We start from the raw sequence: 56463 nt of genomic DNA, 5'->3' as shown, positions 1-56463 counted from the left end.
ACCGGCGCCTTCGTCGACGTCGTCCGCGCCCTCAACCCCGGCGTCGACGGCCCCTACTCCTGGTGGTCCTACCGCGGCCGCGCCTTCGACAACGACGCCGGCTGGCGCATCGACCTCCACGTCGCCACCGCCGGCCTCGCCGCGAAAGCCACCAAAGCCTGGGTCGACCGCGCCCCCGCGCACGACCAGCGCTGGTCCGACCACGCCCCCGTCCTCGTCACCTACGACCACTAGGACCAGGACCCGCCTGGCCGGCCGGCCGGGCGGGCGGGCACCATTGAACCCCGTGAGCCTCATCGACTACCTGCCGTCCTCGAACACGCCCGAACCCGACGACGTCTACACCGCTTTCGCGCAATGGGCCGAGGACGCCGGGATCGTCCTCTACGAGCACCAGGAAGAGGCCCTCCTGGCCATCTGCACCGGCCAGAACACCGTCATCGCCACCCCCACCGGCTCGGGCAAGTCCCTCATCGCCGCCGCCGCGCACTTCAACGCGCTCGCGAACCAGCGCACCTCCTTCTACACCGCGCCCATCAAGGCGCTCGTGTCCGAGAAGTTCTTCGAGCTGTGCGAGCAGTTCGGGCACGAGAACGTCGGCATGCTCACCGGGGACGCCGCCGTCAACCCCGACGCGCCGCTCATCTGCTGCACCGCCGAGATCCTCGCGAACCTCGCGCTGCGCGAGGGCGCCGACCTCGACTGCGACTCCGTCGTCGCCGACGAGTTCCACTTCTACGCCGAGCCCGACCGCGGCTGGGCCTGGCAGGTCCCCCTCCTCGAACTCCACCGCGCCCAGTTCACGCTGATGTCCGCCACCCTCGGCGACACCGAGTTCTTCCAGAAGGACCTCACCCGCCGCACGGGCCGCGAGACCGCCCTGATCGCCTCCGCGACCCGGCCCGTGCCGCTGCACTACGAGTACCGCAAGACCCCGCTGCACGAGACCGTCGAGAACCTGGTCGCCAATAACCGCGCCCCGGCGTACATCGTGCACTTCACGCAGGCCGCGGCCCTCGACACCGCCCAGTCGCTGTCGAGCCTCAGCCTCGTGGACAAGGACGCCAAGGCCGCGATCGGCACGGCCCTCGGCGGGTTCCGGTTCACCACCAAGTTCGGCCAGACCCTCGCCCGCCTCGTGCGCTCCGGGATCGGCGTCCACCACGCCGGCATGCTGCCCAAGTACCGCCGCCTGGTCGAGCGCCTCGCCCAGCAGGGCCTGCTCAAGATCATCTGCGGCACCGACACGCTCGGCGTCGGCATCAACGTGCCCATCCGCACGGTCCTGTTCACCGGCCTCACCAAGTACGACGGCCGCCGCACCCGGCGCCTGCGCGCCCGCGAGTTCCACCAGATCGCCGGCCGCGCCGGCCGCGCCGGGTTCGACACCGAGGGCTTCGTCGTCTGCGAGGCCCCCGAGCACGTCATCGAGAACGAGAAGGCCATGCAGAAGTTCGGGCTCGACCCGAAGAAGCGCAAGAAGATGGCGAAGAAGAAGCCCCCTGAGGGGTTCGTGGGCTGGTCCGACGAGACGTTCGCCGCGCTCTCGGAGGCCCCGCCCGAGCCGCTGCAGTCGCGCATGCGCATGACCCATGCGATGCTCATCAACCTCCTCGCCCGGCCCGGCAACACGTTCCAGCACGTGCGCACCCTCATCGAGGACTCCCACGCCGACCGCGCCACGCAGCTGAAGATGGCCCGCACCGCGCTCACGATCGCCCGCACCCTCCGCGACGCCGGCATCATCGTCATCGACGGCGGCAAGGTCAAACTCACCGTCGACATGCCCGACCACTTCGCGCTCAACCAGCCGCTCGCACCGTTCGCCTTGGCGGCGTTGGAGTTGCTGGACACCGAGTCGGACACGTACGCGATGGACGTGGTCTCCATCGTCGAGGCGACCCTCGAAGGGCCCGGTCAGATCCTGGCCGCGCAGCGCAGCAAGGCCACGGGCGCGGCGATCGAGGCGATGAAGGCCGACGGCCTCGACTACTACGACCGCATGAACCAGCTTGAAGACGCCGAAGTGGACTACCCGAAGCCCCTCGCCGACCTCCTCGAGGAGGCGTTCAGCGCCTATCGCACGAGCCACCCGTGGGCTGCCGACTACCAGCTCGAGCCGAAGTCGATCCTCCGCGAGATCTGGGAGGGCCGCATGAGCTTCGGCGAGTACATCGGCCTGTACGGGCTCCCGCGCGCCGAGGGGCTGCTGCTGCGGTACCTCTCGAGCGCGTACAAGGCGCTCATCCAGACCCTGCCCGAGGACACCGGCGGCGAGGAGCTCGACGACCTCACCGCGTGGCTCGGGGAGACGATCCGCCAGACCGACTCCTCGCTCATCAACGAGTGGGAGCAGCTGACCAACCCGGCCGAGCAGGACGAGGACATCGACACCGGCCGCCCGGCGCGGGCGTTCACCGACAACGAGCGGGCCTTCACCATCGCCGTCCGCAACGCCGCCTTCCGCCACGTCGAACTCGCCGCCGCCGACCGCGTCGAAGCCCTCGCGGCCCTCGAGACCGGCTGGCCCGTCTCCAAATGGGACGCCGCCCTGGAACGCTACTTCCAGGCCCATGACGACATCGGCACCGCCGGCGCCGCCCGCGGCGGCGAGTTCCTCGACATCGCCAAGGACGGCCGCACCTGGACCGTCCGCCAGACCATCGACGACCCGGCGGGCGACAAGGACTGGGCGATGGTCTTCACCGTCGACCTCGACGCCTCCGACGAGACCGGCACGGTCGTCATGACCCTGCAGGACTTCACCGACTTACGGTGGACCACAAGGGATCCGAGGAGTCGGTAGCATCGCCTGATGCCCCGACTCCTCCCCTCTGACGCGCTCGAAGGACCGCCGGTGCGCGCCCGCTGGGCGGCCATCCTCGCCATCGCACTCGCCGCCACCGCCGCGTCGACCGATTGGATCGCCGCCTGGGACGCCACTCGCGGCCTGGTGCCCGCCGCTACTGATCGCCACGACTGGGACGCCGCAGGCCTCGCCGCCGCGCCCGCCCTCGGCGACACCACCGGCCTGACCGACGGCATCGACGACCCCGCCGGCGCCGCGACCGCGCGGCTCGAAGCCGGAGACGTGGTCCTCGACCTGGTATGGGAAGCGCCCCTCACGCTCACGGAAGTCCGCGTCGAGACCTACACCGACGCCTTCGGCACCGGCCACCGCCTCGCGATCGGCATGGAGACCTCGACCGCGCCGGGCACCGGATGCGTCAACGCCTCCCTGCGCGCCCCGAAGACCGCCGCCGGGGACGCCACTGCCCTGCAGTACTGCATCCGCGCCGACCTCCACGAACCTCCGGGCGAACCCACCGGCGAATGGCGCCCGCTCCACTTCTTCCTCACGCAGACCGCCAACCTCGACGCGGCCGCCTACACCGATCCGCCCGCCGACCGCGCGAACGACCCGACCCTCGTCGACTACTTCGGATTCGGATTCGAGACCGGGAACGCCTACGACACCGGCCTGTGGCCGAACTGGCGATCCCCTCACTGGTACCGCGACCCCGTTTGCGACACCGACCCGGGCATCTACCGCAGCCTCGACGACCTGCACCTCACCGACCGCTACCAGGATCCGGCCCTCCACGGCACCGGCGCCGAACTCACCCGCCCGGGCTCGCCCGCCTACCCCGTCGAGGGCCGCCTCGTCCTGCCCGCCTGCACCCCGGTCGCCAACGACTACTTCGACGACGCCACCGCCCTCGAGCCGTACGCCGACATCACGCCCGTGCCGCTGTCGTCTTGGACCGAGTTCAACGCCTCCACCGCCGAGCCGCAGCCGCTGCGCACCGCCGTCGCAGTCGACGTCCGCTCCTGCGACACCGGATTCCGCACCTGCAGCAGCGATCCCACCGCCCCCGCAGACCCCTACCATCCGGCCAACAGCGGCGCCGTCGGCGAATGGCTCGACGAACTGCTCCGCACCGACCCGTGAAGCCGTGCCGCGCAAACGCATTCGATGGCAGAATCAGCCGGTGCTCTCCGACCCGCTCCACTCCCCCGTCGGCGTGCCGCTCCGGGCGGTCGCCGCGCTCCAGCACAACACCGGGAACCAGGCCACCGGCGGGATCTGGCGTGTCGCCGGGCCCGGCGGGGAGGCGATCCTCAAGCACCTCACGCCGGGCGGCGAGGGGCATGCGCACTGGGAGGCCTCCGCTGATCCGCGGCACTGGAACTTCTGGCAGCGCGAGTACCTCGCCTACACGACCGGGTTCGCCGCCGCGTACGGCCGCGACGGCGGCATCGGCGCCCCGGCGCTGCTCGCGGCCGGCGAGCGGCCCGACGGGAGCCGCGAGTTGTGGCTCGAGGCCGTCGAGGGCGTCCACGGCGGCCACTGGACCGCGCCGATGCTCGCCGACTTCGCGCGGCGCCTCGGCGTCGTCCAAGCGCTGCACCGCGGCGGCCCCGAGGAGCCCTGGCATTCGCGGCGGTTCCTGCGCCAGTACGCGGGCCGCCGCGACTTCCCAAGCGTCCCTTGGGATCACCCGGTCGCGGCCGCGCACTGGCCGCGTGAGACCCGCGAGGGCCTGCGGCTGGTCTGGGAGCGCCGCGCCGACCTGTTCGCCGTCGCCGAGCGGCTGCCGCAGACGGTCTGCCACCTCGACGTGTGGCCCATGAACCTCGTGCGGCGCGAGGGCGGCGAACCGGTCCTGCTCGACTGGTCGTTCACCGGCCGGGGCGCGATCGGCGAAGACGTCTCGAACCTCGTCGCCGACACGTTCTTCGACGGCCTCCAGCCCGTCGAACGCCTCGCCGAGACCGAAGCGGCCGTCACCGACGCCTACCTCCGCGGGCTCGCCGAAACCGGGTACGCCGATCCGGACGGCACCCGAAAAGGCATCGCCGCCACCGGAGCCGCCAAGTACTGTTGGCTCGCCCCGGCGATGCTCACGCGCCTCGCCGCGGGCCTGCCGATCGCCAGCGCCGACTACGACGCCGCCGAGGACGCCGCGGTGCTCGAACGGCGCCGCCCGATCCTCGACATGCTCGTCCGCTGGGCCCGCACCGCCCTCGACACCTGAGAGAACGCCATGCCCGTGCAAGTCACCGAGACCATCGCCATCCCCGACAGCGAACTGCGGTGGCGCTTCTCGCGGTCCTCGGGCCCGGGCGGGCAGGGCGTCAACACCACCGACTCGCGGGTCGAACTCGTCTTCGACCTGGCCGGGACGCAGGCGCTTTCGCCCGCACTGATCGAGCGGGCCCTCGCGCGCCTCGGCAGTCGCGTCGTGGAGGGCACGGTCGTGATCGCGGCGTCGGAGTTCCGTTCCCAGCTGCGCAACCGGGAGGCGGCGATGGAGCGGCTGGCCGAGCTGCTGCGGCGGGCGATCGCCGCGCCGCCGCCGGCCAGGAGGGCCACGAAGCCGTCGAAGGGCGCGAAGCGGCGGCGCCTGGAGGACAAGCGCCGCCGTTCGGACGTCAAGAAGCTGCGGCGCAGCACTGACGACTAGTGCTCGGGCAGGGGCCGCCCGAAGTCGGGGGTGCCGTCCTCGTTCCAGCCGAAGGGCTGGACGCGGCAGTGCCGGTCGGGGTTGTCGAGCGGGTCGCCGACGATCTCCTCGTAGGCGCGGGCGTGGAAGACCAGGAGGTCGTTGCCGTCCTCGTCGACGGTGAACGCGTTGTGGCCGGGGCCGTAGATGCCGTTGGCCGCGTTGGTGGTGAACACCGGCTCGGGGTGCTTGGTCCACGAGGCGGGGTCGAGGAGGTCGGCGCCCTCGTCGGCGCTGAGGAGGCCGACGCAGTACTCGGCGCCGGTGCCGGAGGCCGAGTAGGTGATGAAGACCTTGCCGTTGCGGATGAGGGCGTAGGGGCCTTCGTTGACGGCGAAGCGGATGGTCTCCCAGGGCAGTTCGGGGCGGGAGAGCTCGACGGGCGCGCCCTTGATCGTCCAAGGGTCCGCGAGCGCGGCGAGGAAGAGGCTGGTGTTGGAGCCTTCGAGGCCGGGGTCGTGCTGGGCCCAGCAGAGGTAGCGGGTGCCGTTGTGGGCGAAGGTGGTCGCGTCGAGGGAGAACGAGTCGACGGGCGTCTCGATCTGGCCCTTCTCGGTCCATTCGCCGGCGAGCGGGTCGGGGTTGCGGTTCTCCAGGACGTACATGCGGATGCGCCAGACGTCGGCGGTGGCCGATGCGGCCTCGCCCGCGGCGAAGTAGACGTACCAGGCGCCGTCGATCCAGTGCAGTTCCGGGGCCCAGATGTGGGAGCCCATGGGGCCCTCGGGGTGCTGGACCCAGATGGTGGTCTCCTCGGCGTCGCGCAGGCCCAGGAGGGTGTCGGCGCCGCGCAGCACGATCCGGTCGTAGGCGGGGACGGTGGCGGTGAAGTAATACCGGCCGTCGGTGTGCCTGGTGATCTGGGGGTCGGCGCGTTCGAGGATGAAGGGGTTCGGCAGCGCACTGGTCTTGTTATCGGTCACAACACGCATGCTACAACTCCACCCGGAGCGTCCCGCTAGGCTCCACCTCCGCCGCGCCCGCCGATTGGGACGCGAGCCAGTCCACCAGCAGCTCCACGTCCGAGCAGGCCAGGTCGAAGGCCACTTCCGCCCCGAACTCGACGCCGACGAGCCGCACGTCCTCGCGCAGGCGCAGCAGCCCCTCGAGGCTCCCGGCCAGGCCGTAGTCGACCCGCACGGTCAGGCGCTGCCAGCGCGCGAGCTCGACGGTCCCGGCGGCGTCGAGCGCGGCCGCGACGGCGGCGCCGTAAGCGCGCACGAGCCCGCCCGCGCCGAGTTTGACGCCGCCGAAGTGGCGGGTGACGACAGCGAGCACGTCGGTGAGGTCGCGCCCGCGCAGCACTTCGAGCATGGGGACGCCGGCGGTCCCGGCCGGTTCGCCGTCGTCGTTGGAGCGGGCCGACTGGCCGTCGTCGACGACGTAGGCGGTGCAGTTGTGCGTGGCGTCCCAGTTGGCCTTGCGGTGGGCGCTGATGCGGGCCCGCGCTTCGGCGTCGGAGGCGACGCGGTAGAGCGTGCAGATGAACCGGGACCGGTTGACGACGGTCTCGGTCGAGGCTTCGGCGGCGGCGATCGTGCGCATGTCAGCCCACGACGCCGTGCTCCCAGGCCCACGCCGCGATGCCCACGCGGTTGCGGACGCCGAGCTTGGCGCGTACGGCCTCCAGGTGGGTCTTGACGGTGGAGACGGAGACGAACAGGGTCTCGGCGATCTCGGCGTTGGTCTTGCCGCGCGCCACGAGCTCGACGACGTCGAGTTCGCGCTCGGTGAGCACGTGCGAGGCCTTCGGCCCCTCGGGGACGGGATCGGTGAGCCGCTCGAGCAGGCGCACGGTCACCGACGGGGAGATGAGCGACTCGCCGCTCGCGGCGGCGCGGACCGCCTCGATCAGGAGCGTCGGCCCGGAGTCCTTGAGCAGGAACCCGGTCGCGCCCGAGCGCAGCGCGCCGTACACGTACTCGTCGGTGTCGAAGGTGGTGACGACGACGATGCGCGGCCCGGTGCCGTTCGCCCCGGCGAGGAGCGTGCGGGTGGCCTCGAGGCCGTCGAGGCGCGGCATGCGGATGTCGAACAGGCACACGTCGGGCTTGTGCCGCCGCGCCTCCGCGACCGCGACGACGCCGTCGGGGGCGTCGGCGACCACTTCCATGTCGGGCTGGGAGTCGATGATGGCCCGGAACCCTGCCCGGACCATCTCCTGGTCGTCTGCGATCAGCACTCGGATTGCCACGCCCCGAGCCTAACCGGCTCCGGCCGCTAGGCGGCGGCGCCCGCCAGTTCGCGCTCGCGCGCCACAGGCGCGGGCTCGGCGACGGGGGCCGGGCGGACCGCCGCGACCGCCGATTCCTCGGCCTCGCGCTCGAGCACGGCCTGGCGGCGGGCCGAGCGCTGCCGGATGGCGAAGGTCGTGGTGACCATGAACAGCCAGGTGCCCTCGAGGAGGATCAGGCCCCAGTCGCGGCCGATGATCGCGGCGGTGAGCAGGATCGAGCAGGCCGAGATGACCAGCAGCAGCGAGGCGGGCTTGGTCGCGTGGATCTTGTGGGTCTGCAGGAGCAGGAAGTTGGTGATGTAGAGGAGCGCGCCGATGATCTGGAACAGGATGCGGACGTCGAACTCGTGCATGAGAAATCCTCGGAAGAACGTGAAGCAGGCAGGAAGGAGCCCCGCGCCGGCTCTGGCGCGGAAGCAGAAGGAGGAGAGAGGAGGAGGACCGAGGGGTTACAGGGTCGCGGCCGGGTGGCCGCTCGGTCTGCTGCGCGCGCAGACGACCGTTTCGGTCCCCTGGCGTACCCGCGTCTGGAGGGAGCCGCAGATGCAGCGGGTCCACACCGTCGTACCCGACGCGCTCCGGTGCCGCGACACGGTCGTCACCGGATCGTCGTCGGGCCAACCGCAAAACGGGCAGCACTCCATGACCGCGTCCTCCTTACAAGGCTTCGGGTTTCGTTCTAGGGACGAGCGCCGGCCGAATCCGCCCTTAGCGGCATCCGCGCACTGTTCTCACGCTCAATACGAGGTTAAGGTCCCAATCGTCCGGGCTACAACACCTTGGTGACGCTAGTTTGCGAAACTCATCGTGAAGCGCGTACTAAAGCGATTGGGGCCACACCGTGATCGACCTGAGGAGACTGCACGTGCTGCGGGCGATCGCCCACCACGGCACGGTCTCCGGCGCCGCCAAAGCGCTGCACATGTCCACATCCGCGGCGTCGCAGCAGATCCGGCTGCTCGCCAAGGACCTCGGCGTGCCGCTGCTCGAGCCGGTCGGGCGCGGCGTGCGCCTCTCCTCAGCGGCGCAGGTCCTCATCGCCCACATCGACGCCATCGAGGCCATGTGGCGCCTGGCCGAGGCCGAACTCCAGGCCACCGAGGGCGAACCGTCAGGGATGCTGCGCCTGTGCGGCTTCCCCACCGCGATCGCCACACTCCTGGCGCCGCTGGTCGACACCGCCCGCGACCGCCACCCCGCGCTCGAACTGCGGCTGCGCGAAGCCGAGGCGTCCGAGAGCTTCGACCTGCTCTTCGCCGGGGAGGCCGACCTCGCGCTCGTCGAGGCCACCCCCGACAACCCGCCGCCCGAGGACATCCGCTTCGACGCGCAGACGGTCTTCAACGACCCGTTCGACCTCGTCGTGCCCGGCGGCCACTGGTGCGCCGACGGCGAGGCGGTCGACCTGCGTGAACTCGAGCGCGAGCCGTGGATCATCGGCGTGCCCGGGTCGATGCACCGCCGCCACGTGCTCACCGCCTGCTCCAACGCGGGCTTCCGCCCCACCGTCCACGGCGAGGCGCGCGAATGGAACGTCATCGCCGTCATGGTCGCCCACAAGATGGGCGTCGCGCTCATCCCCCGCCTGGTCGACCTCCCCCACCACCTCGACCTGGTGCGCGTGCCGGTCTCCGGGCCGTTCACCCCGTTCCGGCACTTCAGAGCCGTGACGCTGCGCGGCGGCGCCCGCCGGCCCTCGGTCGCGGCGGTCATGGAGATCCTGAACGAGCAGGTGCGCGCCGCAGAAGGCATCGGGCCCCTGCCCGAAACCCAATCCTGAACGGTGGATCCTGCGATTTCACCAGTACTGAGCAGGGCGGTCAACTGAACGTGATCGACCCTACTGGACACTGAACTCCGTTACGCTGACCGCATGTTCGACTACGGCGGCGATCCCGCGACCTCCGGCCCCCGCCACCTCCGCGTGCACGGCGGCACCGCCCTGACCGGGTCGATCGACGTCAAGACCTCCAAGAACGCCGGCGTCGCACTGCTGTGCGCGAGCCTGCTCAACCGCGGCCCCACCGTGCTGCGCCGCGTCGCCCGCATCGAAGAGGTCAACCGCATCCTCCGCGTCCTCGACTCCATGGGCGTGGCGCACGAATGGCTCGGCGACGAGGGCGACCTGCGCCTCCAGCCGCCCGAACGCCTCGACCTCACCCGCATCGACGCGGACGCGGCCCGCCGCACCCGCTCGATCATCATGTTCCTCGGCCCGCTCCTGCACGACTACGCCGAGTTCGAACTGCCGTTCGCCGGCGGCTGCGAACTCGGCGACCGCACCGTCGAACCGCACCTCAACGCCCTGCGCCGCTTCGGCCTCTCCGTCGAACGCTCGCACGGGTGCTACCGCGCCACCGTCAAGGAGCACGTCGAACCGCCCCGCGCGATCGTCCTGACCGAACGCGGGGACACCGTCACCGCGAACGCGATCATGGCCGCCGCCCGCTACCCCGACGTCACCGTCATCCGCAACGCCTCCTGCAACTACCAGGTGCAGGACCTGTGCTGGTTCCTCGAACGGCTCGGCGTGCGCATCGACGGCGTCGGCACCACCACCCTCACCGTCCACGGCGAGGCCGAGATCGACACGGCCGTCGACTACGCGCCCGCCGAGGACCCGATCGAGGCCTGGAGCCTCGTCACGGCCGCGATCATCACCGAATCCGAGATCACCGTGCGCCGCACCCCCATCGAGTTCGTCGAGATCGAACTCGCGCTCGCCGAGGAGATGGGGCTGGCGTACTCCCGCAGCGACGAGTACCTGGCCGCCAACGGCCGCACCCGCCTCGTCGACCTCACCGTCCACCCCTCGCCGCTGCGCGCGGCAGCCGACAAGGTCCACCCGATGCCCTTCCCGGGCCTCAACATCGACAACCTGCCGTTCTTCGCGCTCATCGCCTCGTGCGCCGAGGGCGGGACGATGATCCACGACTGGGTCTACGAGAACCGCGCGATCTACCTGACCGAGCTCAACCGGCTCGGCGCGCGGGTGCGGCTGCTCGACCCGCACCGCCTCCAGGTCGACGGGCCGGTGCGGTGGACGGGCGCCGAGGTCGTCTGCCCGCCCGCGCTGCGCCCGGCCGTGGTGCTGCTGCTGGCGATGCTGCGCGCCCAGGGCACCTCGGAGCTGCGGCACGTCGACGTGATCCACCGCGGCTACGAGCAGCTCGCCGCGCGCCTCCAGCTGCTCGGCGCCGAGATCGAGCCGCTCTGACCTCGCGCGAACCACGGCCGCGAAAGGCCCGCGACCGTATGTGACACTTCCATTCATGAACATGCCGCCCGATGTGCCGCCCCAGACCTTCGCGCTCCTGAGCCTCCTGCAGGCCCACCTCAAGCACCTCGACAAGGTCGAAGGCGTCGTCATCGGCAGCCCGCAGTGGGAGGCGACCGTGGAGTCCACCAAGTCCGTGGTCGCCGCCAAGTCCCCCGGGCTCGCGATCACGGCCGAGGACATCCCGATGATCGTCGGCACCGGCTCCCCCGACCGCAAACGGCGCCTCTACGCCACGATGCCCGTGAGCCCCGAGATCGCGGCCCTCGCCGACGAGTCCGAAGTGGCCCTGTTCTCCTACAACCGGCGCGGCCGCCTCCAGCCGGCCAACCGCACCGCTTCCCGGTCGCAGTCGCGCGCCTGGTACCCGCCCGCGAAAGCCCTCGCCCCCATGCGGATCATCGACGACACCGTGTGGGAGCCCGTCGTCGCCGCGACCGGCGACAGCGGCCGCCCCGGCATCATGGAGGCCGCCGCCGGCTGGCTCGTCCTCCTCGTGGTCATCGCCTTCATCGCCGCCGCGGGCTATCTGCTCCTGTGGTTCTTCGACATCATCTGAGCCCCCTCGAGAGCGACCGCCCGAGCCTCCTGTTTTCGCTGCTCAGCAAGCGAATCGGGAGGCTCTTCCGCGCTTTGTCCTTCTTGGTGAGTGCGCGCGCGAAGCGCGTGCTCGTGCTTCGAGGCGGCCGATTTCGTTGACTGACAAGGAGGTTTTCTACCTCGGAGTCGATATATCTTGTGAGAACTGCCATAATGGACGCATGCTGAAGATGGCCATTCTCGGATTCCTGCGGGACTTCCCGCTCCACGGCTACGACCTCAAGAACCGGGTCGCGAGCCTCGCCGGGCACGTCCGTCCCATCGCGGACGGGACGCTCTACCCCACGATCAAGAAGCTCGAGGACGCGCAGTGCCTCACCCGGCGCACCGCGCCGGGGTCGGTCGCGGCGCCGCGCCACATGCTCGAGATCACCCAGACCGGCACCGACCAGCTGCGGCGGTGGCTGCGCGACCCCGAGCCGGGGTTCGTCACCGACGACAACAAGTGGTACGTGCTGCTCGCGTTCCTCCACCACCTGGAGAACCCGCGCGAGCAGGCGCTCGTGCTCGCGCGGCGGCGCGAGTTCCTCGACCAGCCCGCGCAGCTGTTCTTCGACGAGCAGGGCGCGCCGATCCCGCCCGAGCGGCTCGAATCACCGTTCCGCAAGGGCCTCATGCAGATCCACCGGTCGACGAACCTCACCGAGATCGACTGGCTCGACCGGCAGGTGGCCGACCTCAACCGCCGCGCCGGCTTCACGGTCCACCAGCGCGACGGCTCCTAGCGTTCGGCTAGCCGTTAAGGATCGTCGACAGCAGCACGAAGAAGACGACGATCAGGACGATGACGGCCGCGCCCGTCACGAGGACGGCCGGCTCCTGCGTCAGGGGCCGCTTGGCCGGGAGGTGCTGCTGCGGCTGCTGATACGGCGCCTGCGGGGCCGGAGCGGGCTGCTGGTAGGCCGTCTGGGGCGGCAGCATCTGCGGCGCCTGGGGCGGCCGCGGGGCCGACATGTGCCCGGCGGGCGAGACGGGCCCGCCCGAGGTGGGCCGGGTCAGCGGCTGCTCCGAGGGCGCCGGGCCGGAGTTGGCGCGCACGGCGCCTTCGACGACCACGGTCTCGGGCTGCTCGAACGTCTGCGGCGGCACGCCCAGCTTGGAGTGGATGAGCTGGGAGATCGCCGGGATGCGCGAGGAGCCGCCGACGAGGAAGATGCCGACGAGGTCGGCGGGGTTCATGCGGGCGGCCTGGATGGCCCGCTGGAGGCAGTCGACCGTGCGCTCCAGCGGCGGGCGGGCGATCTCCTCGAACTCGGCGCGGGTCAGGTGCGCGTCGACCTCGAGCGCGGGCAGGTGGATGTCGGCGCTCGCGGTGCGCGAAAGCGTCTCCTTGGCGCCGCGCACGTCCTCGTAGAGCATGCGCCGGTAGCGGCGGTCGCGGTCGTCGGCGGGGTTGAGCAGGCGCTTCCACTCCGCAGGGTGGGAGGCGCCGTAGGTCTTGCCGAGGTGCTCGACGATGCCGTGGTCGAAGTCGAGGCCGCCGATGTCGCCGACGCCTTCTTCGGCGAGCACTTCGAAGCCGGTCTGGGTGCGGCGCACGACGGTGGCGTCGAAGGTGCCGCCGCCGAGGTCGTAGATCGCGAGGGAGCGCCCGGGCGGGACGGCGGTGCCGAGCACGGAGGTGAAGTAGGAGGCCGCCGCGACCGGCTCGGGGATGAGCTGGGGGGCGGGGAGCCCGGCGAGGCGGGCGGAGTCGACGAGGATGGCGCGGCGGCGCTCGCCCCAGCGGGCGGGGTGGGTGAGGCGGACCTGGCCGGGCATCTGGCCGGCCTGGCGCTGGGCCTCGAGCGCGACCTGCTGCAGGACGTACGCGAAGACCTGCGGCACCGGGATCTCGGAGGTGCCGAGGAACAGGGACCCGTCGTCGATGCGGCGCTTCGGGTTCGGTTCGAAGCGGGCGGGGTCCATGCGGGCGTTGCGCTCGGCGTCACGGCCGACGAGCATGCGCCCGTCGGAGTTGTAGTAGACCGCCGAAGGCAGGATCGGGGCACCGTCGAACAGCAGGGGTCGTACGCGTCCGTCGGCCGAGCGGAGCACGGCGACGGTGTTCGAGGTTCCGAAGTCGATTCCAAGCACGTGCATGTGAGATCTCCTTGTCTGTTGGACACCTTACTGGGCGCGTCCACGCCGGATGCGACCCGTTCGGTGTTCACGGGTCGCTCGCGCCCCGTTCGCACCGCGGTGGCCGGTTGGGCTGGACGGCGTTTGCCTACAGGTGACGGCGGGCGCGGAAGGGGACGAGCGGCATCTCACGTGCTCGGCCGCGCGGATACCGGCCGGTGTTGTGTCACACTTCAAGGGGACGTCCGTGGGCGGCCGCAGGAGCGCCGGGCCACACTTGGGGGTCCGCATCGCGAACGCGGCGCCTGGGAACGGCGGTGCCGGGAAGGATCCGGCCGCGTCCCGGCGTTGTACGAAGCGAAAACCCCAGGAATCGGCGTGATCGGCTGGGGAAGCGCGCCGGCCCAGGGCTGACCGGGCCGGCGGCGAGTGGCAAAGCGAATGCTCCAGAGGAAGTGCAGGGGAACATGGGCGACAGAATGCTGAGGGGCTCCCGTCTCGGCGCCGTCAGCTACGAATCGGACCGCAACACGGAGCTGGCGCCGCGCCAGACCCGCGACTACGTGTGCCCGCAGGGCCACCGCTTCGAGGTGCCGTTCGCGGTCGAAGCGGAGATCCCGTTGACGTGGGAGTGCCGTCTCGACGGTTCGACGGCCAAGCTGGTCGACGGCGAGGAGCCGGAGACCAAGAAGGTCAAGCCGCCGCGCACCCACTGGGACATGCTGCTGGAGCGCCGCTCGATGGAAGAGCTCGAGGAGATCCTCGACGAGCGCCTGCAGGAGATGCGCGCGCGCCGCGGCGAGCGGTAGCACGCTCAGCCAGCCAGAGGCTTGCTTACGGGCCCGGGTCGATGGACCTGGGCCCGTTTTTCGCGTCCCCGTACCTGACCGGCGCGTCCGGGTCGGGGTCGCGCTCGCCGATCACTTCGCCGTCGATGACGTCGCCGCCGCCGAAGCGCATCACCGGGGCGCTCGCGGCGAGCCAGCGGCCGAGGCCGCGGAAGAGCAGCCGGGTGGGCGGGAAGAGCAGCAGCAGGCCGATGAGGTCGGTGACGAACCCGGGGACGATGAGGCACACGGCCCCGGCCAGCGCGTACCCGTTGGGCAGTTCGCGCGAGGGGTCGCCGCCGGAGTTGAGGTAGTCGCGGGCGGCCCGGAACGACTTCCGGCCCACGTGCCCGACGAGGGCGATGCCGAGCGCGGTGGTGCCCACGAAGACCAGGACGGTGTAGGGGAAGCCGATGAGGTAGGCCAGGCCGAAGAACGCGGCGGCCTCGGCGATGACCCAGAGGGCCAGCGCGAGCCGGAAGGCGAACGGTGCGCGTTTGGGCGCCGCGGGCGGCTGCTGGTACGTCACCCTTCGATTCTGCCACGCCGGAGGGCGCTCTTGAGCTGGCGCGCGCGGTGGGCCAGACCCCAGCGGCTCACGTTCCAAAGGGCCTCAACGGTGATGGCGCCGCTCATCTTGGAGGCGCCGGCGCGGCGCTCGGTGAAGACGATGGGGACTTCGCGGATGTCGAAGCCGGCTTTGACGGCGCGCCAGGTGAGGTCGATCTGGAAGCAGTAGCCGACGGAGTTGACGGTGTCGAGCTGGAGTTTGTGGAGGGCGTCGAGGCGGTAGGCGCGGTAGCCGGCGGTGACGTCCTTGACGCGCAGGCCGAGCATGGCGCGGGTGAAGACGCCGGCGCCGCGCGAGAGGGCGAGGCGGTGGAGGGCCCAGTTGCGGACGGCGCCGCCGGGGATGTAGCGGGAGCCGATGGCGACGTCGGCGCCGCCGTCGAGGGCGGCGAGGAGGCGGGGCAGGTCGGCGGGGTCGTGGGAGCCGTCGGCGTCCATTTCGACGACGGTGCGGTAGCCGCGCCGGGCGGCCCAGTCGAAGGCGGCGAGGTAGGCGGCGCCGAGGCCCTGCTTCTCGGCGCGGTGGAGGACGTGCACGCGGGGTTCGGCGGCGGCGAGGGCGTCGGCGAGGTCGCCGGTGCCGTCGGGTGAGGAGTCGTCGACGATGAGGATGTCGATGCGGTCGCATCCGGCGAGGGCGGCGGCGACGGTGGTCTCGATGTTGTCGCGCTCGTTGTACGTCGGAATGGCCACAATGGCCGGACTGGTGTCACTGCCGGCGGGGCACTGGTCCGGGTTCTCGCTCATCGCGTCGGCTTTCTAGGTCTGGCTGCGGCGGTGCTTGACATTGATCAAGATGGCGCAGACCAGGGCCACCAGTGCCGCTCCGGTGAGGACCGCTTCAGGAAGGATACCCACTGTGGAGGCCGGAGTCGAGCGGTCGGAGAGGGTCAGGTCCGATTGGATGACGGCGGCGGTGTTGAACTCGGTGGCCTGGGAGACCTGGCCGGTGTGGTCGGTGAAGCCGGAGACGCCGACGGTGGAGGCCATGAGGCCGTCGCGGCCGTGCTCGATGGAGCGCAGTTGGACCATGGCGAGCTGCTGCTGGGCCTCGTTGGTGTCGAAGGTGGCGTTGTTGGTGCCGACGGCCATGAGCTGGGCGCCGTCGAGGACGGATTCGCGGGTCTCGGCGTCGAAGGCGATCTCGAAGCAGATGAGGCCGGCGAGGGTGCGGTCGCCGACTTCGACGACGCCGGGGTTCTGGCCGTGCTCGAATCCGGCGACGTTGTCGAGGCCTTCGGACATGCGCGGGTCGATCCAGCCGGCGACCGTGCTGAAGAAGGCCTTGTAGGGCACGTACTCGGCGAAGGGCACCGGGTGGCGCTTGGAGTACATGTAGACGGGGCCCTCTTCGGGGTCCCAGACGATCGTCATGTTCGCGCGGGTGCCGTCGTCCTTGTGGACGATGCCGCCCAGGACGATCGGCGCGCCGATGGCGGTGGCGGCCTGGCTGATGCGTTCGTAGGCGTCGGCGTTGGCGATGGGGTCGATGTCGGAGGCGTTCTCGGGCCACATGACGATGTCGGGGCGCTCGGCGCGGCCTTCGTTGACGGCGTCGGCGAGGTCGAGGGTGGCCTGGACGTGGTTGTCGAGGACGGCGCGGCGCTGCTCGTTGAAGCTCAGGCCGAGGCGCGGGACGTTGCCCTGGACGACGGCGACGTTGACGACCTCGCCGTCGGGGGCGGTCGAGCCGAGCGGCAGCGCGAGCGGGGCCAGCGCGGTGAGCGCGGCGGCGGCGGTGAACGCGGCGGCCCTGCGCAGGCCCGCGGTCCGCTTCGTGGACGTCGCCGATGCACGGCTCGCCAGCGTCGCCGAGACTGCGAATCCGGCGGCGAGGAGGAAACCGCCCGAAAGGGCGACGAGGAAGCTGAGGAAGGGCGCGCCGCCGAGCCAGATCGCGGCCGCGGTGGGCGCGTCGGCCTGGCTGAAGGCGAGGTTGCCCCAGGGGAAGCCGCCGAAGGGCTGGCGGGAGCGCAGGGCCTCTTCGGCGACCCAGGCGACGCCGGTGAGGGGCGCCCAGGTCCAGCGGTGGGTGTCGATGAGGCGCGAGCAGGCCGCGAGGCCCATGCCGAGCAGCCCCATCGCGAGCGCTTCGAGGCCGCACAGGAACAGCCACGGCCACTGGCCGACCTGGGTGGAGGACCACGCCAGGAGCGGCAGGAAGAACGCCATGCCGTACACGAAGCCGACGCCGAGGCCGCCGCGGAGGCGGCGGCGGTGGACGGCGGCGCCGAGCCCGGCGACGGAGACGGCCGCGAGGGGCCAGGCGCCGTACGGCGGGAAGGCGAGGACGGCGAGCAGGCCGGAGGCGATCGCGAGGAGGAGCGCGGCGGGGAGGGTGAGGCGGCGCCCGAGCGGGGCGTCGGTGAGCAGGAGCGGGCGGCGCTTCGGCGCGGGCGGCGTCGCCTCGGGCGTCGGGGCGGCGTCGCGGTCGTCGTCGATCACGGTGCTCAAGTAGGGCGCTCCTCGCTCGTACGCGGGCTGGCGGGTCGGTGCGCGGCCCGCGGCGAGGAGTCCTCGCCTTGCCGGTCGGGGCTCTAGCGTACTGCGGGTACGGCAAAGGGGCGTAGCTGTGTCCGGCTACGCCCCTCGCACGGGTTTCTCCCAGTCCCTGTACGGCCGGTGTCCCCTGCGGCGTCCGCTGGTGATCTTCGGACCAACTCGCACCCGTCTGGCTGAGCGTCTACGAGTTGTTGTCTAGGGATCTCCTGCGTCTGCTGCGGGTCCACCACCGGCGACCGGCTCGCCTTCCTCCGCCGACCCCCGCGATCTGGACCTGGCCGCCGGTAGCAGTGCGGCCGCGCTGCCACCTTGTCCAGTCTGCGTGGGAGCAAAGCAAGTCGAGTCGCCCCCGACGTTCGGCGGGCTTCCGTCTCCGGTCGTCCGCCGAGGACCAGACCACCGTAAGCCAAACTGCGCCGATGGCGTCAACCGGGTCGGAATTTTGGTTCCACAATTTTTCTCGCGTCAGGCGTCCCGCGGAGTCGGCGCTGGCCAGGCGGCCGACCAGATCACCTGGCCGTCGGCGATGGTCATGGCGCACTTGGGGTCGGGGACGTCCGGGTCACTCAGGTCGGGAAGTCCCCCGTCCGTGAGCTCCCACACGGTGAAATTCGCGCGGGTGTGCGGGACGAGGGAGCCGGCGTCGTCGACGCCGAGGGCCCTCCAGCCGCCTCTGGTGGCCGCGGTGAAGGCCGCGGCCATCGGAAGGCGGGAGGCGGGGTTGCGGTGGCGCACGGCGGCTCTGACGCCGCCCCAGGGGTCGAGGGCGGTGACCGGCGAGTCCGATCCGAAGGCGAGGGGGACGCCGACGCCGGCGAGCTTCGAGAAGGGGTTGGCGGCGAGGGCGCGTTCGCGGCCGAGGCGGGTGGCGTACATGCCGTCGGGGCCGCCCCAGGCGGCGTCGAACGCGGGCTGGACGGAGGCGTGGACGCCGTGGTGGACCATGCGGGCGATGAGCGCGGCGTCGAGGAGTTCGGCGTGCTCGATGCGGTGGCGGGCATGGCGGATCGCGTCGAGGCCGAGCACGGGTTCGACCGCGTCGAGGCCGTCCAGGACGTTGGCGATCGCGCCGTCGCCGATGGCGTGGAAGGCGGCGGGCAGGCCCGTCCTGTGGCAGTCGAGGAGGTGCGCGGCGACGTCGTCGGCGGTCAGGTACTCGGCGCCGAGGGTGTCGGCGTCGCGGTAGGGCTCGCGCAGGAGGGCGGTGCGGGCGCCGAGGGACCCGTCGGCGGAGAGGTCGCCGCCGCAGCCGTGGGCGCCGAGGTCGCGGGCCTTGGCGGCGGCGCGCAGCTCGCCCCACCAGCCGTGCACGGCGGGGTTGCCGGGGGCCTGCCCGAGTTCGACGAGGCCTTGGAACTCCTTCTCCCCCAGCGGGTCGGCGGCGACGGGGATGAAGTGCTCCGCGACGGCGGCGATGCCGCGCTGTGCGGCCGTCGCCAGGGCGTGCTCGGCCAGCGCGAGGCGCTGGGAGACGGGGACGCGGGTGCCGAGGGTGGCGCGGGCGGCCTTGTGGGCGGCGCGGGTGAGGACGCCGGAGGGGTCGTAGCCGTCGTGGTCGGCGAGTTCGGGGTGCTCGGCGAGGAGGCGCGGGGTGGCGATGCCGGTGTGCCCGCAGGCGCGCGAGAGGTAGGCGATGCGGCCGCCGGCGGCGCGTTCGATCGCCTCGCCGGTGGGCAGGGCCGGGTCGTCCCAGGCGGTCTCGTCCCAGCCGCCGGCGAGGATGAGCGCGTCGGCGGGGGTGGTGCGGGCGAAGGCGGCGAGGTGGTCGAGGACGGCCGCGGCGGAGCGGTCGGCGGCGAAGTGGAGGCCGGCGAGGGCCGCGCCGGTGGCGGTGAGGTGGACGTGGGAGTCGACGAAGGCGGGCAGGACCAGCCCGCCGCCGAGGTCTTCGGTGCGGTCGGCGGCGGGCGCGTCGGTCTCGTCGCCGACCCACTCGATGCGGTCGGCGACGGTGAGCAGGGCCGTCGCGGCGGGACTGGTCGGGCTGTGGACGCGGCCGCCGCGCCACAGGACGCGTTCGGCCGCTGCGGCGCCGGTCTTCTGGAGGAGGCTCATGCCTCCCATGATGTCAGTCGACGGGGTGCAGGATGCGGTGGAGGAAGCTGCGGGCCCGTTCGGTCTGCGGGTTGGACAGGACTTCGGCGGGCGGCCCGGACTCGACGATGACGCCGCCGTCGAGGAAGAGCACCCGGTCGGCGACCTCGCGGGCGAAGCTCATCTCGTGGGTGACCACGAGCATCGTCATGCCTTCGGCCGCAAGGCCCTTCATGACGCCCAGGACTTCGCCGACGAGTTCGGGGTCGAGGGCGCTGGTGGGTTCGTCGAAGAGCATGAGCCTGGGCTTCATGGCGAGGGCGCGGGCGATGGCGACGCGCTGCTGCTGGCCGCCGGACAGCTGGGAGGGCTTGGCCTGCTCCTTGCCTTCGATGCCGACTTCGGCGAGGCGGCGCCGGGCTTCGGCGACCGCTTCGTCCTTGGGGGTCTTGCAGACCCGTCGCTGGGCGATGGTGACGTTGTCGAGGATGGTGAGGTGGCTGAAGAGGTTGAACTGCTGAAAGACCATGCCGATGTCGCGGCGGGCGGCGTCGAGGTCGGCGTCGGGGCCGGTCATGTCGTGCCCGGCGGCGGTGATGGTGCCGTCTGTGGGGGTCTCCAGGAGGTTGACGCAGCGCAGCAGTGTGGACTTGCCGGAGCCGGAGGGCCCGATGAGGCACACGACTTCGCCTTCGGCGATGTCGAGGTCGATGCCGCGCAGGACCTCGTTGTCGCCGAAGCGCTTGCGCAGGCCCCGCACTCGCACGATCGGGGTCGCTTCGGTGTTCATCGGGTTTCTCCTCGCTTCTCGAGGCGGCGGGCCAGCAGACCGAGCGGGATGGTCAGCAGCAGGTAGAGCAGGCCGCCGACGAGCAGCGGGGTGGCGTTGGCCTCGGAGGTGAGCTCGTTGCGGGCGAACTTGGACAGCTCCATGGTGGCGGTGGTGACGCCGAGGACGAACACGAGGCTGGAGTCCTTGGTGAGCATCACGAGCTCGTTCGTCAAGGGCGGGATGACGATTCGCAGCGCCTGCGGCAGGACCACGGTGACCATGGTGCGGGTGTGGCTCATGCCGAGCGACCGGGCCGCCTCGATCTGTCCTCTGGGGACGGCCTGGATGCCGGCGCGGACGCTTTCGGCGATGTAGGCCGAGGAGGTGAGGCCCAGGCCGATGGCGACCTGGCCGTAGACGCCGCCGGGGTACTGGATGCCGGGGAAGGCCTGCGGGACGCCGAAGCCGACGAGGAACAGCACCAGCAGCGCGGGCAGGCCTCGGAAGATCTCGACGTACCCGGTGGCGAACCACCGGTAGGGGCCGAACGTCGAGACCCGCATGAGCGCGATCGGCACGCCGACGACCATGCCGAAGACGAACGCGAGCAGGGTGTAGACGATCGTGTTCCAGAACGGCGTCCACACCGCCGGGAACATCGCGGCGGCGATGTCGAGCTGGAAGAACGAGTCGGCGATCCGCCCCCAGTCGGCGACGACGGCCAGCACGATGACGACGGCGGCGAGGACGGCGTACTGAATCGCGCGGGAGAGGCGCCGCCGCTGCCTCGGGGTCATGCGGCGGTCGAGGGGCTCGGCCCCGGTGTCGGTCGCGGCGTCCACTACTGCCCGGTGTCCCCGGTGTAGGGCTCGCCGATCCACTTCTCGTACAGCTCGGCGTAGGTGCCGTCCTCGAAGGCCTGCTTGAGCATGGCGTTGACCTCGTCGAGGAGTTCGGTGTCGTCCTTCTGAACGGCGAAGCCGTAGTGCTCCTCGGTCTCGATGGTCTGGACGAGGGCGAGGTCGGGGGCGTCGGCGATCATGGCGGTCCAGGTGGCGAGGTCGGCGATGGAGGCGTCGACGCTGCCGGCGCTGAGCGCGGAGGCGATGTCGCCCATGGTCTCGAAGGCGACGGGCTCGTAGCCGAACTCGGCGGCGTGGTCGTTGGCGTAGGTCTCGCCGGTGGTGCCGGACTGGACGGCGACCTGGAGGCCGGAGAGGTCTTCGAGCGAGGCGACGGCGGACCCGCTGGGCGCGACGAGGGCCTGGTCGGCCCGGTAGTACGCATCGGACATGCCCATGGCCTCCTGGCGCTCCTCGGTGATGGTGAGGCCGGCGGCGGCGATGTCGCAGGTCCCGGCGTTGAGGGCCGAGCCCGAGCCGATGGAGTCGAAGTCGATCTCGACGACTTCGACGGTCTGGTCGAGGCGCTCGGCGAGGAGGTTCATGAGGTCCATGTCGAAGCCGACGTACTCGCCGCCCTCCATGAACTCGAAGGGCTCGAAGGGGACGTTCGTGCAGACGGTCAGGGTGGAGTCGTCGCCAGAGTCCGACGTGCATGCGGCGGCGGCGAGCCCGGTCCCGATCAGGGCCAGTGCGGCGGCGGCGCGGCGGGCGTTGGTGTTCACCTGAGGGCTCCTCAAAGTTCGCTGATTCGCTGATCATTCCGTTCGGACACTCCCATCGTTGTTCCAGCCCGTGGAAAATGTGGCTGGTTTCGCACTAAAGGAGGCGGTTGCATCGGCGTTCTCACGCTGTGTCGGACAGGCGTGAGACAGTGGTGGGCATGCTGATGCTCATCGACGCCGCCTCGCTGTGGTACCGGGCCTACTACGGGCTGCCCTCCTCGATCAAGGCCCCCGACGGGCGGCGCGCGGGCGCGGTGCGGGGCTTCTTCGACGGACTGGCCGTGCTGGCGCGCAAGTACTCCCCCACCGGGCTGGTGTGCTGCCTGGAGGGGAACTGGCGGCCGGAGTGGCGCATCGAGCTCATGCCGGCGTACAAGGCGGCGCGGGCGCTGCCCGACGGCTCGGAGGACACTCCTGAGGGCCTTGACGACCAGGTCGCGGCGATCGAGGCACTGCTCCCGGCCCTGGGCGTGGCCACTGCGACCCACCCGCGGTTCGAGGCCGACGACGTGATCGCGACGCTGGCGGCGCGCACGGCAGAGCCGGTCATCGTGGTGACCGGCGACCGGGACCTGTTCCAGCTCGTCGACGACGAACGCGACCGCAAGGTCGTATACCTCGCGCGCGGGATATCTAAGGCGGAAATGTTCGACGGCGAGGCGGTCGCGACGAAGTTCGGCGTCGCCCCAGAGCACTACGTGGACTTCGCGGTCCTGCGCGGCGACCCCTCGGACGGGCTGCCGGGCGTCAAGGGCATCGGCGCGAAGACGGCGGTGACGCTGGTGAACACCTTCGGCGGCATCGCCGGCCTCAAGGCCGCAGCGGCCGAGGACGGCTCGGACCTGCCCGAGCGCCAGCGCAAGGCGATCAGCGAAGCCGGCGACTACCTCGACCGGGCCGTCAAGACCTCGACCGTCGTCGCCGACGTCGACGTACCCCTGATCGACGCGACCCTCCCGGCGTCCCCGAAGGACCCCGCGCGCGTCGAAGCCCTCGCGGCCGAATGGGGCGTCGCCTCGGCTCTCAAGCGCTTCCACGAGGCCATCGCCCTCGAAGCGGCCTAGTTCACACCGAGATCGACCCCCGCGAACATCGGAACTGTCGTACCCCCGGCGGACTCTTGAAGCCGGGGACCGGTCTCGGCGAACGCTTGCGGAGCCGTCAATGTGCACAGCCCAGAACCGCGTTGCACGGTCGGGGTGCCCGCCGGAAGCCTGCAGGCCGTCCACCCAAGGAGCGAAACGCGGGATTCCCGGTCGCCGCTGTACGGGGCGACTACCCTGCCCTCGCGAATCGGGCCGGCGGGCGGCTACTCCCAGACCGTCGCGGCCGCTTCGAATTCGGCGCGGTCGGAGTGCACCGGGATGACGCACACGATGTGACCGCCGGGCGCGCGCAGCGTCCGGCAGTCGAGCCAGCGCGAGACCTCGGTGGCGCCGAGCGCGATGAGCCGCGCGGTCTCGGCGTCGAGGTCGTCGGTCTCCATGTCCACATGAAGGCGCGGCTCGCCCTCGTCGAGGCGCTGCACCACCGTCACCAGCCCCGGCAGTGCGCCCTCGAGGACCGTGAACTGGTCCTGCCCCGGGGTCGGCCGCGCGGTCGCGCCCAGTGCCCCCGACCAGAAGGCGGTCGCCGCCTCGGCTTCGGGGGTGTCGATCAGGACCGTCGAAATGCGGCTGCGGTGCACGGGGGTTCCTTCCAGTTCGGTGCCGGGCCGGCGGAACACGTCGGTGCCGGCTCAGACGTCGGCGACGACGCCTCGGCGAATCGCGTCCACCGCGTCGAACGCGGCGTCGGCGAGCTTATTGGATGACTCGGTGCCGATATATCTTGCAGCTGTCCCCATCTGGTGCAGCAGGTCGGCCGTGCGCCGCGCCCACCGCACGAAGTCGCCGCCGGGCATCGGCCACGGGCCGTCCGCGGCCGCCAGCGCCTTCGACAGCTCCTCGCCCCGCGTCCACCGGTAGATCGGCCAGGCCAGGCCCATCTGCGGGCGCGAGATCAGCGAGAGCCCGCGCGTGTTCTCGGCGCGGCGGATCGCCTCCCAGCGCCGCACGGTCTTCGCCACCGGCTCGGTGATCGGCCCGGGGACGGCCACGAAGAACTCGTCCTCTTCGAAGCGGGACTCGTAGATCACCGTGGACGCGATCGCGGCGAGCGACGGCGCGTCGAGCCCTTCCCAGATGCCGTCGCGCAGGCATTGCGCGACGAGGAGGTCCGTCTCGACGAACAGGTTGCGCAGCAGCCGCCCGTCAGCGGTGACGGTCTCGCCGTCGAGATACCCGAACTCGCTGAGCACCTCGCGCACGGCCGTGAACTGCCGCGCCAGGGAGTGCTCGCGCCGCTCGGAGCGGCGCCGCAGCAGCTCGCCCTCGCGCTTGAGCCGCGACCAGCGGGCGGCGTGGACGGTGTGCTGCCCGGCGTCGGGGCAGGTGCGGCACGGGTGGGCCTTGACCTCCTCGCGCAACCGCGCGATCTCGGGGGTCTCGGCCGCGCCGCCGCGCCGGGTCGGCCGCGAGCGGTCCCTTGTGGCCTCGCGCAGGCTGGAGGCGAGGTCGGTGCGGGCCTTGGCGTCGCGCCGGTCGAAGCGCTTGGGCATGCGGATGCGGGTGACGACCTGGACGCCGCCGTCGAACGCGGAGGTCTCGAGGGTCCCGGCCCAGCCGTCGGCGGTGAGCACCGACCAGCGCGGGTCGTGATGGCGCGAGCCGCCGGTGGGGCGCAGGAACACGGCCCAGCCGGTGCGCTTGCCGCGGGAGATCCAGATGACGTCGCCGCCGCGGAGCTTCTCGAGGTTGGTGCGGGCCTCGTCGCGCAGGGCGCCCTTGCGGCGCTTCTGGGCGCCGCGCTCGGCGTGCGCGAGCTGCTGCGTCAGGTCGTAGTAGGCGAGGAAGTCGCCCAGGTGGCACTCGGCGCCTTCGGCGGCCTCGGCCGCGCGGCGGTTGAGGGTGCGGGCCTGCTCGGCGATGTGGACGGCCTCGGCGTCGGACTGGAACTGCGCGAAGGAGGACGCCAGGACCTCTTGGGCGCGTTCGACGCCGGCGGCGCCGATGAGGTTGACGGCCATGTTGTACGAGGGCGCGAAGCTCGAGTTGAGCGGGTAGGTGCGCTTGGAGGCGAGCCCGGCGAGCTCCTTGGGGCGCACGTCCTCGGCCCAGACGGTGACGGCGTGGCCCTCGATGTCGATGCCGCGGCGTCCGGCGCGGCCGGTGAGCTGGGTGTACTGGCCGGGGGTGAGCATGACGTGGTCGGAGCCGTCGTACTTGATGAGGCGTTCGAGGACCACCGACCGCGCGGGCATGTTGATGCCCAGGGCGAGCGTCTCGGTCGCGAACACGGCTTTGAGCAGGCCGCGTTCGAACAGCTTCTCGACGACCTCTTTGAACACCGGGAGGAGCCCGGCGTGGTGGGCGGCGATGCCGGCGGCGAGCCCGGCGAGCCACCGGTCGAAACCGACCGCGTCGAGGTCGGCGGCGTCGATGTGGGCGACGGCGGCGGTGGCGTAGTCGACGATCTCGTCGCGCTCGCGCCCGTCGGTGAGCCGCAGCCCGGCGCGCACGCACTCGTCCACGGCGGCATCGCATCCGGCGCGGGAGAAGATGAAGTAGATGGCCGGCAGCAGCGAGGCCTGGTCGAGGCGGGAGACGACGCGGCCGCGGTCCACATAGGGCCTGCCGCCGCGGCGGCGGCCGCCGGTGCGGCCCTCGTTGCGCTCGCGCGCCCGGGCGTCCTTCTTGAGCAGTTCCTTCGAGACGTAGTCGCCGTCGGGCTCGAACAGGTCGAGCAGGGCGCCGCCGATCATCATGTGCTGCCACAGCGGGACCGGGCGGGTCTCGGAGACGACGACCTCGGTGGAGCCGCGGACGCTCTTGAGCCAGTCGCCGAACTCCTCGGCGTTCGAGACCGTCGCCGAGAGGGAGACGACCCGGACCTCCTGCGGGAGTTCGATGATGATCTCCTCCCACACGGCGCCGCGGAAGCGGTCGGCGAGGTAGTGCACCTCGTCCATGACCACATAGCGCAGCCCGTGCAATGTGGAGGAGCCCGCGTAGATCATGTTGCGCAGCACCTCGGTCGTCATGACGACGATCGGGGCCTCGCCGTTGACGACCGTGTCGCCGGTCAGCAGCCCGACGTTCTCCGCGCCGTGCGCGGCGACGAGGTCGTTGAACTTCTGGTTCGACAGCGCCTTGATCGGAGTGGTGTAGAAGCACTTCGCACCCTCGGCCAGCGCCAGGTGCACGGCGAACTCGCCCACGACGGTCTTGCCCGCGCCGGTCGGGGCGCACACGAGCACGCCGTGGCCGCCTTCGAGGATGCGGCAGGCCTCGACCTGGAAGTCGTCGAGTTCGAACGGGTAGTCCCCCGCGAAGGCCGCCAGCTGAGGCCATTGCCGTCGCGCCTGCGCGGCGGCGTGGCGTTGAGCCGGGGAGCGGTCGTCGGCGTAAGGCACGTCGGCGGTAACCATGGCCTCAACACTAGACTGCCGCACCGACAAGAGCACTCCGGTAACGCGGGTTCCGTACCCGGCTGTGACGACGCCTACACGGCCGGGTATCGTCCGTTTGTGCACCGGGATTCCTCAGCAGGAGATGACGATGCGGGACGCGGAGGGGTCGACGCGGTCCTGTTCGATTTCCAAGGCACCTTGGCGCAAGTGGAACCGCTCACGCGCTCGGTGATGCTCGCCGCGGAGGCGTGCGGGCGCAAACTCGACCCGATGGCCGTCACCGCCCTCGCCGACGCGATCGGCGCGCAAGGCTGGGTCGGCGCCGGCACGGAGGCGCGCGTGCGGCCGCATTTCGCCGACGCCTGGGCCGACCGCGACCTCGACGAGGACGCCCACCGCGAGGCGTACACGGCGCTCGCCGAGCAGGCCCACGGCGTGTTCGAGGGCCTGAGCGAGGCCCTGTACGACCGGCTCGCGTCCCCCGAGGGCTGGGTGGCGTACGCCGACACGGTGGCGACGCTCGTGGCGTTGAAGGCGCAGGGCTACCCGATCGCGCTGGTGTCGAACATCGGCTTCGACCCGCGGGGGATCCTGCGGCGCTTGGGCATCGACCGGTTCATCGACGAGTGGATCCTGTCGTACGAGGTCGGGTTCTGCAAGCCCGACGAGAAGATGTTCTACGCGGCCTGCCACGCGCTCGATGTGGAGCCGAGCCGCACGCTCATGGTCGGCGACTCGATGGCGGACGCGGGCGCGGCGCGGATCGGCGCCCGCTGCTACCTGGTGCCGCACGCGGAGGCGGGCCGGATGGTGGGTCTCGAAGCGGTGCTGCGGCTCGTGCGCGGCGGCTGCTAGCGCGCGCCACCCCGGAAGGACACGACAAGGGCCCCACCGCTGTCGCGGTGGGGCCCTTCGTTCATGCTCGACCTTCGTCCTCAGGGGACTCAGGTGATGTCGTCGTAGCCGTCGACTCGGCGGCCGAAGCGGTTGCGCCGCTCGTTCTCGGCCGGGTAGTCCTCGTCGTCGAGACTGCTGGCGCCGATGTCGGCGGTGGCGACCAGGTCGTCGGCGGCGCCGATGTCACCGGCCTCGTCGTCGTCGAGGTTGTCGTCGTCGTACGTGATGCCCTTGCGCTTGTCGTTGAGATAGGCGACGCCGCAGGCGGCAAGGTAGAGGATGAGCATGCAGATCGCCAGCGCGGTCATGCCGAACGGGTCCGGCGTGGGCGTGAAGATCGCGGTGAAGACGAAGCTCACCAGGACCACGATCCGCCACCAGCCGAGCATCTGCTTGGCGTTGACGAGACCGATGACGTTCAGCATCAGCATGATCAGCGGGAATTCGAAGCCGATCCCGAAGACCATCATCACCGAGAGGAAGAAGTTGAGGTAGTCCTCGAGGTTCAGCAGGATGACGAAGTCCTGGCTCGCCAGCAGCATGATGAACTCCATGCCGTGGGCGACCACGAAGTAGGCCAGGACCGCGCCGGCGAGGAACAGCGGCGCGGCGATCCCGATGAACAGGTAGGCGTACTTGCGCTCGTTGCGGTGCAGGCCGGGCGCGATGAACGCCCACAGCTGGTAGAGCCAGACAGGGGCGGTCCCGACCAGGGCCGTGTAGAGCGAGATCTTCAGCATCAGGGCGATGTGCGAGATCGGCGAGTTCAGCACCGCCTGGCATTGCGCCCCGTCACCGGACTCCTCGACCGAGCCGCTGGCCAGGGCCGAGCAGTACGGGTCGGAGAGGAACTTGATGAGATCGTCGGCGAAGTAGAACGCGGCGGCAGTGCCCACCAGGATCACTATGACCGCGACCATCAGTCGGTTGCGCAGGTCGGCAATGTGCTCCATGAGCGTCATGGAGCCGTCGGCGGCGCGCTGGAACTTGGTCTTCCGTTTGCTAGCGCGCCGCGGTGGTTCGTCAGCCATGTGCGTAACGACCGGTTCCGGGCTAGCGGGTCTTCTTGTGGTCGACCGATTCGCCGTCGATCACGGACTCGTTGACCGGCTGCGGCGGGTCGAGCGGCTCGCGCGTGTGGCGCGGCTCGGCGCGGGTGTCGCCGTCCTCGTCGGGGTTGGCCCCGTCCTTCTTCATGGCCTCGGTCTCCGACTTGAGGATCCGCATGGAGCGACCCAGACCACGCGCCATGTCGGGGAGCTTCCTGGAGCCGAACACCAGCAAGATGACAACGACGAGAATGATGATGTGCCAGGGCTTCAATGCACCCATTGTTCGGTCCCTCCGGGTATATGTCGGTGACGTTAACCATCGTATGCCGCTTGGAAGGCGGCTGCCACGGAGGCCGAGTCTCGGCTCGATACCGAGTTCACCTGCGGTGGCGTGGCTACGACATGTCGAGCCGGACAAGCATGACCGACGTTTGACACTTCCGTCAACACTGGAGCCTTCGGGAACCCTGATCTTTATCAGAATGTGGCGGCCGGAACGGCGCTGCGTCACTTCTTGGGCAGTGCCGCGGCGGTCCGCTCGGCTTCGGCGAGGGTCGCGTTCAGGCGTTCTTGCAGGTCCTGTAGCTCACCGGCGCGTTCTTGGACGCGTTCGAGGCCGAATCGGAGTTGTTTGAGTCCGCCGAGGAGACGCGTGGCCGCTATGGCCAGGAGCACGAGTCCGGCGAGTGCCAGCACGACCGATATCGCCCAGATCATCGGGTCATTCTAACGCCGGGGCCCGCCGTGCCCGAGCGGGCCCGGCGGCGGGTCGGCGGGTTCAGGCCGACGGGTAGCGGGCCAGCGCGGCGCGGGCGGTCTGGCGGACGGCGTCGCGCAGCTCCTCGGGTTCGAGGACTTCGGCCTCGCCGCCGAGGCCGAGGACGAAGCGGCGGGCCCAGTCGAGGTCGCGCACGCGCATGGTGACGCGGCGGCGGCCGTCGCTCTCGCCGATCACTTCGTCGCACGGGTAGGCGTCGGTGACGGTCTTGGCGCCGGGGCCCAGGCGCAGCTGGATGCGCGGCAGCTCGGAGGCGAGGAACGCGGTGGGCGCGGGCTGGTTGGTCAGGCGCAGCGGCTCGGAGGGCTCGTCGAGTTCGGAGCAGGCGTCGATGCGGTCGATGCGGAACTGGCGGATCTCCCCCGCCGCGCGGCACCAGGCGCGCAGGTAGGCGTGCCCGTCGGCGGCGACGACCTCGATGGGGTCGACGACGCGTTCGGAGGTGGTGTCGCGGCTGGCCGAGTAGTAGGTGATGCGGGCGGCGTGCCCGGAGGCGACGAGGGCCGCGTACCGCTCGGCCTGCGGGTCGGTGACGGTGTCGCGGACGGTGACGTCGGCGGGGGCCTCGCCCGCGGCGGCGGCGAGCTTGTCGAGCGCCGAGGCGATCGCCGCGCGGTCGCCGACGCCGGGCGTGTCGGCGAGCACCCGGAGGGCGACCGAGAGCGCGAGCGCCTCGTGCGCGGCGAGGCGGACCGGGCGGTCCATGCCGGCGGCGAAGAGGACGCGGACCGCGTCGGCGTCGAAGGCGATGTCGATGAGGTCGCCGGGGCCGTAACCGGGCAGACCGCACATCCACAGCATGGTGAGGTCGGACTGCATCTGGTCGGGGTCGACGCCGAACTCGGCGGCGAGTTCGGCGAGCGGGACGCCCTCGGGCCGGGCGACGAGGTAGGGCACGAGGTTGAGGAGGCGGGCGAGCCGGTTCTGCTGGGTCACGGGGTCGCCTCCTCGTCGGCGAGGGCCTGCAGGCACGCGATGGTCTCCTTGACCAGTTCGGGCGGGTCGGTGACGAGGACGTCGGCGCCGAACGAGGCCAGCCAGGCGGCGGTCGCGGCGGTGTCGGTGTACGAGAAGCACGCCTGGTCGCCCTCGGGGGTGCGCGGGCCGATCTGGTCGGCGCGGCGGCGCACGCCCCAGGCGCGCCGGGGCCGGACGAGGACGGTGGCGCGGCTGGCGAGCTGCTGGTCCTCGGAGGCGGAGGCGAACGCGAGGACGTCGACGTCCGCGGGGATCGTGAAGGCCCCTTCGGGCCCGGTGAGGCGGACCTTCCCGCTGATGCGCGAGAGCCGGAAGCACCGCTGGGCGCCCCGGTCGAGGTCGAGGCCCGCGACGTACCAGCGGCCGCGCCAGGCCGCGCAGCCCCACGGCTGGATCCGGCGCTGCTGGGCGGACTCGTCGCGGGAGCCGAAGTAGTCGAAGACGACGGCGCGCCGGGAGGCGACCGCCTCGAGGAAGGGCGCGAGGGCGGCCTCGGCGCCGGGCAGGGACTTGACGGGGGACGCGGCGGCGTGCGACTCGACGTCGATGCCGGCGGCCCGGAGCTTGCGGAGCGCGTCGGAGGACCCGGACTGGAGCTCGGGCTGCTGCCACAGGCGCGCGGCGGCGGCCACGGCGGCGGCCTCGGCGTCGGTGAACTCGATCTGCGGCAGCTCGAAGTCGGAGCGGGGGATCCGGTAGCCCGGTTCGCCGTCGCCGAGGTAGTCGATGCCGGATTGCAGCGGGATGCCGATGCGGCGCAGCTCGGCCTTGTCGCGTTCGAACTTGCGCTGGAACGCGTCGTGGGCCTTCTTGTCGTCGTGGTCGTGCTCGTAGCCGGGAACGGTCCGGGCGATCCTGCTGGAGGTCTGGAAGCGCCGCGAGGACAGCAGGCAGAGCACCAGGTTCACCAGTCGTTCAGTGCGATCGTTGGACACCCGCCCAGCCTATGCCAGGCGGCGGAGGCGCTGCCAGCACGCCTGCCGGTGCGCGCGTCGCGTCGCCGCCGCGGCGGGACCGGGACCGGCGCGGCTCGGTGTGCTGCAGCGGTTCCGGCCGCGCTTGGTACTGTCCGGGCGTGATCAGATGGCGATACGGGACTGTCACCGGCGTGCGCGGCGGCTGGCGCGGCTGCACCGAACTCGAGGTCGACGTCGAAGCCCGCGAAGGCGAGGACGCGTTCTCGTGCCGGGGCCTGGCGTACGACGAGCTCGTGGGCGCGCCCGAGGTGGGCGACCGGGTGCTGCTCAACTGCAACGCCATCGCCAAGGGCCTGGGCACGGGCGGGTACGCGCTGGTCATCGCGGTCCCCGACCGGCTCCCGGCGGACGTGGACGCGCCCGGGCACATCGTCAAGGCCCGGTACACGCCGATGCAGGCGATGCGCTTGGCGGTGGACGAGGACGACTCGCCGCACCGCGCTGCTGTCGAGGCCTGCGAGGACCTCGGCGGGATGCCGGTGGTCGTGGCCGACCTGCATTCGGCGCTCGCGCCGGTCCTCGCCGGGATCCACGCGACCGCGCCCGGGGCGCGGGTCGCGTACGTGATGACCGACGGCGGTTCGCTCCCGGCGTGGTTCTCGCGCCAGCTCGACCAGCTCTCGGATCGGCTGTGCACCACGGTGACCGCCGGGCAGTGCTTCGGCGGCGACCTCGAGGCCACGAACGTCCACAATGCACTTATCGCGGCGCGGGTGGTCGGCGGCGCGGACATCGCGATCGTCGCGCAGGGCCCCGGCAACCTGGGGACGGGCACCGTGTGGGGCTTCTCGGGGACCGCGGCGGGCGAGGCGGTCAACGCCGCGTCGGTGCTCGGCGGCCGCCCGGTCGCGTCACTGCGGATCTCGGAGGGCGACGCGCGCGAGCGCCACCGCGGGATCTCGCACCACTCGATGACCGCGTACGCGAAGGTCGCACTGGCGCCGGCCGACGTGCCGGTGCCCGACGAGCTCCCGGCGGAACTCGAGGGGAAGATCCGGCGCCAGCTCGCCGAGCTCCCGGAGCGCCACCGCCAGATCGGGGTCGACTGCTCGGGTCTGGTCGAGGCCATGGAGGCACTGCCGGTCAAGCTCTCCACCATGGGCCGGGGCCTCGACCGCGACCGCGTCTACTTCGTGGCCGCAGCGGCCGCAGGCCGCCACGCCGCCCAGATCGCCAAGCGCCGCGACCAGTAGCGACGCGAGGACACCGCGCGTCCCTTCACTATTCCGGGCGACAACCGCCGGCCCCCGGACCCGCGACCGCACGTTCGAACACCCGCTCGTCGCACCGTTCTGGGACGCTGTCCCTATTTCAACGGTTGCGGTGAAGGTGGAAGCGGGCGGGTATCCGGGGCCACCCGTACGCCCGCCGCGCCGCGGGCGCGGCGCCCGCAGGCACCACGCGCCGCCACGGACGCCCAGCGGCACAGCGCCCGGTGGCACGGCCCCACGGCCCGCCCAGCACGCCGAAGCCCCGCCCGCGCAGTGCGCAAGCGGGGCTTCGGCTCACTTCCCTAGAGCACGAACAGGACCAGCAGCCACACACCGATGACCGCCGCCAGCGCGAGCGCCAGGACCCAGGTCGGGACCGTGTACTCGCCGCGGCGGTTGCGCGCGATCTCCTCGCGGATGCGCGTCGTGCGCCGCTCGTAGGCGGCCACCGGGTCGAGGGAGCTCAGCGGGCCGCTCGCGCGGCGGTCGGCCGGGCGCGCCCGGTCCCCCGCCTCGTCGGCGTGGTCGGCGTGCCGCTGCCCGGCCGCGCCGTCCCGATCGGTCACCGTGCGCCTCACATGCTCGCGATGAGCTTGTCGACGCGCTCGTCCCGCGACCGGAACGGGTCCTTGCACAGGACGGTGCGCTGCGCCTGGTCGTTCAGCTTCAAGTGCACCCAGTCCACAGTGAAGTCGCGGCGCTTCTCCTGCGCCTTCCGGATGAACTCGCCGCGCAGCCGCGCCCGCGTGGTCTGCGGCGGCACTTCCTTCGCCTCGAAGACCTCGACGTCGTGCGTCAGCCGCTCGGCTTCGCCGCGCTTCTCCATCAGGTGGTGCAGGCCGCGGCCGCGCCGGATGTCGTGGTACGCCAGGTCGAGCTGGGCCACGCGCGGGCTCGAGAGCGCCAGGCCCCGCTTCTCGCGGTAGCGCTCGATGAGCTTGTACTTCGCGACCCAGTCGATCTCGCGCGAGACCGAGTCGAGGTCGTCGGTCTCGACGGCCTGCAGCACCCGGCCCCACAGGTCGATGACCCGCTTGGTGCCCGCGTCAGCGCCGCGCTGGTCGACGAAGTCGATGGCCTTCTCGAGGTACTCGCGCTGGATGTCCAGAGCGGACGCCTCGCGGCCGCTCGCCAAGCGCACCAGGCGCTTTCCGGTCGTGTCGTGGCTGATCTCGCGGATCGCCCGGATCGGGTTCTCCAAGGTGAGGTCGCGCATCGTCACGCCGGTCTCGATCATCCGCAGCACCAGGTCGGCCGAGCCGACCTTGAGCATCGTGGTGACCTCGTTGATGTTGGAGTCGCCCACGATGACGTGCAGTCGGCGGTACCGCTCGGCGTCGGCGTGCGGCTCGTCGCGGGTGTTGATGATCGGCCGCGAGCGGGTCGTGGCCGAGGAGACGCCCTCCCAGATGTGCTCGGCGCGCTGCGACAGGCAGAAGCGCGCGCCGCGCGGGGTCTGGAGGACCTTCCCGGCCCCGCAGATGAGCTGGCGGGTGACCAGGAACGGGATGAGCACCTCGGCGAGCCGCCCGAACTCGCCGTGACGGCTGACCAGGTAGTTCTCGTGGCAGCCGTACGAGTTGCCGGCGGAGTCGGTGTTGTTCTTGAACAGGTAGATGTCGCCGGCGATGCCTTCGTCGTGGAGGCGCTTCTCGGCGTCGATCATGAGGCCTTCGAGGATGCGTTCACCGGCCCGGTCGTGCTTGACCAGGTCCTCGATCGAGTCGCACTCGGGGGTGGCGTACTCGGGGTGGGAGCCCACGTCGAGGTAGAGGCGGGCGCCGTTGCGGAGGAACACGTTGGAGGAGCGGCCCCAGGAGACCACCCGCCTGAAGAGGTAGCGGGCCACTTCGTCCGGAGACAGGCGGCGCTGTCCCCTGAAGGTGCAAGTGACCCCGTATTCGGTCTCCAGTCCGAAAATGCGCCTGTCCATGTCGAAACCCTACCCCGATTCGGTTGAGGAGAACACCCCTCGCGGTCGAACGGTTCCGTACCGCGACGGGCACTATGGATTTTGTTCGATACGCGGCGGTTTGCACCTGGCTTGATGCGGTCCCGCCGGGACGGTCCGTCCATAAGAGAGGGACGGCGGTTTCTCTTGGGAGCAGCGGTCGCCCGGTCCGCTTCGACCGGGCCGGCCGGGCCCGCGCGGTCGCGGGTACCCGTTCGGCCCGGTCGCGATCGGCGGCCGGGCGGCCGTCAGGACTCGTCGGTGTCGGCGGCCTCGGCGGTCTCCTCGGCGGCCTCGGTCTCGGCCTCCGCGGCGGGGCTCGCCAGGAGCGCTTCGAGGGCCAGGCCCTGGATGCGGCGGAACGCCCGGCCCGGGCGCGCCCGCTCCAGGACCGCGACCTCCAGGACCTCCTTGGTGAGCTCCCGGGGCGTGCCGTTGCCGCCCGAGCTGGACAGGGCCCGCAGCGCCAGCGCGAACGCGTCGGCGAGCGGGGCCTCGAAGTCGTGGCCTTCGGCCAGGATCTCCTTCAGCTGGTCGGCGTCGCCGCCCATGGCGAGGTAGCCGGGTTCGTCGTTGATCGAGCCGTCGAAGGTGAGCCGGTAGAGCTCGTCCTCCTGCGGGCCCGGGCCGACCCCGGCGACGCAGATCTCGACCTCGAAGGGCTTGGTCTGCTCCGAGAAGATCGCGCCGAGGGTCTGGGCGTAGGCCTTGGCGAGGCTGGCGGCGTTGACGTCGCGGCGGTCGTAGGAGTAGCCGCGCAGGTCGGCCATCCGGACGCCGGCGGTGCGGAGGTTCTCGAACTCGTTGTACTTGCCGACGGCGGCGAAGCCGATGCGGTCGTAGAGCTCGTAGACCTTGTGCAGGGCCGAGGAGACGTTCTCGGCGACGAGGAGGACCCCGTCGGCGCAGGAGAGCACCACGACGTTGCGGCCGCGGGAGATGTTCTTGCGGGCGAACTCGGCCCGGTCCCGCATGATCTGCTCGGGACTGGTGTAGAACTGCATGGCCATGTCCGGCTCCTCTCCTTATCCGTAGGGGTTCTCGGTGCGGGCCGCGATCACCGAGCGGGCGACGTCGGCCACGACGGCCTCGTCGATCCGCTTGGAGCCTTCGGCGGTGGCGGTCATGACCACGGGGTAGAGGTCGCGGGTCGGGTCGGGTCCGCCGGTGGCGGAGTCGTCGTCGGCGGCGTCGTAGAGCGATTCGACGGCGATCTTGACGGCTTCCTCGGTGCCGATGTCGCGGCGGTAGCGCTTCTTGAGGGAGCTCTTGGCGAACATGGAGCCCGAGCCGATGGAGTCGAAGTCGCGTTCGGCGTAGATGCCGCCGACGACGTCGAAGCTGTAGATCTTCCCGGCTTCGTCGAGGGAGGCGGCGTCGACGTCGAACCCGGCGAAGAGGGGGACGACGGCGAGGCCCTGGAGGGCGATGCCGAGGTTGCCTCGCAGCATGGTGGCGAGGCGGTTGGCCTTGCCGTTCAGAGTGAGCGGCGCGCCTTCGATCTTCTCGTAGTGCTCGAGTTCGAGCTGGTAGAGCTTGACCAGTTCGATGCCGAGGCCGGCCGTGCCCGCGATGCCGACGAGCGAGTAGCCGTCCGCCGGGAAGACCTTCTCTATGTCGCGGCTCGAGATGTAGTTGCCCATGGTCGCACGCCGGTCGCCGGCCATGACGACGCCTTCGGCGGTGCGCAGGGCGACGATGGTGGTGGCGTGGGCGCTGACAGCGGCGAAGTCGCCCGGCGGCAGGGGCCTTCGCCCCGGCAGCAGTTCGGGCGCCACCTGCATGAGGAACTCCGAGAAGGAGGAGGTTCCAGCCGTCATAAACGCGTTGGGCAGTTTGCCTGGGAATTCTTGACCTGTCACGACATGACCTCCCTGATCCTCTATTCAAAAAACGCGGCCCCTGCTTCGTGCTGCGGGGCGCGGGGCCGCCGGTGGGGGCAGAGCCCCGATGCGCCTGTCTCAGCGGTGCCCGAGGGCGCTCGCCGAGCGCTGATCCGTCGCATCAGGTGGCCCTGTCACCGGCAGGGGGCTTACTGGCCGCCCTTTTGCACGAACGAGCGGACGAATTCCTCGGAGTTGGTCTCCAAGACCTCGTCGATCTCGTCGAGCAGGTCGTCGACTTCTTCGGTGATTGCTTCGTGGCGTTCGGCGATCTCGGGGTCTACAGCGGCCTCAGTGGTGTCGGCGTCTGCTTCCTGCCGAGACCGCTGCGACTGCGACTGCCCGCCGGAGTCCTTCGCTGCCATAGCTGTTCCCTTCTACCTCGTCGGTGCCTAAACCGTACCGCGTGGGTACGACAGCACGCCAGATACGACGCCGCACTGGCGCCACTTATTCCCGCCGCTGCAACGGGAAGTCCTAGTCGGCGGTGATGATGTCGAGGAGGTCCTTCGCCGCTTCGCAGCGTTCGAAGAGCTCGCCGACATGGGCTTTGGTGCCTTTTTCGGGCTCCATCATGGGCACTCGCACGAGCGAGTCGGCGCCGACGTCGAAGATGACGGAGTCCCAGGAGGCGGCGACGACCTCGGAGGGGTACCGGGCGAGGCAGCGGCCGCGGAAGAACGCGCGCGTGTCGCTGGGCGGCTCGGTCATGGCGTCGATGATCTCGGTGTCGGTGAGCAGGCGCTTCATCTTGCCGCGGGCGACGAGGCGGTGGTAAAGGCCCTTCTCGGGGCGGACGTCGTGGTACTGCAGGTCGATGGCCTGGAGCTTCGCGGCGCCCCAGCCGAGGTTCTCGCGTTCGCGGTAGCGGTCGAGCAGGGAGAGCTTGGCGGGCCAGTCGAGCATGTCGGCCAGTTCCATGGGGTCGCGGGCGAGCGCGTCGAGGACGTAGGCCCACTGGTCGAGGACTTCGCGGGTGTCGGGGTCGGCGTCGGCGCCGCAGTAGGCCTCGGCCTGCTCCAGGATGGACTGCTGGAGTTCGATCGCGGTGACGCGCTTGCCGTTGCGCAGTTCGATCTTGTGCTTGAGGGTGGGGTCGTGGCTGACGGCGCGGAGTTCGGCGACGGGCTCGGCGATGCCGAGGGTGCCGTCGAAGGCGCCGGACTCGATCATGGACAGCACGATGGAGGCGGTGCCTACCTTGAGGAAGGTGGCGTACTCGGCGAGGTTGGCGTCGCCGATGATGACGTGGAGGCGGCGGTATCGCTCGGCGTCGGCGTGGGGCTCGTCGCGGGTGTTGATGATGGGCCGCTTGAGCGTGGTCTCGAGGCCGACCTCGACTTCGAAGAAGTCGGCGCGCTGGGAGATCTGGAAGCGGTGCTCGGAGGCGTCCTGGCCGATGCCGATGCGTCCGGCGCCGCAGAAGATCTGGCGGGTGACCAGGAACGGCGTGAAGTGGGCGACGATGTCGGCGAAGGGGGTCTGGCGCGACATGAGGTAGTTCTCGTGCGCGCCGTAGGAGGCGCCCTTGTTGTCGGTGTTGTTCTTGTACAGGTTGATCGGACCGATGCCGGGGGTGTGGGCCGCGCGGAGGGCGGCCTCGGCCATGGTCATCTCGCCGGCCTTGTCGAACAGGACGATCTCGCGCGGGTTGGTGACCTCGGGGGTCGAGTACTCGGGGTGCGCGTGGTCGACGTAGAGGCGGGCGCCGTTGGTGAGGATGACGTTGGCGAGTCCGGAGTCCTCGTCGGCGAGGTTCTCGGCCGGGTCGTAGAGGGCGCCGGTGTAGGTGAAGCCGCGCGCGTCGCGCAGGGGGGTCTCCTCCTCGTAGTCCCACCTGGCCCGGCCGCCCTTGGAGAGCTCGGGGCGGGCGGCGTAGGCGTTGACGATCTGCGAGGAGGTCACCATCGGGTTGGCGCCCGGCTGGCCCGGCACGGAGATCCCGTATTCGATCTCGGTGCCCATGATGCGGCGTACGGTCATGCTCTCGAGCCTAGTCCCTTCGGGCGCGGCGGCGCTCCCTCCGACTGGAGACGTCAGGATTTCCGGGCCGCCGAGATTCGCGCCGTTGAGGTTCTGGGTCTTCATGGCGACCGGTTACCCGGCGGCGGCCGGCCTGACACGTCCGGAGGTGCGCCGATCGGCCGGCGGTGGTGCCGCCGGCCGATCGAAGCCGCTGGTGGATCGGGTGGGTATTACAGGTACTGGCCGGTGTTCGACACGGTGTCGATGCTGCGGCCGGAGTCCGGACCCTTGCCGGAGACGAGCGTGCGGATGTAGACGATCCGCTCGCCCTTCTTACCGGAGATGCGGGCCCAGTCGTCGGGGTTCGTGGTGTTCGGGAGGTCCTCGTTCTCACGGAACTCGTCGACTGTGGAGTCGATGAGGTGGCTGAGGCGGATGCCCTTGGACTGGTGGGTCAGGAAGTCCTTGATCGCCATCTTCTTGGCCCGCGCGACGATGTTCTCGATCATCGCGCCGGAGTTGAAGTCCTTGAAGTAGAGCACTTCCTTGTCGCCGTCGGCGTACGTGACCTCGAGGAACCGGTTCTCGTCCACTTCGGAGTACATCCGCTCGACGACCGCCTGGATCATCGACTGCACGGTGGCGTCCCGGTCCTTGTCGTGCTCGGCGAGGTCGTCGTCGTGCAGCGGCAGGGTCGGGGTGATGTACTTCGAGAAGATGTCCTTCGCCGACTCGGCGTCCGGCCGCTCGATCTTGATCTTGACGTCCAGGCGGCCGGGCCGCAGGATCGCCGGGTCGATCATGTCCTCGCGGTTGGAGGCGCCGATGACGATGACGTTCTCCAGGCCCTCGACGCCGTCGATCTCCGACAGCAGTTGGGGGACGATGGTGTTCTCGACGTCGGAGGACACGCCCGAGCCGCGGGTGCGGAAGATCGAGTCCATCTCGTCGAAGAACACGATCACCGGCATGCCCTCGCTGGCCTTCTCGCGGGCCCGCTGGAAGACCAGGCGGATGTGCCGCTCGGTCTCGCCGACGTACTTGTTCAGCAGCTCGGGGCCCTTGATGTTGAGGAAGTAGGAGCGCCCGGAGGCCTCCTCCCCCCGCATCTCGGCGACCTTCTTGGCCAGCGAGTTCGCGACGGCCTTGGCGATGAGCGTCTTGCCGCAGCCCGGAGGGCCGTACAGCAGGATGCCCTTCGGGGCGCGCAGCTCGTGCTCGCGGAAGAGGTCGGCGTGGAGGAACGGCAGCTCGACCGCGTCGCGGATCATCTCGATCTGGCCGTCGAGCCCGCCGATGTCGTAGTAGTCGACGTCGGGGACCTCTTCGAGGACGAGCTCCTCGACCTCGCTCTTCTGGATGCGCTCGTAGGCGTACCCGGCGCGCGGCTCGATCATGACCGAGTCGCCCGCCCGCAGCGGGCCGTTGATGAGCGCGTCGGAGAGCAGCACGACCCGCTCCTCGTCGGCGTGGCTGGTCACGAGCGCGCGGTCCGGAGGACCGCCGGCGGTGTTCTCGATGAGCTCCTTGAGCGTCACGACCTCGCCGATGCGCTCGTAGTCGAGCACCTCGACCACGTTCATGGCGTCGTTGAGCAGCACTTCCTGGCCGCGCTCGAGCTCGTCGGGGTCGATCGACGGCGCGAGCGAGACGCGGAACTTCCTTCCGGAGGTGAAGACGTCGACGGTGCCGTCCTCGCGGGCCCCCAGGAACACGCCGTAGCCTGACGGCGGTTGGGCGAGCCGGTCGATCTCCTCTTTCAGTGAGACGATCTGCTCGCGGGCCTCCTTCAAGGTGGCCACGAGCCGTTCGTTCTGCTCCGACAAGCGATCGATCTGGGATTGGGCGGCGGCGAGCCGCTCCTCCAGAATGTGCATGTGTCGGGGCGTTTCGGTGAGACGGCGTCGGGCAGCGGCCAGTTCTTCCTGGAGCTCTTCGACCTGTCCTGACAGTTCGTCGTGCTCTGAGCCCTGGCTCAGGTTCTGTCGACGGTCATCGTTGCTACGTGCCACGGGTCACACCTCCCGAGTGAGGGTTTTCCTACACCAACCGTATCTGGTTGTGGACGCCAATAGTAAGGCTCGACACCGACATTCGCTAGAGCGATTGCGGCGATCTAGGCTGGAAACATGTCAGCTGAACGTGAACTCGAAGTCTCGATCGACCAGGACGCCTGTACCGGTGACGGCCTCTGCGTGCAGTACGCGCCGACCGTGTTCGAGTTCGACATCGACGGACTTGCCTACGTCAAGAACACCGACGGAGAGCTGTTGACTACGCCCGGTTCGCAAGTCAACGTGCCCGAACACCTGCGCTTGGACATTGTGAACGCCGCCCATGACTGCCCCGGCGAGTGCATCTACGTCCGCGACCGGGCCGACAAGACCGCCGTCGCCGGGCCCGGCGCCGACGAGTAGCCGAAACGGGATTCGGGGGGGGGTGGCGGACGGCGGCACCCCCCCCAAACCCGTTGGGGGCGGGTGACGCGATCGCGTCACCCGCCCGAATCCCGTTTCGGCACTTGCAGAGTCGTGAATCCGACTCATGATGTGACCGGATCGTTACGAAGCGGCGGTGTCGTTCCCGGCGGCGCCGTCGTCCTCAGTGGCCCGGAGCGCTTCGGTGGCACGCGCCTCGGCCTCGGCGGCGATCCGCTCCTTGCGCTCGCGCAGCGCCTGCTGCCCCTTGGAGGGCTTGAGCTTCCGCGCCGGGGCCACCGTCCCGGGGGCGAGCTTGCGGGCGGTGATGAGGAACGCGGTGTGGGCGATCATGCGGTGGTCGGGGCGCACCGCCAGGCCCTCGAGGTGCCAGCCGCGGATGAGCGACTCCCACGCGGCCGGCTCGGTGAAGGTCTTGCGCTCGCGCAGCGCCTCCACGAGCTCCGACATCTGCGTGGTGGTCGCGACGTACCCCACGAAGACCCCGCCGGGCCGCAGGATGCGCTCCACAGTGTCCAGCACCTCCCACGGGGAGAGCATGTCGAGCACGACCCGGTCGACCGGCTCGAGGTCGGCCTCGGCCACGTCCCCCACCGTCAGCGTCCAGTGCTCGGGCACCTCGCCGTAGTAGCCGCGGACGTTCTCCTCGGCGATCTTCGCGAAGTCCTCGCGCAGCTCCCACGAGTACACCCGCCCGGTCGGGCCGGTGGCCCGCAGCAGCCAGTTCGTCAACGCGCCCGACCCCGCCCCCGCCTCCACGACCCGCGAACCGGGGTAGATGTCGCCGAACGTGAGGATCTGCGCGATGTCCTTGGGGTAGATGACCTGCGCGCCGCGCTTCATCGACAGGCCGTAGTCCGGCAGGAGCGGGCGCAGCGCCAGGTAGGCGGTGCCGCCCTCCGTGGTGACCGTGACGCCGTCGGGCTTGCCGATGAGGTCGTCGTGGAAGAGCCTGCCCCGGTGGGTGTGGAACGCGCCGCCCTCCGCGAGGGTGATCGTGGCCATGCGGCCTTTCGCGTCGGTCAACTGGACGCGGTCGCCCGGCCCCAGCAGGTCAGATGCCACTTCGATGTACTCCTTCGATAGGTCCGGAGCATCTTAACGGAGGGCCTTGACCACGTCGGCGGTGTAGAGCAGCCCTGTCAGGCGGCCCTCATCGACCACGAAGAACCGCTCCGCGCCGCTCCGGCCGATCACGTCCACCAGCGCCTGGCCCTTGAGCCCGGCTTTGACGCCCGGGACCTGGTCGGTGGTGCGCAGCAGGCCCGCCAGGGGCATCGAGTCGACCTGTTCGGCCGGGACCGCGTCCGCGGCGGCGCGGTCGAGGACGCCGACGGGCTTGGCGTCGACCGCGACGACCTCGCGGCCCTCCGCGGCACGCAGCGCCTCCCCCAGGGTCGCCGTGGCCGGCACCAGGACGATCGGGCGGGCCAGCGCGGCGGCGTCGAGCGCTTTGACGCGCGGGCCCATGCGGGCGGCGCGGATGGCGCTGGTGGCGCCGCGCCACAGTTCGAAGGCCACGAAGACGAGGAGGATGAGGCCGAAGGCGGAGAACCAGTTCGACGCGTACAGCCACAGGCCGGCGGCGATGGTGGCGACGGCGACGACGCGTCCGGCCCAGCCGGCGACGCGGAACCCGGTCCAGCGGTCACCGGTGGCGGCCCAGATGCCGGCCTGGAGGGCTTTGCCGCCGTCGAGGGGCAGGCCCGGGAGGAGGTTGTAGACGGCGACGAGGAGGTTGGCGACGCAGATCTGGAAGGCGAACTGCCACACGAGGGAGCCGGGCGCGGTGAGGAAGAGTCCGGCGAGGCCGATGCCGCCGAGGACGGCGGAGACGGCGGGGCCGGCGAGTGCGATGGCGGCGGCGGTGCCGGGCCGGGGGGCCTCGCGGTCCATCTCGGTGAAGCCGCCGAGGGCGTCGAGGTTGATCTGGCGGACGCCGATGCCGGCGCGGAGACTGACGAGGGCGTGGCCGAGTTCGTGGAGGAAGACCGAGACGAGGAGGGTGACGGCGAAGAGGGCGGCGACGACGAGGGCGGCGCCGGTGCTCAGGCCGGGGACGGAGCGCTGCACGATCGGGGCGTAGACGATCACGACCACAGCGGCGAGGAGGAGCCAGGTGTAGCCGAGGGTGACGGGGATGCCCTTGAAGCGGACGAGGGTGAATCCGGATCGGCGGAAGGCCAGCGCGTGTGCAGTCGACATCGGCGGCAATGCTACGCGCCCGCCCGCGTGGTCGGCTTCGCGAACCACGGGGGCGGGCGCGCTTGAGAGGATTCCGATCTAGGCGGGGCGGACCTTGAAGGCGTAGGTCTTGTAGGGCATCGCGAACGCGTCTTTGCCCCGCAGGTCGGGGTGGGTGGCGACGACGTCGTCGACGACGTCGAGGATGCGCTGCTTCTGGGCGTCGTCGGCGACGAGGTAGTAGGAGCGGGACTGGACGAGGCGGAGGAGTCCGGCGCGGTCGAGGGGCATCTCGTGGCGGAACACGCGGTGTTCGGGTGCGGTGAAGCCGGGGCCGAAGTAGCCGGGTTCGGTGGCGGCGACGGCGTCGAGTTCGCCTTGGGCGTTGCCGATGGCCTCGGTGAGGGCGGCGACCCAGCCGGTGGCGTTGTCGCGGACGTTCCAGATGGGGGCGAGGAGGCCGTCGGGGCGCAGGACGCGGCGGATCTCGGGGAGGGCGCGTTCGCGGTCGAACCAGTGGAAGGCCTGGCCGGCGGTGACGATGTCGGCGCTGGCGTCGGGGAGGGGGAGGGCTTCGGCGGGGCCTTCGTGGGCGGCGTGGACGCCGGGGCTGGCGGCGGTGAGCTTGGCGAGCATCTGGGGGTCGGGTTCGACGGCGGTGACGCGGTGGCCGAGGGCGACGAGCCCGCGGGTGAGGAGGCCGGTGCCGGCGCCGAGGTCGACGATGTCCTTCGGTTCGTCGCCGGTCTGCCAGCGGAGGGCTTCGGCGGGGTAGGTGGGGCGGATGGAGTCGTAGAGGTCGGCGGCGGGGCCGAAGGAGCGGGCGGCGTTCGCGTCGATGGTCATACCGTAAACAGTACACGCGTTATGTTTGGTTGGCGGGACGCGCGCGGGGGATGTCGGCGGCCCGTCCTATGCTCGGGGCATGCCAGCGACCCGTCCGACCCAGCTCTCCCCTTCGCGCGCCGGGGATTTCAAGCAGTGCCCGCTGCTGTATCGGTTCCGGGCGGTGGACCGGCTGCCGGAGCCGCCGTCGAAGGCGCAGGTGCAGGGCACGCTCGTGCATTCCGTGCTCGAGCGCCTCTACGAGCTGGACGCGGGCCGGCGCACCCCGCGGCAGGCGCTGGCGATGATCGAGCCGGAGTGGGCGAAGCTGCAGACCTCGGGCGAGTACGCGGAGCTGTTCGAGGGGCTCGAGGACGAGTCGGCGTGGCTGCGGAACGTGCGGCGCCTGGTCGAGACGTACTTCGCGATGGAGGACCCGCAGCGGCTCCAGCCCCACCGCACCGAGTGCCTGGTGACGACGACGCTCGACGACGGCACCTCGCTCAAGGGGTTCATCGACCGGGCCGACGTCAACCCCGAGGGCCTCGTGCGGCTCGTGGACTACAAGACCGGGAAGCGCCCGCCGGACCGCTTCGCGGACAAGGCGCTGTTCCAGATGAAGTTCTACGCCCTGGCGTGGTGGCGCACGCGGGGGACGGTGCCGACCCTGCTGCGGCTCATGTACCTGGGGGACGGGCAGATGCTCGACTACTCCCCCACGCAGCGCGAGCTGGAGGGGTTCGAGAAGACCGTCAAGGCATTGTGGGCGGTGATGCGCGAGGCGATCGCCACCGGCGACTTCCGGCCGCAGAAGTCGAAGCTGTGCGGCTGGTGCGCGCACCAGGCGCTGTGCCCGGAGTTCGGCGGCGAGCCGCCCGCGTACCCGCTGCCGACGGTCCTGCCGGGCCTGGCGATGCCGGTGGCGGAGCCGCCGCAGGAGACGCCTCCTACCTGAGGCGTAGTCACGGATCATTCTCGCGTTCGATGAAACGGGCGTGATGGGCGGATACGGTGTAGAGCGTGCATGCCGCCTCCACTTTCACACGCCTGCGGCGCCGGCTCCATCAGCGGCCGCTCCTCGCCGACTCGCTCCTGGCGGTCGCCTCCGCCGGCGGTTACCTGGGCTTCTACGCGGTCTCGGCGGCCGTCTCGGACGCAGTGACGCTCACCTGGGGCCAGGCCGGGCTCATGGCGATCCCGTTCGCGTCGATCGCCTTGCGGCGCACCTGGTTGTGGGGCGGCATCGTCCTGTCGCTCCTCGTCATGGCCGCCGCGTTCTTCATCGGCCCGCTCGAGGACATGGCGATGGACTCGGGGATCGGCATGTTCATCCTGACCTACACCGCCGCCGCCTACCGGCCCCTGCCCCGGGCGCTGGTGGCCGCCGCCGCGATCTGGGTGCCGGTGGCGCTGTTCATCCAGTCGGCCGCGTTCAGAGGCGGCGACCACGTGACCAGCCTGCTGCTGACGATGCTCAACTGCGCGCTGGCGGCGACCGTCTTCTGGATCGGCTGGGTCATCCGCAACCGCCGGGAGCACGTCGTCGAGCTCTCCGACCGGGCCCGGTTCGCCGAGGAGCGGCAGGAGGCGCTGGCGGCGCAAGCGGTCGCGGACGAGCAGCGGCGCATCGCCCGGGAGCTGCACGACGTGGTGGCGCACCACATCTCGGTCATCGGCGTCATGTCCGAAGGGGCCAAGCGGGTCCTGCGGACGGACCCCGACGCGGCCGAGGAGGCGCTCGCCACGGTGAACCAGACCGCGCGCACCGCGCTGCGGGAGATGCGGGACATCCTGACCGTGCTGCGCCAGAGCCGGGACGAAGCCGGCGCCGCCGACCTCGAGCCGCAGCCTACAGTGGACTCACTGCGGGCGCTCGTGGCGCAGACCAAGGACGCCGGTCTGCCGGTGCGCTACACCGTCCGCGGCGAGGAGTACCCGCTGCCGACCGGCGTGAGCCTGGCGGTCTACCGCATCGTCCAGGAGGCGCTGACGAACACCATCAAGCACGCCGGGCCGCAGGCCCGGGCCGGTGTCGTCGTCGACTACGGCGAAGCCGAGTTCCGGATCTCCGTGGGCGACTCGGGGCACGGCGCCCCCGTCGTCTCGGGCTTCTCCGGCGGCCACGGCCTCATCGGCATGCGCGAGCGGGCCACGCTGTACGGCGGCACCCTCGAAGCCGGGCCCCGGCCCGGCGGCGGCTACCTCGTCGAGGCCCGCTTCCCCAAGAACGCCCACCTCCAGGGAGTCGCACGTTGAACGACCGGCCGATCCGCCTCCTGCTGGCCGACGACCAGCAGCTGCTGCGCGCGGGATTCAAGATGGTCCTCGGCGCCGAGACCGACATCGACATCGTCGCCGAGGCCGGCGACGGGGTCGAGGCCTTCGACCTCACCCGGCGGCTGGTCCCCGACGTCGTCCTCATGGACATCCGCATGCCCCGCCGCGACGGCGTGGCGGCGACGGCCGACATCGTGCGGGCCAACCTGCCCAGCCGCGTCCTGGTGCTGACCACCTTCGACCTCGACGAGTACGTCGTCGGGGCGCTGCGGGCCGGCGCCGCCGGCTTCCTCACCAAGGACGCGCCCGCCGCCGACCTGGTCGAGGCCATCCGCACCGTCCACCGCGGCGGCGCGGTCGTCGCCCCGCACATCCTCTCGACCCTCCTGGGGCGCTTCGCCGAGCACCGCGGGGGCGACGGCGACGCCGATCCCGCCATCCTCGACGCCCTGACCGCCCGCGAGCGCGAAGTGCTGCTGCTTCTGGCGAAAGGCCTCACCAACGCCGAGATCGCCGAGGCGCTCACCGTCGGCGAGACCACCGTCAAGACCCACGTCGGCCACCTGCTCACCAAGCTCGGCGTCCGCGACCGCGTCCAGGCCGTCGTCCTCGCCTACGAGAGCGGCCTGGTCAAGCCCGGCAGCACCGGCTGACCCCAGACGAACGTCACACCCCGGTACCACCGTCTACGCCGTGAGGCGGAGACGAAGACCGTTCTCAAAGCGGATGCGCGCGCCCCGGCCGTCCAATATCGTCAGTACATGGCCCAGCGCACCACGACGCCAAATGACATCATGTATGATGTCACAATCAGGCGCGTCGACGTCATCCGTTCGATGTCGGCCTGACGCAACGACTTCGCGGGCGACGTCTCGCGGACCAGGAAACCCGACACCGAATCCCTCGGCACACCGACACCTTCACCGAAAGCGAGAGCGTCGTGTCCACCGCATCACCCGTCAAGACCACCGCCGTATCAGCCGAAGGCCTCTGGAAGGCCTACGGGCACGGCGAAGCCCAGGTCGTCGCCCTCCGCGACGTCTCCGTCCAGTTCGAATCCGGCGCCTTCACCGCCATCATGGGCCCCTCGGGCTCGGGCAAGTCCACCCTCATGCACTGCCTCGCCGGACTCGACACCACCGACCGCGGCACCGTCTACATCGGCGACACCACCGTCACGGGCCTGAACGACAAGGCGCTCACCAAACTGCGCCGCGACAAGATCGGCTTCATCTTCCAGCAGTTCAACCTGCTGCCGACCCTGACGGCCGAAGAGAACATCACGCTGCCCGCGGCCATCGCCGGGGCCAAGGCGGACCCGGCCTGGATCAACCAGATCATCAAGACCCTCGACCTCGCCGATCGCCTCTCCCACAAGCCCACCCAGCTCTCGGGCGGCCAGCAGCAGCGCGTCGCCTGCGCCCGCGCGCTCGCCTCGCGGCCCGACGTGGTCTTCGCCGACGAGCCCACCGGCAACCTCGACACCCGCTCGGGCGCCGAAGTGCTCCGCTTCCTGCGCACCAGCGTCGACGACTTCGGGCAGACCATCGTCATGGTCACCCACGACCCGTCCGCCGCCGCTTACGCCGACCGCGTGGTCTTCCTCGCCGACGGCCAGATCGTCGAGGACATGGCCGAACCCACCGCCGACAAGGTCATCGACAAGATGAAGCACTTCGAAGAGCTCGTCGCCGCCGCCCAGGAAGAGACCGCCTAGCCATGCTGCGCGCCACCCTCAAGGGCATGGCGAGCCGCAAAGCCCGCCTCGTCCTCACCAGCCTCGCCGTCGTCCTCGGCACGATGTTCGTCGCCGCAGCGATGGTCCTCACCGCCACGATGGAGAAGTCCGTCTCCGGCGTCATCGCCGACGCCTACACCGGCGTCGACGCCGTCGTCACCCGCGACACCGAAGGCGGCGGCATGGGCGGCCCCGGCAACCCCGCCGCGATGGCGATCCCCGCCGCCATCCTCGAGCAGGTACGGGCCACCCCCGGCGTCGACCACGCCGATGGCGCCGTCGAAGGCCAGGTCAAAGCCCTCGGCGACGACGGCAAGCTCGTCGGCACCTTCGCACCCACCATCGGCCTCAACTGGGCCTCGAGCGAGGGCCAGGGCGACTACATCGAACTGCGCGACGGCCGCGGCCCCGAAGCCGACGGCGAAGTCGCCGTCTCGGCCAAGTTCGCCGCCGACTCCGGCTTCACCGTCGGCGACACCGTCACCGTCTACTCCGACACGGTCAACCTCGAAGACGCCGTCGCCTACGAGATCGTCGGCGTCTACGGCCTCTCCGGCGACCGCGACTCGCTCGCCGGCGAAACCCAGATCGCCTTCAGCACCGCCGACGCCCAGCGCCTCATGACCGGCGGCGAGGACGTCTACACCTCCGTGTACGTCTACGGCGACGACGTCGACACCGACGCCATCGCCAGCGCGGTCGGCAGCGACTTCAAAGTCCAGACCGGCGAAGAGGCCTCCGAGGCCGCCGCACAGGGCTTCGCCGTCGTCTCCGACTTCATGGGCTACATCTTCCTCGGCTTCGGCCTGGTCGCCGTGTTCGTGTCGATCTTCCTGATCATCAACACCTTCACGATCATCGTCGCCCAGCGCCAGCGCGAACTCGCGCTGCTGCGCGCCATCGGCGCCGGACGCGGCCAAGTGGTCCGCTCGGTCCTCACCGAAGCGCTCCTCATCGGCACCGGCGCCTCGGTCATCGGCTTCGGGCTCGGCCTGGTCCTCGGCTGGGGCCTGTCCGAAGTGGTCAGCGCGACCATGATGGGCGGCCTGCCGGTGCAGCTGCTCATCCCCGCGACCACCCTCTGGGCGCTGGCCGTCGGCATCGGCGTCACCGTCCTCTCGGCGCTCCTGCCCGCGGTCAAGGCCTCCAGCGTCCCGCCGGTGGCCGCGATGCGCGACGCGGTCAACCCGCCGAAGCCGTTGCGGGGCATCACCATCGCCGGAGCGATCGTGTTCGCCGTCGGCGCGGGGCTGCTCGCGCTCGGGCTCACGGACAACCTCGGCGACGAAGCGCTCACCGGGATCCTCGTGGGCGTCGGCATCGCGTTCGTGGGCGTCACCATGCTCACGCCGATCCTGTCGCGGCCGCTCGTGGCGCTACTCGGCGCGGTCATGTCGTGGACGTTCTCGGGCCGGCTCGGCAAGCTCAACGCCGGTCGCAACCCGCGCCGCACCGCGATCACCGCCTCGGCGCTCATGATCGCCGTCGCACTCATCACCGGCATCGCCACACTCGTCTCGAGCATCAAGTCGACCACCTCCGAAGCACTCGACCTGAACCTCAACTCGGACCTCATCGTCTCCGGGGCGCAGGGCGGGGCGAGCATCCCGTCGTTCTCTCCCGAACGGGTCGAGGAGATCCGGGCCCTGCCCGAGGTCGACGAGGTCGGCGACGTGTACGCGGACTTCTTCAACACCAAGGTCAACGGCGAGGAGGCCGCGCTGTCGTCCAGTTCGGACCTGCAGGCGGCGCTCGCGGTCTTCGGCGGCACCGTCGCCGACGGCTCGGTCGAGAACCTCGCGCCCGACGCGGTCGTGGTCGACGAGGGCACCGCGGAGGACCGGGACGTGGCCGTGGGCGACACGGTCGACGTGACGTTCTCCGACGGCACCACCGAGACGCTGCGCATCGCCGCGGTCCTCGAGGGCTACGACCTCACCAACGGCTGGTGGGTCGCCCCCGAGCAGGTCGAGCACTTCATGATCAAGAAGCCGATCCAGGCGTACATCCAGGTCGCCGAAGGCGCCGACGTGGCCTCGGTCAAGGACGAGGTCGACACGATCCTCAAGGCCGAGCCCGAAGTCGGCGTCACCAACAACGCCGAGTTCGTCGAGCAGCAGACCGGCGGCCTCGACACGATCCTCGCGGCCGTGCAGATCCTGCTCGCGCTGGCGATGATCATCGCGGTCATCGGCGTGGTGAACACGCTGGTCCTGTCGGTCCTGGAACGCACCCGCGAGCTCGGGCTGCTGCGGGCGGTCGGCATGACCCGCGGGCAGGTCCGGCGCATGATCACCGTCGAGAGCGTCATCATCTGCGTGTTCGGCGCGGTCCTGGGCATCGCGGTCGGCATCGGCCTGGGCTGGACCGTGCAGCAGGCGCTCGAGGAGGAGGGCCTGACCAACTTCGCCCTCCCGTGGGGCCTGATCGTCACCTACCTGGTCGCGGCCGTGGCCGTGGGCCTGCTCGCGGCTATCGCGCCGGCGGCGCGCGCGGCGAAGCTCAACGTGCTGGGCGCCATCGCCTACGAATAGCTCTCCACCGGAAACCAGGTGAGGGGCGGCGTTGTCAGGCGCCGCCCCTCCCGTCTGCCCTGAAGGCCGAGCCGCGGGTCCGCCGCGGCTCGGCCTTTCGGCCGATACGGGCTCCGGGGCTCCTGCTCGGGGAGGACGGAACTCCGGCCCGCGGACCGAAGCGTCCGGAAGCGTCGCTCAATAGCCTTGTGGCAAAAGGAAAGACACCCGATCAGAAAGGCGCTTCCGTGCCACTCAGCACTCCCCACGCCCCCCAGGGCCTCGAGCGCACGCAGACCCGCGCCGCCGTCACCGCGACCGGCTTGTGGCGCGCGTACGGCACCGGCGAGGCCCAGGTCGTGGCCTTGCGTGACGTGTCCGTGTCGTTCGCCTCCGGCCAGTTCACCGCCATCATGGGCCCCTCGGGCTCGGGCAAGTCCACGCTCATGCACTGCCTCGCCGGGCTCGACACCGCCGACCGCGGCAGCGTCGACATCGGCGGCACGGTCATCACGGGCCTGAACGACAAGGCGCTCACCAAACTGCGCCGCGACAAGATCGGCTTCATCTTCCAGCAGTTCAACCTGCTGCCGACTTTGACGGCCGAGGAGAACATCCTGCTCCCGGCCTCGATCGCGGGGGCGAAAGCCGACCCGGCGTGGATCAGCCAGATCATCCGCACCCTCGACCTCCAGGAACGCTTGTCGCACAAGCCGACCGAGCTCTCCGGCGGCCAGCAGCAGCGCGTCGCCTGCGCCCGCGCCCTCGCCACCCGACCCGAGGTCGTCTTCGCCGACGAGCCCACCGGCAACCTCGACACCCGCTCCAGCGGCGAGGTCCTGCGGTTCCTGCGCAAGTCCGTCGACGACTTCGGGCAGACCATCGTCATGGTCACCCACGACCCGTCCGCCGCCGCCTACGCCGACCGCGTCGTGTTCCTCGCCGACGGCCAGATCGTCCGCGACCTCGACCGGCCCACCGCAGACGCCGTCATCGACACCATGCGCGGCTTCGAGAACCGCGTTCCCCTCGCCGGAGAGGCCGCCTGACCCGATGCTCCGCGCCACACTCAAGGGCATGGCGGCCCGCAAAGCCCGCCTCGCCCTGACCAGCATCGCCATCGTGCTCGGCTCGGCGTTCATCGCCGCCGCGCTGGTCCTCACCGCCTCCATCCAGACCACCGTCGACGACCTGAACGGCGAGTCCTACGCCGGCGCCGACGTCCTCGTCCGCCCCCTCGAACCCGAGACCCGCGGCGACCGCCTCGTCCGCGAAGGCGTCACCGGCGAGACCCTCGCCGCCATCGAGGCCGCCGAAGGCGTCGGCGAGGTCACCACGACCGTGTCCTGGATGGTCAACGCCATCGGCGACAACGGCAAGATCGTCGGCGGCCTCTCCCCCACGATCGCCACCAACTGGGGCGACGAGTCCACCGACCGCGAACTGCGCGAAGGCCGCGCACCCGAGACCGACGACGAAGTCGCCGTCTCGGCGAAGTTCGCCGCCGACTCCGGCTTCACCGTCGGCGACACCGTCACCGCCTACTCGGAGTCCGTCGAGAACACCGAGTACGCGATCGTCGGCGTCTACGGGTACCCAGGAGGCCGCGACTCCATCGGCGGCACCACCGAACTCGCGTTCACCACACCCGAAGCGCAGCGACTGGTCTTCGGCGGCGAGGACGCCTACTCGATGGTGGCCGTCGACGCCGCCGAAGGCGTCAGCACGAGCGAGCTCCTCGCGACCCTCGAATCCGTGGTCGGCGCCGAATCCGAAGCGCTCACCTGGAAGGCCTACAACGCCGAGGTCAACGCCGAGACCGCCGAGGCCACCGGCCTCATCGGGAAGTTCCTCCTCGGCTTCGGCCTCGTCGCCGTGTTCGTCTCGGTCTTCCTCATCGCCAACACCTTCTCCATCGTCATCGCCGGACGCCTCAAGGAGATCGCGATGATGCGCGCCATCGGCGCGGGCAGGGCCCAGGTCGTCCGCTCGGTCCTCGCCGAAGCGCTGCTGCTCGGCACCGTCGCCAGCGTCATCGGCACCGCCCTGGGGATCGCAGGCGGCGGCGTGCTGACCTCCGTGGTGGCCAACATGATCCTCGACGCCGGCCAGTCGAGCCTGACGGTCCCGCCCACGGCCGTGCTCGCCGCACTCGCCGTCGGCATCGGCGTCACCGTCCTGTCGGCCCTGGTCCCGGCCGTGCGGGCCTCGAAGATCCCGCCGGTCGAAGCGATGCGCGAAGCCGTCAAGGCCGACAAGCCCATCACGGCCCTCACCGTCACCGGCGGCATCGTCACGGCCGCCGGGGCCGCCGCACTGGCCTTGGGCCTCACCGAGAGCCTCGGGGGCGACACCGCCGACCTGACCGCCGCCGCCGTCGGCGCCGGACTGGTCTTCGTCGGCGTCACCCTCCTCACCGCCTGGCTTTCCAAGCCGCTCGTCAACGCGCTCGGCCTGCTGTGGGCGTGGAGCTTCGCCGGCCGGCTCGGCCGGCGCAACGCCGGCCGCAACCCGCGGCGCACCGCCGTCACCGCCGCGGCGCTCATGATCGGCGTGACCCTCGTGACCGCCACCGCGACCCTGCTCACCAGCGTCAAAGCGAGCATCAGCCACTACTTCGAGGACAACGTCAAGGCCGAGCTGTTCGTGTCCGGCCCGATCACCGCGGCAGTCGCGCCGACCTTCGACCCGGCGCTCATGGACGAGATCCGCGCCGTCGACGGCGTCGAGTCCGCCGTCGAGCTGTACTACGACCCCAGCGACATCAACGGCACCGAGCAGCGCGTCTACGCCACCAGCGATCTGGAGGCCGGTATCGCGCTCTACGGCGGCGCCTTCCTCGAAGGCGGGACGACCGAACTCGCCGACGACGAGATCGCCGTCAACGAGACCTCGGCCGAAACGCTCGGCGTCGGCCTCGGCGACACCGTCACCGCGACCTTCAGCCGCGGCGACGCACCGCACGAGTTCACGATCGCCGCGATCCTCGAGGACAACGAGAGCACCGACGGCTGGTACCTCGCCACGGCCTACACCGACGAGTTCTACACGACCAGGCCGACCTCGGCCCTGGTCGACGTAGCCGACGACGCCGACACCGAGGCCGTCGCCGACGACGTGGACGCCATCCTCGCCGACGAACCGGCGGTGAGCGTCCAGAACCACGAGGAGTTCGCGGCGCAGACCACCGTGCTCTACGACTTCGCGATCCTCGCGATCCAGCTGCTGCTCGGACTGGCGATGATCGTGGCCGTCATCGGCGTGGTCAACACGCTGATCCTGTCGGTCCTCGAACGCACCCGGGAGCTCGGGATGCTCCGCGCGATCGGCCTCACGCGCGGCCAGACCACGCGCATGGTCACCGTCGAGAGCGTCACCATCGCCCTCTTCGGCGCCGTCCTCGGCATCGGCACGGGCATCGGCCTGGGCTGGGCGCTCCAGGTCGCGCTGGCCGACACCGGCGTCGACGTCTTCGCGGTCCCGGTCGGCCTGGTCTTCGGCTACCTCGCCGCGGCCGTCCTCGTCGGGCTCCTCGCCGCGATCGCCCCGGCGGTGAGGGCCTCGAAGGTCAACATCCTCAGCGCCATCTCTTACGAATAGCTCTCCACCGCAAGGAAACCGATGAGGGCCGCCCCCACCGGGGGCGGCCCTCGCCCTCGGTACCCCGTCAGTCGGCCGTGCGGACGGGACCCCCCTCCAGGGACTCCATGTCCTCCAGCTCGACTCCCTTGGTCTCCTTGATCATCCTGCCGACGAAGAAGAACGAGATCAGCGCGAACGCCGCGTACAGGCCGTACGCCAGGAACAGGCCGGTCTGCGCGAGCTCGGGGAACGTGACCGTGATGAGCCAGTTGCTGATCCACTGCGCGGCCGCGGCCACGCCGAGCGCCGAGGCGCGGATCCGGTTGGGGAACATCTCCCCCAGCAGCACCCACACGACCGGGCCCCAGGTGAACGCGAACCCGAACACGAACACGTTCGCCGCGATCAGAGCGACCACGCCCTGCACATCGCCGAGGATCGGGTTGTTCTCCGCGTCGACGTCGGCCGTCGCGAAGATGACCGCCATCGTGCCGAGCGCGATGAACATGGTCATCGAACCCCACATCAGCAGCTTCTTGCGGCCCACCCGGTCAACCAGGTAGATCGCGAGGATCGTGCCCGCGATGTTCACGATCGAGTTGATGACGCTCGTCAAGAACGCGTCGTTCTCGCTGAACCCGACCGACTGCCACAGCGACGTCGAGTAGTAGAAGATGACGTTGATGCCCACGAACTGCTGGAACATCGACAGGAAGATGCCGACCCACACGATCGGCAGCAGGCCCGCCCGCGGGCCGCGCACATCCGAGATCCGCGGCGGCCGGTCGCTGTGCAGCGACTGCTGGATCTCCACGATCTTGGTGTCGACATCCCCGCCGACGTACTTCGCGAGGATCGTCTTGGCCTTGTCAAGCTGCTGCTTCGCCACGAGGTACCGCGGCGATTCGGGAATCTGCAGCGAGCACATGAAGTACACGAACGCCGGCACGGACGCGGCCGCGAACATCCACCGCCACGCCGTCCCGCCCCAGGGGACCTCACCGCTCGCCCCGCCCGCCGACGCCTGAATCGCGTAGTTCACCAGCAGCGCACCGAAGATGCCGAGCACGATCGCGAACTGCTGCAGCGAACCCAGCCGCCCGCGCAGATGCGCCGGCGCGATCTCGGCGATGTACGCGGGCGCGATGACGCTCGCCGCACCGATCGCCAGGCCGCCGCACACGCGCCAGACCGTCAAGTCCACCGGCCCGGTCGCCAGGGCGCTCCCCAGCGAGGTGACGAAGAAGACGACCGCCGCGAGCATCATGACCCGCGGCCGCCCGAGCTTGTTCGCCAACGACCCCGCGAACCAGGCGCCGACCGCGCAACCGAGCAGCGCCGACGACACGACCACACCGGTCTCGACCGAACCGATCCCCCACTGAACCTCGAGCGCGCCGGTCGTCCCGTTGATCACGGCCGTGTCGTACCCGAACAGGAACCCGCCGAGCGCTGCGGCAATGGAAACGAACACCGCCGAAGCAGTGGCTCCCTGGGTCTCGCCGCGCATCAGACCTTCATCGTCCGCCGCCATCACTCACTCCCGCTGCCGACTCGGAACCCGTACCACACGTTCCGAAATCCTAAGCCGCATATCACCCGAAGATCACCAATCCCCGCAATCAGTCGACTTACCCGGCAGGAGTATCGGTCAATCGGAAAGGCCCTCGTCGATCTGCACATCCAGTGCCCGCAGCACCCGCGCGAGGGCGATGTACGTCGCCCCGGTGACCGTGAGCTCGGTCTGCTCGGCCGGACTGAAGCAGGCGTCGAGCGCCGCATCGTCTCGAGCCGCGCCGGCCCCCAAATGCTCGGCGTACGCGAGTACCGCCCGCTGCGGCGCGCTGAAGCAGTCCGCTTCGCGCCAGCGTCCGAGCGCCGCCAGATGCTCCGCATCCAGCCCCGCCTCCGCCGCCATCGGCAGATGGTGCGCCAGTTCGTACGCCGACCCCTCGAGCTGTGCGATCCGGCAGATCATCAACTCGCGCAGCTCTCGCGACACCCCGGCGTCGAACCGCAGCGCATGGATGAGGTCGAGCATCGGCGCCAGCAGCGCCGGCGCGTGCGCGAGTGCCCTGTGCAGGTTGAGCGGGTCCCGCCCGGCGGCCGCCAGGCGCCGCGAGGCTGACGCGGGCAGCGCTGTGCCAGGAAGACGTGAAACTGAAGATCTGTCCACTACTGTGACCTAACTAACTTGTGATGCCTACTACGTCTGATCCAGCGATGTGGGACAATACCTGAAGGGCATGTATACCCCAACCGACGAGCCTGCAACGGAGGAGGCCCCGTGAGCACATTTTTCAGCGTCGTAGGCGCGATCGGCATCGCGATCGCCCTGGTGACCATCTCGCTACTGACATTCCTGGTAACAGGAGCGATCTTCGGGATCGGAGTCGGCGTGGCGAAAGTGAGAGACGCGCTCTCGACTTCTTCTTGATCAGCGCATACGAAAAGGCCCCCACCTGACGGTGGGGGCCTTTCCTATAAGTAAATGTTTGGCGGTGTCCTGCTCTCCCACACCCTCTCGAGTGCAGTACCATCGGCGCTGGAAGCCGTAACGACCGGGTTCGGAATGGGACCGGGTGTGTCACTTCCGCTCTCACCACCAAACAAACCATTGAGATCCAACAGTCCGTTCAGCGATCAAGCCAGGCCACACGCTCGCGTGCGGCCGGCGATCGAGCCAACCGTGTTGCCTCAGAATCGCATAGTGTGCGTGAGCTTTTCGTTTCCATCACAACCAGTGTGTTG

The 56463-nt window shown here is 70.5% G+C and carries 54 protein-coding genes and 1 rRNA gene (1 of these 55 only partly in view); 22 read left to right on the top strand and 33 right to left on the bottom strand.

The features are described from left to right. The 5 genes in view from AB0K52_RS09300 to arfB are tightly spaced (at most 43 nt apart) and all read left to right on the top strand, a layout consistent with a single transcriptional unit that may run on beyond the window. A protein-coding gene (locus AB0K52_RS09300; RefSeq protein WP_363528544.1) for an exodeoxyribonuclease III crosses the window boundary here: on the top strand, window positions 1-234 show its final stretch. Its footprint begins 579 nt before the window's first position; the window shows 234 of its 813 coding nt (coding positions 580-813); the start codon falls outside the window, past its left edge; the stop codon is at window positions 232-234. A gap of 43 nt (window positions 235-277) precedes the next feature. Continuing rightward, a complete protein-coding gene (locus AB0K52_RS09295) occupies window positions 278-2806 on the top strand; it encodes a DUF3516 domain-containing protein (RefSeq protein WP_363528541.1) in 2529 nt (842 codons plus the stop codon). A 9-nt stretch (window positions 2807-2815) separates the two neighbouring features. Then, the gene (locus AB0K52_RS09290) at window positions 2816-3952 is read left to right on the top strand and encodes a hypothetical protein (protein WP_363528538.1); all 1137 of its coding nucleotides are present in this window, start codon (window positions 2816-2818) and stop codon (window positions 3950-3952) included. A gap of 40 nt (window positions 3953-3992) precedes the next feature. Next, the gene (locus AB0K52_RS09285; RefSeq protein WP_363528536.1) at window positions 3993-5039 is read left to right on the top strand and encodes an aminoglycoside phosphotransferase; all 1047 of its coding nucleotides are present in this window, start codon (window positions 3993-3995) and stop codon (window positions 5037-5039) included. A 9-nt stretch (window positions 5040-5048) separates the two neighbouring features. Then, window positions 5049-5468, top strand: a complete 420-nt coding sequence (arfB, locus tag AB0K52_RS09280; RefSeq protein WP_363528533.1) for an alternative ribosome rescue aminoacyl-tRNA hydrolase ArfB — start codon at window positions 5049-5051, stop codon at window positions 5466-5468. Here the strand turns inward: arfB and AB0K52_RS09275 are convergent. The 4 genes from AB0K52_RS09275 to AB0K52_RS09260 are packed head-to-tail and all read right to left on the bottom strand — an operon-like array spanning window position 5465 to window position 8096. Next, the gene (locus tag AB0K52_RS09275) at window positions 5465-6439 is read right to left on the bottom strand and encodes a glycoside hydrolase family 43 protein (protein WP_363528530.1); all 975 of its coding nucleotides are present in this window, start codon (window positions 6437-6439) and stop codon (window positions 5465-5467) included. The genes arfB and AB0K52_RS09275 overlap by 4 nt on opposite strands. Before the next feature lies 1 nt (window position 6440). Further along, entirely contained in the window at window positions 6441-7052 is a 612-nt protein-coding gene (locus AB0K52_RS09270) for a YigZ family protein (protein WP_363528527.1), read from the bottom strand. Between the two features lies 1 nt (window position 7053). Next, window positions 7054-7701, bottom strand: a complete 648-nt coding sequence (locus tag AB0K52_RS09265; RefSeq protein WP_363528525.1) for a response regulator transcription factor — start codon at window positions 7699-7701, stop codon at window positions 7054-7056. 26 nt (window positions 7702-7727) lie between these two features. After that, window positions 7728-8096, bottom strand: coding sequence for a hypothetical protein (locus AB0K52_RS09260; protein WP_363528522.1), 369 nt, complete (start codon window positions 8094-8096; stop codon window positions 7728-7730). Window positions 8097-8584: 488 nt separating this feature from the next. On the opposite strand from AB0K52_RS09260, the gene AB0K52_RS09255 reads away from it, so the two are divergent. The 4 genes from AB0K52_RS09255 to AB0K52_RS09240 all read left to right on the top strand — a co-directional run bounded on the left by AB0K52_RS09255 (window position 8585) and on the right by AB0K52_RS09240 (window position 12345). Next, window positions 8585-9523, top strand: a complete 939-nt coding sequence (locus AB0K52_RS09255; RefSeq protein ID WP_363528519.1) for a LysR family transcriptional regulator — start codon at window positions 8585-8587, stop codon at window positions 9521-9523. 93 nt (window positions 9524-9616) lie between these two features. Then, the gene (locus AB0K52_RS09250; RefSeq protein ID WP_363528516.1) at window positions 9617-10960 is read left to right on the top strand and encodes a UDP-N-acetylglucosamine 1-carboxyvinyltransferase; all 1344 of its coding nucleotides are present in this window, start codon (window positions 9617-9619) and stop codon (window positions 10958-10960) included. A gap of 55 nt (window positions 10961-11015) precedes the next feature. Beyond that, a complete protein-coding gene (locus AB0K52_RS09245) occupies window positions 11016-11579 on the top strand; it encodes a hypothetical protein (RefSeq protein ID WP_363528513.1) in 564 nt (187 codons plus the stop codon). Between the two features lie 202 nt (window positions 11580-11781). Further along, entirely contained in the window at window positions 11782-12345 is a 564-nt protein-coding gene (locus AB0K52_RS09240) for a PadR family transcriptional regulator (protein WP_208495071.1), read from the top strand. A 7-nt stretch (window positions 12346-12352) separates the two neighbouring features. Here AB0K52_RS09240 and AB0K52_RS09235 read toward each other — a convergent pair whose 3' ends face one another. Then, the gene (locus AB0K52_RS09235) at window positions 12353-13702 is read right to left on the bottom strand and encodes an Hsp70 family protein (RefSeq protein WP_208495072.1); all 1350 of its coding nucleotides are present in this window, start codon (window positions 13700-13702) and stop codon (window positions 12353-12355) included. A 446-nt stretch (window positions 13703-14148) separates the two neighbouring features. Here AB0K52_RS09235 and AB0K52_RS09230 point away from each other — a divergent pair, with 446 nt between their 5' ends. Further along, the gene (locus tag AB0K52_RS09230) at window positions 14149-14490 is read left to right on the top strand and encodes an RNA polymerase-binding protein RbpA (protein WP_205327476.1); all 342 of its coding nucleotides are present in this window, start codon (window positions 14149-14151) and stop codon (window positions 14488-14490) included. Window positions 14491-14515: 25 nt separating this feature from the next. Here AB0K52_RS09230 and AB0K52_RS09225 read toward each other — a convergent pair whose 3' ends face one another. From AB0K52_RS09225 to AB0K52_RS09195, 7 genes are all read right to left on the bottom strand, one after another. Continuing rightward, window positions 14516-15037, bottom strand: a complete 522-nt coding sequence (locus AB0K52_RS09225; RefSeq protein WP_363528509.1) for an FxsA family protein — start codon at window positions 15035-15037, stop codon at window positions 14516-14518. Further along, window positions 15034-15825, bottom strand: a complete 792-nt coding sequence (locus AB0K52_RS09220) for a polyprenol monophosphomannose synthase (RefSeq protein ID WP_363528507.1) — start codon at window positions 15823-15825, stop codon at window positions 15034-15036. The genes AB0K52_RS09225 and AB0K52_RS09220 overlap by 4 nt, the downstream gene beginning before the upstream one ends. A gap of 12 nt (window positions 15826-15837) precedes the next feature. After that, window positions 15838-17523, bottom strand: coding sequence for an apolipoprotein N-acyltransferase (gene lnt, locus AB0K52_RS09215; RefSeq protein WP_363529522.1), 1686 nt, complete (start codon window positions 17521-17523; stop codon window positions 15838-15840). Window positions 17524-18045: 522 nt separating this feature from the next. Beyond that, on the bottom strand, window positions 18046-19635 hold the full coding sequence (locus AB0K52_RS09210) for an amidohydrolase family protein (protein ID WP_363528504.1): 1590 nt from the start codon (window positions 19633-19635) through the stop codon (window positions 18046-18048). Between the two features lie 13 nt (window positions 19636-19648). After that, window positions 19649-20404, bottom strand: a complete 756-nt coding sequence (locus tag AB0K52_RS09205; protein WP_363528501.1) for an amino acid ABC transporter ATP-binding protein — start codon at window positions 20402-20404, stop codon at window positions 19649-19651. Next, window positions 20401-21183 (bottom strand): amino acid ABC transporter permease, encoded by a 783-nt coding sequence (locus tag AB0K52_RS09200; RefSeq protein WP_363529519.1) that lies wholly within the window; start codon window positions 21181-21183, stop codon window positions 20401-20403. The genes AB0K52_RS09205 and AB0K52_RS09200 overlap by 4 nt, the downstream gene beginning before the upstream one ends. 44 nt (window positions 21184-21227) lie before the next feature. Beyond that, window positions 21228-22013, bottom strand: coding sequence for a transporter substrate-binding domain-containing protein (locus AB0K52_RS09195; protein ID WP_363528498.1), 786 nt, complete (start codon window positions 22011-22013; stop codon window positions 21228-21230). A 158-nt stretch (window positions 22014-22171) separates the two neighbouring features. Here AB0K52_RS09195 and AB0K52_RS09190 point away from each other — a divergent pair, with 158 nt between their 5' ends. Continuing rightward, complete coding sequence (locus tag AB0K52_RS09190) at window positions 22172-23077, top strand: 5'-3' exonuclease (RefSeq protein WP_363528495.1); 906 nt, start codon at window positions 22172-22174, stop codon at window positions 23075-23077. Between the two features lie 245 nt (window positions 23078-23322). Here the strand turns inward: AB0K52_RS09190 and AB0K52_RS09185 are convergent, their stop codons facing one another. Together AB0K52_RS09185 and AB0K52_RS09180 are read right to left on the bottom strand one after the other, a co-directional pair. Continuing rightward, window positions 23323-23700, bottom strand: coding sequence for a VOC family protein (locus AB0K52_RS09185; protein ID WP_363528492.1), 378 nt, complete (start codon window positions 23698-23700; stop codon window positions 23323-23325). Window positions 23701-23751: 51 nt separating this feature from the next. Next, complete coding sequence (locus tag AB0K52_RS09180; RefSeq protein ID WP_363528489.1) at window positions 23752-26481, bottom strand: DEAD/DEAH box helicase; 2730 nt, start codon at window positions 26479-26481, stop codon at window positions 23752-23754. Window positions 26482-26580: 99 nt separating this feature from the next. Between AB0K52_RS09180 and AB0K52_RS09175 the strand changes: the two genes are divergently transcribed. After that, window positions 26581-27318, top strand: a complete 738-nt coding sequence (locus AB0K52_RS09175) for an HAD family hydrolase (protein ID WP_363528486.1) — start codon at window positions 26581-26583, stop codon at window positions 27316-27318. A gap of 89 nt (window positions 27319-27407) precedes the next feature. On the opposite strand, the gene tatC is transcribed toward AB0K52_RS09175, so the two are convergent. The 5 genes from tatC to AB0K52_RS09150 all read right to left on the bottom strand — a co-directional run bounded on the left by tatC (window position 27408) and on the right by AB0K52_RS09150 (window position 31103). Then, complete coding sequence (gene tatC, locus AB0K52_RS09170) at window positions 27408-28391, bottom strand: twin-arginine translocase subunit TatC (protein WP_363528484.1); 984 nt, start codon at window positions 28389-28391, stop codon at window positions 27408-27410. Between the two features lie 22 nt (window positions 28392-28413). Next, the gene (tatA, locus tag AB0K52_RS09165; protein WP_208495084.1) at window positions 28414-28692 is read right to left on the bottom strand and encodes a Sec-independent protein translocase subunit TatA; all 279 of its coding nucleotides are present in this window, start codon (window positions 28690-28692) and stop codon (window positions 28414-28416) included. Between the two features lie 227 nt (window positions 28693-28919). Continuing rightward, the gene (locus tag AB0K52_RS09160) at window positions 28920-29129 is read right to left on the bottom strand and encodes a hypothetical protein (RefSeq protein ID WP_363528481.1); all 210 of its coding nucleotides are present in this window, start codon (window positions 29127-29129) and stop codon (window positions 28920-28922) included. 61 nt (window positions 29130-29190) lie between these two features. Further along, on the bottom strand, window positions 29191-30126 hold the full coding sequence (locus tag AB0K52_RS09155) for a YafY family protein (RefSeq protein ID WP_363528478.1): 936 nt from the start codon (window positions 30124-30126) through the stop codon (window positions 29191-29193). Further along, window positions 30123-31103, bottom strand: coding sequence for a WYL domain-containing protein (locus AB0K52_RS09150; protein ID WP_363528476.1), 981 nt, complete (start codon window positions 31101-31103; stop codon window positions 30123-30125). The genes AB0K52_RS09155 and AB0K52_RS09150 overlap by 4 nt, the downstream gene beginning before the upstream one ends. A 140-nt stretch (window positions 31104-31243) precedes the next feature. On the opposite strand from AB0K52_RS09150, the gene AB0K52_RS09145 reads away from it, so the two are divergent. Continuing rightward, complete coding sequence (locus AB0K52_RS09145; RefSeq protein ID WP_363528473.1) at window positions 31244-32338, top strand: DUF3866 family protein; 1095 nt, start codon at window positions 31244-31246, stop codon at window positions 32336-32338. A gap of 320 nt (window positions 32339-32658) precedes the next feature. Here the strand turns inward: AB0K52_RS09145 and AB0K52_RS09140 are convergent, their stop codons facing one another. The 7 genes from AB0K52_RS09140 to arc form a co-directional block, all read right to left on the bottom strand. Next, complete coding sequence (locus AB0K52_RS09140) at window positions 32659-32922, bottom strand: hypothetical protein (protein WP_363529563.1); 264 nt, start codon at window positions 32920-32922, stop codon at window positions 32659-32661. Between the two features lie 8 nt (window positions 32923-32930). Next, a complete protein-coding gene (gene pafA, locus AB0K52_RS09135) occupies window positions 32931-34289 on the bottom strand; it encodes a Pup--protein ligase (RefSeq protein ID WP_208495090.1) in 1359 nt (452 codons plus the stop codon). A gap of 266 nt (window positions 34290-34555) precedes the next feature. Beyond that, on the bottom strand, window positions 34556-35317 hold the full coding sequence (prcA, locus tag AB0K52_RS09130; RefSeq protein ID WP_363528470.1) for a proteasome subunit alpha: 762 nt from the start codon (window positions 35315-35317) through the stop codon (window positions 34556-34558). 15 nt (window positions 35318-35332) lie between these two features. Beyond that, window positions 35333-36127, bottom strand: coding sequence for a proteasome subunit beta (prcB, locus tag AB0K52_RS09125; protein ID WP_363528467.1), 795 nt, complete (start codon window positions 36125-36127; stop codon window positions 35333-35335). A gap of 212 nt (window positions 36128-36339) precedes the next feature. After that, the gene (locus AB0K52_RS09120) at window positions 36340-36555 is read right to left on the bottom strand and encodes a ubiquitin-like protein Pup (protein ID WP_208495093.1); all 216 of its coding nucleotides are present in this window, start codon (window positions 36553-36555) and stop codon (window positions 36340-36342) included. 112 nt (window positions 36556-36667) lie between these two features. Then, complete coding sequence (gene dop / locus AB0K52_RS09115) at window positions 36668-38173, bottom strand: depupylase/deamidase Dop (RefSeq protein WP_363528463.1); 1506 nt, start codon at window positions 38171-38173, stop codon at window positions 36668-36670. 212 nt (window positions 38174-38385) lie between these two features. Next, a complete protein-coding gene (gene arc / locus AB0K52_RS09110; RefSeq protein WP_208495095.1) occupies window positions 38386-40167 on the bottom strand; it encodes a proteasome ATPase in 1782 nt (593 codons plus the stop codon). 117 nt (window positions 40168-40284) lie between these two features. On the opposite strand from arc, the gene AB0K52_RS09105 reads away from it, so the two are divergent. Beyond that, entirely contained in the window at window positions 40285-40572 is a 288-nt protein-coding gene (locus AB0K52_RS09105; protein ID WP_208495096.1) for a ferredoxin, read from the top strand. Between the two features lie 144 nt (window positions 40573-40716). Here the strand turns inward: AB0K52_RS09105 and AB0K52_RS09100 are convergent, their stop codons facing one another. From AB0K52_RS09100 to AB0K52_RS09090, 3 genes are all read right to left on the bottom strand, one after another. After that, entirely contained in the window at window positions 40717-41658 is a 942-nt protein-coding gene (locus AB0K52_RS09100; RefSeq protein ID WP_363528459.1) for a tRNA (adenine-N1)-methyltransferase, read from the bottom strand. Between the two features lie 33 nt (window positions 41659-41691). Further along, window positions 41692-42798, bottom strand: a complete 1107-nt coding sequence (locus tag AB0K52_RS09095) for a M50 family metallopeptidase (RefSeq protein WP_363528456.1) — start codon at window positions 42796-42798, stop codon at window positions 41692-41694. 78 nt (window positions 42799-42876) lie between these two features. Continuing rightward, window positions 42877-43623, bottom strand: a complete 747-nt coding sequence (locus AB0K52_RS09090) for a class I SAM-dependent methyltransferase (protein ID WP_363528453.1) — start codon at window positions 43621-43623, stop codon at window positions 42877-42879. A gap of 79 nt (window positions 43624-43702) precedes the next feature. Here AB0K52_RS09090 and AB0K52_RS09085 point away from each other — a divergent pair, with 79 nt between their 5' ends. From AB0K52_RS09085 to AB0K52_RS09075, 3 genes are all read left to right on the top strand, one after another. Further along, complete coding sequence (locus AB0K52_RS09085; protein WP_363528450.1) at window positions 43703-44557, top strand: RecB family exonuclease; 855 nt, start codon at window positions 43703-43705, stop codon at window positions 44555-44557. Between the two features lie 65 nt (window positions 44558-44622). Next, a complete protein-coding gene (locus AB0K52_RS09080) occupies window positions 44623-45858 on the top strand; it encodes a sensor histidine kinase (protein ID WP_363528447.1) in 1236 nt (411 codons plus the stop codon). Continuing rightward, window positions 45855-46532 carry a response regulator transcription factor gene (locus tag AB0K52_RS09075; protein WP_363528444.1) on the top strand — a complete coding sequence of 226 codons (678 nt, stop codon included), beginning with the start codon at window positions 45855-45857 and terminating at the stop codon, window positions 46530-46532. Before AB0K52_RS09080 ends, AB0K52_RS09075 begins: the two co-directional genes overlap by 4 nt. Window positions 46533-46633: 101 nt before the next feature. Here the strand turns inward: AB0K52_RS09075 and AB0K52_RS09070 are convergent, their stop codons facing one another. Beyond that, window positions 46634-46789 carry a hypothetical protein gene (locus tag AB0K52_RS09070; protein ID WP_363528442.1) on the bottom strand — a complete coding sequence of 52 codons (156 nt, stop codon included), beginning with the start codon at window positions 46787-46789 and terminating at the stop codon, window positions 46634-46636. A gap of 30 nt (window positions 46790-46819) precedes the next feature. Between AB0K52_RS09070 and AB0K52_RS09065 the strand changes: the two genes are divergently transcribed. The 4 genes from AB0K52_RS09065 (at window position 46820) to AB0K52_RS09050 (ending at window position 53730) form a co-directional block, all read left to right on the top strand. Further along, complete coding sequence (locus AB0K52_RS09065) at window positions 46820-47596, top strand: ABC transporter ATP-binding protein (protein WP_363528439.1); 777 nt, start codon at window positions 46820-46822, stop codon at window positions 47594-47596. A gap of 2 nt (window positions 47597-47598) precedes the next feature. Then, window positions 47599-50151 carry an FtsX-like permease family protein gene (locus AB0K52_RS09060; RefSeq protein ID WP_363528436.1) on the top strand — a complete coding sequence of 851 codons (2553 nt, stop codon included), beginning with the start codon at window positions 47599-47601 and terminating at the stop codon, window positions 50149-50151. Window positions 50152-50378: 227 nt separating this feature from the next. Further along, window positions 50379-51179 carry an ABC transporter ATP-binding protein gene (locus tag AB0K52_RS09055; protein WP_363528433.1) on the top strand — a complete coding sequence of 267 codons (801 nt, stop codon included), beginning with the start codon at window positions 50379-50381 and terminating at the stop codon, window positions 51177-51179. Window positions 51180-51183: 4 nt separating this feature from the next. Beyond that, on the top strand, window positions 51184-53730 hold the full coding sequence (locus AB0K52_RS09050) for an FtsX-like permease family protein (protein WP_363528430.1): 2547 nt from the start codon (window positions 51184-51186) through the stop codon (window positions 53728-53730). A gap of 67 nt (window positions 53731-53797) precedes the next feature. On the opposite strand, the gene AB0K52_RS09045 is transcribed toward AB0K52_RS09050, so the two are convergent. Both AB0K52_RS09045 and AB0K52_RS09040 read right to left on the bottom strand, forming a co-directional pair. After that, window positions 53798-55222: a sugar porter family MFS transporter gene (locus AB0K52_RS09045; RefSeq protein ID WP_363528428.1), complete on the bottom strand. Its 1425-nt coding sequence runs from the start codon at window positions 55220-55222 to the stop codon at window positions 53798-53800. 141 nt (window positions 55223-55363) lie between these two features. Continuing rightward, window positions 55364-55888 (bottom strand): carboxymuconolactone decarboxylase family protein, encoded by a 525-nt coding sequence (locus tag AB0K52_RS09040; protein WP_363528425.1) that lies wholly within the window; start codon window positions 55886-55888, stop codon window positions 55364-55366. Window positions 55889-55999: 111 nt separating this feature from the next. Between AB0K52_RS09040 and AB0K52_RS09035 the strand changes: the two genes are divergently transcribed. Continuing rightward, window positions 56000-56149 (top strand): hypothetical protein, encoded by a 150-nt coding sequence (locus AB0K52_RS09035; protein WP_363528422.1) that lies wholly within the window; start codon window positions 56000-56002, stop codon window positions 56147-56149. A gap of 56 nt (window positions 56150-56205) precedes the next feature. Here the strand turns inward: AB0K52_RS09035 and rrf are convergent. Further along, window positions 56206-56322: ribosomal RNA gene (gene rrf / locus AB0K52_RS09030) — 5S ribosomal RNA — on the bottom strand. Window positions 56323-56463: the final 141 nt, after the last annotated feature.

Source organism: Glycomyces sp. NPDC049804, from assembly GCF_040674615.1.
In the GTDB taxonomy this organism is placed as follows: Bacteria; Actinomycetota; Actinomycetes; order Mycobacteriales; family Micromonosporaceae; genus Glycomyces; species Glycomyces niveus.
The sequence above is the reverse complement of the archived record's forward strand: the minus strand, read 5'-3'. Positions and strand labels throughout refer to the sequence as shown.

What these genes read in the sequence shown, in the direction of transcription:
- AB0K52_RS09290 (WP_363528538.1), top strand. Translation starts at nt 2,816, where the DNA reads ATGCCCCGACTCCTCCCCTCTGACGCGCTCGAAGGACCGCCGGTGCGC.
- arfB (WP_363528533.1), top strand. Translation starts at nt 5,049, where the DNA reads ATGCCCGTGCAAGTCACCGAGACCATCGCCATCCCCGACAGCGAACTG.
- AB0K52_RS09275 (WP_363528530.1), bottom strand. Translation starts at nt 6,439, where the DNA reads ATGCGTGTTGTGACCGATAACAAGACCAGTGCGCTGCCGAACCCCTTC.
- AB0K52_RS09270 (WP_363528527.1), bottom strand. Translation starts at nt 7,052, where the DNA reads ATGCGCACGATCGCCGCCGCCGAAGCCTCGACCGAGACCGTCGTCAAC.
- AB0K52_RS09260 (WP_363528522.1), bottom strand. Translation starts at nt 8,096, where the DNA reads ATGCACGAGTTCGACGTCCGCATCCTGTTCCAGATCATCGGCGCGCTC.
- AB0K52_RS09250 (WP_363528516.1), top strand. Translation starts at nt 9,617, where the DNA reads ATGTTCGACTACGGCGGCGATCCCGCGACCTCCGGCCCCCGCCACCTC.
- AB0K52_RS09245 (WP_363528513.1), top strand. Translation starts at nt 11,016, where the DNA reads ATGAACATGCCGCCCGATGTGCCGCCCCAGACCTTCGCGCTCCTGAGC.
- AB0K52_RS09240 (WP_208495071.1), top strand. Translation starts at nt 11,782, where the DNA reads ATGCTGAAGATGGCCATTCTCGGATTCCTGCGGGACTTCCCGCTCCAC.
- AB0K52_RS09235 (WP_208495072.1), bottom strand. Translation starts at nt 13,702, where the DNA reads ATGCACGTGCTTGGAATCGACTTCGGAACCTCGAACACCGTCGCCGTG.
- AB0K52_RS09230 (WP_205327476.1), top strand. Translation starts at nt 14,149, where the DNA reads ATGGGCGACAGAATGCTGAGGGGCTCCCGTCTCGGCGCCGTCAGCTAC.
- AB0K52_RS09220 (WP_363528507.1), bottom strand. Translation starts at nt 15,825, where the DNA reads ATGAGCGAGAACCCGGACCAGTGCCCCGCCGGCAGTGACACCAGTCCG.
- AB0K52_RS09210 (WP_363528504.1), bottom strand. Translation starts at nt 19,635, where the DNA reads ATGAGCCTCCTCCAGAAGACCGGCGCCGCAGCGGCCGAACGCGTCCTG.
- AB0K52_RS09205 (WP_363528501.1), bottom strand. Translation starts at nt 20,404, where the DNA reads ATGAACACCGAAGCGACCCCGATCGTGCGAGTGCGGGGCCTGCGCAAG.
- AB0K52_RS09200 (WP_363529519.1), bottom strand. Translation starts at nt 21,183, where the DNA reads ATGACCCCGAGGCAGCGGCGGCGCCTCTCCCGCGCGATTCAGTACGCC.
- AB0K52_RS09190 (WP_363528495.1), top strand. Translation starts at nt 22,172, where the DNA reads ATGCTGATGCTCATCGACGCCGCCTCGCTGTGGTACCGGGCCTACTAC.
- AB0K52_RS09180 (WP_363528489.1), bottom strand. Translation starts at nt 26,481, where the DNA reads ATGGTTACCGCCGACGTGCCTTACGCCGACGACCGCTCCCCGGCTCAA.
- tatC (WP_363528484.1), bottom strand. Translation starts at nt 28,391, where the DNA reads ATGGCTGACGAACCACCGCGGCGCGCTAGCAAACGGAAGACCAAGTTC.
- tatA (WP_208495084.1), bottom strand. Translation starts at nt 28,692, where the DNA reads ATGGGTGCATTGAAGCCCTGGCACATCATCATTCTCGTCGTTGTCATC.
- AB0K52_RS09160 (WP_363528481.1), bottom strand. Translation starts at nt 29,129, where the DNA reads ATGATCTGGGCGATATCGGTCGTGCTGGCACTCGCCGGACTCGTGCTC.
- pafA (WP_208495090.1), bottom strand. Translation starts at nt 34,289, where the DNA reads ATGGACAGGCGCATTTTCGGACTGGAGACCGAATACGGGGTCACTTGC.
- prcA (WP_363528470.1), bottom strand. Translation starts at nt 35,317, where the DNA reads ATGGCCATGCAGTTCTACACCAGTCCCGAGCAGATCATGCGGGACCGG.
- prcB (WP_363528467.1), bottom strand. Translation starts at nt 36,127, where the DNA reads ATGACGGCTGGAACCTCCTCCTTCTCGGAGTTCCTCATGCAGGTGGCG.
- AB0K52_RS09120 (WP_208495093.1), bottom strand. Translation starts at nt 36,555, where the DNA reads ATGGCAGCGAAGGACTCCGGCGGGCAGTCGCAGTCGCAGCGGTCTCGG.
- dop (WP_363528463.1), bottom strand. Translation starts at nt 38,173, where the DNA reads ATGACCGTACGCCGCATCATGGGCACCGAGATCGAATACGGGATCTCC.
- AB0K52_RS09105 (WP_208495096.1), top strand. Translation starts at nt 40,285, where the DNA reads ATGTCAGCTGAACGTGAACTCGAAGTCTCGATCGACCAGGACGCCTGT.
- AB0K52_RS09095 (WP_363528456.1), bottom strand. Translation starts at nt 42,798, where the DNA reads ATGTCGACTGCACACGCGCTGGCCTTCCGCCGATCCGGATTCACCCTC.
- AB0K52_RS09090 (WP_363528453.1), bottom strand. Translation starts at nt 43,623, where the DNA reads ATGACCATCGACGCGAACGCCGCCCGCTCCTTCGGCCCCGCCGCCGAC.
- AB0K52_RS09085 (WP_363528450.1), top strand. Translation starts at nt 43,703, where the DNA reads ATGCCAGCGACCCGTCCGACCCAGCTCTCCCCTTCGCGCGCCGGGGAT.
- AB0K52_RS09060 (WP_363528436.1), top strand. Translation starts at nt 47,599, where the DNA reads ATGCTGCGCGCCACCCTCAAGGGCATGGCGAGCCGCAAAGCCCGCCTC.
- AB0K52_RS09050 (WP_363528430.1), top strand. Translation starts at nt 51,184, where the DNA reads ATGCTCCGCGCCACACTCAAGGGCATGGCGGCCCGCAAAGCCCGCCTC.
- AB0K52_RS09045 (WP_363528428.1), bottom strand. Translation starts at nt 55,222, where the DNA reads ATGCGCGGCGAGACCCAGGGAGCCACTGCTTCGGCGGTGTTCGTTTCC.